This is a genomic window from Pedobacter sp. ASV28 (assembly GCF_016428855.1).
Lineage (GTDB): Bacteria > Bacteroidota > Bacteroidia > Sphingobacteriales > Sphingobacteriaceae > Pedobacter.
On record NZ_JAELTN010000016.1, the window covers coordinates 1 to 57,671 of the forward strand.

General features: G+C 38.3%; 52 protein-coding genes (1 of these 52 running past the window's edge). 19 read left to right on the top strand and 33 right to left on the bottom strand.

Translation table 11 applies throughout. The annotated features are described in order from the left end of the window. Window positions 1–161 precede the first annotated feature (161 nt). Both JHD79_RS07695 and JHD79_RS07700 read left to right on the top strand, forming a co-directional pair. On the top strand, window positions 162–1,205 hold the full coding sequence (locus tag JHD79_RS07695; RefSeq protein ID WP_199118639.1) for a sensor histidine kinase: 1,044 nt from the start codon (window positions 162–164) through the stop codon (window positions 1,203–1,205). Further along, window positions 1,196–1,918 carry a LytTR family DNA-binding domain-containing protein gene (locus JHD79_RS07700; protein WP_199118640.1) on the top strand — a complete coding sequence of 241 codons (723 nt, stop codon included), beginning with the start codon at window positions 1,196–1,198 and terminating at the stop codon, window positions 1,916–1,918. The genes JHD79_RS07695 and JHD79_RS07700 overlap by 10 nt, the downstream gene beginning before the upstream one ends. A gap of 261 nt (window positions 1,919–2,179) precedes the next feature. Here JHD79_RS07700 and dnaA read toward each other — a convergent pair whose 3' ends face one another. The 3 genes from dnaA to JHD79_RS07715 form a co-directional block, all read right to left on the bottom strand. Next, the gene (gene dnaA / locus JHD79_RS07705; RefSeq protein WP_199118641.1) at window positions 2,180–3,610 is read right to left on the bottom strand and encodes a chromosomal replication initiator protein DnaA; all 1,431 of its coding nucleotides are present in this window, start codon (window positions 3,608–3,610) and stop codon (window positions 2,180–2,182) included. Window positions 3,611–3,804: 194 nt separating this feature from the next. Then, entirely contained in the window at window positions 3,805–5,352 is a 1,548-nt protein-coding gene (locus JHD79_RS07710; RefSeq protein WP_199118642.1) for a methylmalonyl-CoA mutase, read from the bottom strand. A 48-nt stretch (window positions 5,353–5,400) separates the two neighbouring features. Further along, window positions 5,401–5,934 (bottom strand): hypothetical protein, encoded by a 534-nt coding sequence (locus JHD79_RS07715; RefSeq protein ID WP_199118643.1) that lies wholly within the window; start codon window positions 5,932–5,934, stop codon window positions 5,401–5,403. 93 nt (window positions 5,935–6,027) lie between these two features. On the opposite strand from JHD79_RS07715, the gene JHD79_RS07720 reads away from it, so the two are divergent. Then, entirely contained in the window at window positions 6,028–6,381 is a 354-nt protein-coding gene (locus tag JHD79_RS07720; RefSeq protein WP_199118644.1) for an iron-sulfur cluster assembly accessory protein, read from the top strand. Window positions 6,382–6,468: 87 nt separating this feature from the next. After that, entirely contained in the window at window positions 6,469–7,701 is a 1,233-nt protein-coding gene (locus tag JHD79_RS07725; RefSeq protein ID WP_199118645.1) for an ABC transporter permease, read from the top strand. A 20-nt stretch (window positions 7,702–7,721) separates the two neighbouring features. Here the strand turns inward: JHD79_RS07725 and JHD79_RS07730 are convergent, their stop codons facing one another. The 5 genes from JHD79_RS07730 to JHD79_RS07750 are packed head-to-tail and all read right to left on the bottom strand — an operon-like array spanning window position 7,722 to window position 12,389. Beyond that, window positions 7,722–8,459 carry a tyrosine-protein phosphatase gene (locus JHD79_RS07730; RefSeq protein ID WP_199118646.1) on the bottom strand — a complete coding sequence of 246 codons (738 nt, stop codon included), beginning with the start codon at window positions 8,457–8,459 and terminating at the stop codon, window positions 7,722–7,724. Window positions 8,460–8,499: 40 nt separating this feature from the next. Beyond that, window positions 8,500–9,069 carry a hypothetical protein gene (locus JHD79_RS07735; RefSeq protein WP_199118647.1) on the bottom strand — a complete coding sequence of 190 codons (570 nt, stop codon included), beginning with the start codon at window positions 9,067–9,069 and terminating at the stop codon, window positions 8,500–8,502. Beyond that, window positions 9,070–10,086 (bottom strand): UDP-glucose 4-epimerase GalE, encoded by a 1,017-nt coding sequence (gene galE / locus JHD79_RS07740; protein WP_199118648.1) that lies wholly within the window; start codon window positions 10,084–10,086, stop codon window positions 9,070–9,072. It lies immediately after the preceding gene. Window position 10,087: 1 nt separating this feature from the next. After that, window positions 10,088–11,077, bottom strand: a complete 990-nt coding sequence (locus JHD79_RS07745; protein ID WP_199118649.1) for a UDP-glucuronic acid decarboxylase family protein — start codon at window positions 11,075–11,077, stop codon at window positions 10,088–10,090. A gap of 1 nt (window position 11,078) precedes the next feature. Continuing rightward, window positions 11,079–12,389 (bottom strand): UDP-glucose/GDP-mannose dehydrogenase family protein, encoded by a 1,311-nt coding sequence (locus JHD79_RS07750; protein ID WP_199118650.1) that lies wholly within the window; start codon window positions 12,387–12,389, stop codon window positions 11,079–11,081. Between the two features lie 65 nt (window positions 12,390–12,454). Here JHD79_RS07750 and JHD79_RS07755 point away from each other — a divergent pair, with 65 nt between their 5' ends. Beyond that, window positions 12,455–13,690, top strand: a complete 1,236-nt coding sequence (locus JHD79_RS07755) for a 3-deoxy-D-manno-octulosonic acid transferase (RefSeq protein ID WP_199118651.1) — start codon at window positions 12,455–12,457, stop codon at window positions 13,688–13,690. Between the two features lie 6 nt (window positions 13,691–13,696). Here the strand turns inward: JHD79_RS07755 and JHD79_RS07760 are convergent, their stop codons facing one another. From JHD79_RS07760 to JHD79_RS07770, 3 genes are all read right to left on the bottom strand, one after another. Continuing rightward, window positions 13,697–14,308, bottom strand: a complete 612-nt coding sequence (locus tag JHD79_RS07760; protein WP_199118652.1) for an HAD family phosphatase — start codon at window positions 14,306–14,308, stop codon at window positions 13,697–13,699. Window positions 14,309–14,310: 2 nt separating this feature from the next. Continuing rightward, window positions 14,311–15,321 carry a ferrochelatase gene (gene hemH, locus JHD79_RS07765; RefSeq protein WP_199118653.1) on the bottom strand — a complete coding sequence of 337 codons (1,011 nt, stop codon included), beginning with the start codon at window positions 15,319–15,321 and terminating at the stop codon, window positions 14,311–14,313. A 94-nt stretch (window positions 15,322–15,415) separates the two neighbouring features. Beyond that, entirely contained in the window at window positions 15,416–16,264 is an 849-nt protein-coding gene (locus JHD79_RS07770; protein WP_199118654.1) for a 4-hydroxy-3-methylbut-2-enyl diphosphate reductase, read from the bottom strand. A 91-nt stretch (window positions 16,265–16,355) separates the two neighbouring features. On the opposite strand from JHD79_RS07770, the gene JHD79_RS07775 reads away from it, so the two are divergent. Then, a complete protein-coding gene (locus JHD79_RS07775) occupies window positions 16,356–17,312 on the top strand; it encodes a Fic family protein (protein ID WP_199118655.1) in 957 nt (318 codons plus the stop codon). A 4-nt stretch (window positions 17,313–17,316) separates the two neighbouring features. Here the strand turns inward: JHD79_RS07775 and JHD79_RS07780 are convergent, their stop codons facing one another. Then, on the bottom strand, window positions 17,317–17,826 hold the full coding sequence (locus JHD79_RS07780) for a phosphoribosyltransferase family protein (protein ID WP_199118656.1): 510 nt from the start codon (window positions 17,824–17,826) through the stop codon (window positions 17,317–17,319). 122 nt (window positions 17,827–17,948) lie between these two features. Here JHD79_RS07780 and JHD79_RS07785 point away from each other — a divergent pair, with 122 nt between their 5' ends. After that, window positions 17,949–18,668 (top strand): head GIN domain-containing protein, encoded by a 720-nt coding sequence (locus JHD79_RS07785; protein ID WP_199118657.1) that lies wholly within the window; start codon window positions 17,949–17,951, stop codon window positions 18,666–18,668. A gap of 67 nt (window positions 18,669–18,735) precedes the next feature. Here the strand turns inward: JHD79_RS07785 and JHD79_RS07790 are convergent, their stop codons facing one another. From JHD79_RS07790 to JHD79_RS07800, 3 genes are all read right to left on the bottom strand, one after another. Continuing rightward, entirely contained in the window at window positions 18,736–19,146 is a 411-nt protein-coding gene (locus tag JHD79_RS07790) for a hypothetical protein (protein WP_199118658.1), read from the bottom strand. Window positions 19,147–19,220: 74 nt separating this feature from the next. Then, on the bottom strand, window positions 19,221–20,651 hold the full coding sequence (gene rlmD, locus JHD79_RS07795; RefSeq protein WP_199118659.1) for a 23S rRNA (uracil(1939)-C(5))-methyltransferase RlmD: 1,431 nt from the start codon (window positions 20,649–20,651) through the stop codon (window positions 19,221–19,223). 122 nt (window positions 20,652–20,773) lie between these two features. Further along, complete coding sequence (locus JHD79_RS07800; RefSeq protein WP_199118660.1) at window positions 20,774–20,884, bottom strand: phenylalanyl-tRNA synthetase subunit alpha; 111 nt, start codon at window positions 20,882–20,884, stop codon at window positions 20,774–20,776. A gap of 251 nt (window positions 20,885–21,135) precedes the next feature. Between JHD79_RS07800 and map the strand changes: the two genes are divergently transcribed. From map to JHD79_RS07815, 3 genes are all read left to right on the top strand, one after another. Then, window positions 21,136–21,900: a type I methionyl aminopeptidase gene (gene map / locus JHD79_RS07805; RefSeq protein ID WP_199118661.1), complete on the top strand. Its 765-nt coding sequence runs from the start codon at window positions 21,136–21,138 to the stop codon at window positions 21,898–21,900. 83 nt (window positions 21,901–21,983) lie between these two features. After that, entirely contained in the window at window positions 21,984–24,407 is a 2,424-nt protein-coding gene (locus JHD79_RS07810; RefSeq protein WP_199118662.1) for a heavy metal translocating P-type ATPase, read from the top strand. Window positions 24,408–24,530: 123 nt separating this feature from the next. Next, on the top strand, window positions 24,531–24,740 hold the full coding sequence (locus tag JHD79_RS07815) for a heavy-metal-associated domain-containing protein (protein WP_199118663.1): 210 nt from the start codon (window positions 24,531–24,533) through the stop codon (window positions 24,738–24,740). A gap of 121 nt (window positions 24,741–24,861) precedes the next feature. Here JHD79_RS07815 and JHD79_RS07820 read toward each other — a convergent pair whose 3' ends face one another. From JHD79_RS07820 to mutL, 8 genes are all read right to left on the bottom strand, one after another. Then, window positions 24,862–25,752: a glycerophosphodiester phosphodiesterase family protein gene (locus JHD79_RS07820; protein ID WP_199118664.1), complete on the bottom strand. Its 891-nt coding sequence runs from the start codon at window positions 25,750–25,752 to the stop codon at window positions 24,862–24,864. A gap of 877 nt (window positions 25,753–26,629) precedes the next feature. Continuing rightward, window positions 26,630–27,490 carry a DUF4440 domain-containing protein gene (locus JHD79_RS07825; RefSeq protein ID WP_199118665.1) on the bottom strand — a complete coding sequence of 287 codons (861 nt, stop codon included), beginning with the start codon at window positions 27,488–27,490 and terminating at the stop codon, window positions 26,630–26,632. 71 nt (window positions 27,491–27,561) lie between these two features. Beyond that, the gene (locus JHD79_RS07830) at window positions 27,562–28,548 is read right to left on the bottom strand and encodes a M28 family peptidase (protein ID WP_199118666.1); all 987 of its coding nucleotides are present in this window, start codon (window positions 28,546–28,548) and stop codon (window positions 27,562–27,564) included. A gap of 14 nt (window positions 28,549–28,562) precedes the next feature. Beyond that, on the bottom strand, window positions 28,563–30,023 hold the full coding sequence (gene cysS / locus JHD79_RS07835; RefSeq protein WP_199118667.1) for a cysteine--tRNA ligase: 1,461 nt from the start codon (window positions 30,021–30,023) through the stop codon (window positions 28,563–28,565). 36 nt (window positions 30,024–30,059) lie between these two features. Then, entirely contained in the window at window positions 30,060–31,196 is a 1,137-nt protein-coding gene (locus tag JHD79_RS07840; protein ID WP_199118668.1) for an endonuclease/exonuclease/phosphatase family protein, read from the bottom strand. Continuing rightward, the gene (locus JHD79_RS07845) at window positions 31,196–32,044 is read right to left on the bottom strand and encodes a rhomboid family intramembrane serine protease (protein WP_199118669.1); all 849 of its coding nucleotides are present in this window, start codon (window positions 32,042–32,044) and stop codon (window positions 31,196–31,198) included. The genes JHD79_RS07840 and JHD79_RS07845 overlap by 1 nt, the downstream gene beginning before the upstream one ends. Then, window positions 32,037–32,738, bottom strand: a complete 702-nt coding sequence (locus JHD79_RS07850) for a rhomboid family intramembrane serine protease (RefSeq protein ID WP_199118670.1) — start codon at window positions 32,736–32,738, stop codon at window positions 32,037–32,039. Before JHD79_RS07850 ends, JHD79_RS07845 begins: the two co-directional genes overlap by 8 nt. Before the next feature lie 44 nt (window positions 32,739–32,782). After that, window positions 32,783–34,627 (bottom strand): DNA mismatch repair endonuclease MutL, encoded by a 1,845-nt coding sequence (gene mutL, locus JHD79_RS07855; RefSeq protein WP_199118671.1) that lies wholly within the window; start codon window positions 34,625–34,627, stop codon window positions 32,783–32,785. A 291-nt stretch (window positions 34,628–34,918) separates the two neighbouring features. Between mutL and JHD79_RS07860 the strand changes: the two genes are divergently transcribed. Next, the gene (locus JHD79_RS07860; RefSeq protein WP_199118672.1) at window positions 34,919–35,506 is read left to right on the top strand and encodes a YceI family protein; all 588 of its coding nucleotides are present in this window, start codon (window positions 34,919–34,921) and stop codon (window positions 35,504–35,506) included. Window positions 35,507–35,651: 145 nt separating this feature from the next. Beyond that, window positions 35,652–36,050, top strand: a complete 399-nt coding sequence (locus tag JHD79_RS07865; protein ID WP_199118673.1) for a response regulator — start codon at window positions 35,652–35,654, stop codon at window positions 36,048–36,050. Here JHD79_RS07865 and JHD79_RS07870 read toward each other — a convergent pair. Next, window positions 36,047–36,811 carry an MBL fold metallo-hydrolase gene (locus JHD79_RS07870; protein ID WP_199118726.1) on the bottom strand — a complete coding sequence of 255 codons (765 nt, stop codon included), beginning with the start codon at window positions 36,809–36,811 and terminating at the stop codon, window positions 36,047–36,049. The two genes, JHD79_RS07865 and JHD79_RS07870, sit on opposite strands and share 4 nt — an antisense overlap. A 139-nt stretch (window positions 36,812–36,950) precedes the next feature. On the opposite strand from JHD79_RS07870, the gene recJ reads away from it, so the two are divergent. From recJ to JHD79_RS07905, 7 genes are all read left to right on the top strand, one after another. After that, window positions 36,951–38,654, top strand: a complete 1,704-nt coding sequence (gene recJ / locus JHD79_RS07875; RefSeq protein WP_199118727.1) for a single-stranded-DNA-specific exonuclease RecJ — start codon at window positions 36,951–36,953, stop codon at window positions 38,652–38,654. 67 nt (window positions 38,655–38,721) lie between these two features. Further along, window positions 38,722–39,456: an LPS export ABC transporter ATP-binding protein gene (gene lptB, locus JHD79_RS07880; RefSeq protein ID WP_199118674.1), complete on the top strand. Its 735-nt coding sequence runs from the start codon at window positions 38,722–38,724 to the stop codon at window positions 39,454–39,456. Between the two features lie 12 nt (window positions 39,457–39,468). Continuing rightward, complete coding sequence (locus JHD79_RS07885; protein WP_199118675.1) at window positions 39,469–40,977, top strand: GH3 auxin-responsive promoter family protein; 1,509 nt, start codon at window positions 39,469–39,471, stop codon at window positions 40,975–40,977. An 84-nt stretch (window positions 40,978–41,061) separates the two neighbouring features. Further along, the gene (locus tag JHD79_RS07890) at window positions 41,062–41,628 is read left to right on the top strand and encodes a DUF2306 domain-containing protein (protein WP_233164608.1); all 567 of its coding nucleotides are present in this window, start codon (window positions 41,062–41,064) and stop codon (window positions 41,626–41,628) included. Continuing rightward, entirely contained in the window at window positions 41,625–42,500 is an 876-nt protein-coding gene (locus JHD79_RS07895) for a YARHG domain-containing protein (RefSeq protein ID WP_199118677.1), read from the top strand. The genes JHD79_RS07890 and JHD79_RS07895 overlap by 4 nt, the downstream gene beginning before the upstream one ends. A gap of 51 nt (window positions 42,501–42,551) precedes the next feature. Beyond that, window positions 42,552–42,956, top strand: a complete 405-nt coding sequence (locus tag JHD79_RS07900; RefSeq protein ID WP_199118678.1) for a YkvA family protein — start codon at window positions 42,552–42,554, stop codon at window positions 42,954–42,956. A gap of 66 nt (window positions 42,957–43,022) precedes the next feature. Beyond that, window positions 43,023–43,451, top strand: a complete 429-nt coding sequence (locus tag JHD79_RS07905; RefSeq protein WP_199118679.1) for a CBS domain-containing protein — start codon at window positions 43,023–43,025, stop codon at window positions 43,449–43,451. Between the two features lie 182 nt (window positions 43,452–43,633). Here JHD79_RS07905 and JHD79_RS07910 read toward each other — a convergent pair whose 3' ends face one another. The 9 genes from JHD79_RS07910 to JHD79_RS07950 all read right to left on the bottom strand — a co-directional run. Further along, window positions 43,634–45,667, bottom strand: coding sequence for an SUMF1/EgtB/PvdO family nonheme iron enzyme (locus JHD79_RS07910; protein ID WP_199118680.1), 2,034 nt, complete (start codon window positions 45,665–45,667; stop codon window positions 43,634–43,636). Between the two features lie 5 nt (window positions 45,668–45,672). Beyond that, complete coding sequence (locus JHD79_RS07915) at window positions 45,673–46,563, bottom strand: glycerophosphodiester phosphodiesterase family protein (protein ID WP_199118681.1); 891 nt, start codon at window positions 46,561–46,563, stop codon at window positions 45,673–45,675. Between the two features lie 8 nt (window positions 46,564–46,571). Next, window positions 46,572–48,218 carry an exo-alpha-sialidase gene (locus JHD79_RS07920; protein ID WP_199118682.1) on the bottom strand — a complete coding sequence of 549 codons (1,647 nt, stop codon included), beginning with the start codon at window positions 48,216–48,218 and terminating at the stop codon, window positions 46,572–46,574. A 3-nt stretch (window positions 48,219–48,221) separates the two neighbouring features. After that, a complete protein-coding gene (locus JHD79_RS07925) occupies window positions 48,222–49,949 on the bottom strand; it encodes a T9SS type A sorting domain-containing protein (protein ID WP_199118683.1) in 1,728 nt (575 codons plus the stop codon). Between the two features lie 22 nt (window positions 49,950–49,971). Then, window positions 49,972–50,595, bottom strand: a complete 624-nt coding sequence (locus JHD79_RS07930) for a hypothetical protein (protein WP_199118684.1) — start codon at window positions 50,593–50,595, stop codon at window positions 49,972–49,974. 83 nt (window positions 50,596–50,678) lie between these two features. Next, window positions 50,679–52,004, bottom strand: coding sequence for a DUF5689 domain-containing protein (locus JHD79_RS07935; RefSeq protein WP_199118685.1), 1,326 nt, complete (start codon window positions 52,002–52,004; stop codon window positions 50,679–50,681). Window positions 52,005–52,038: 34 nt separating this feature from the next. Further along, a complete protein-coding gene (locus JHD79_RS07940) occupies window positions 52,039–53,508 on the bottom strand; it encodes a SusD/RagB family nutrient-binding outer membrane lipoprotein (RefSeq protein ID WP_199118686.1) in 1,470 nt (489 codons plus the stop codon). A gap of 19 nt (window positions 53,509–53,527) precedes the next feature. Beyond that, entirely contained in the window at window positions 53,528–56,926 is a 3,399-nt protein-coding gene (locus tag JHD79_RS07945; protein ID WP_233164609.1) for a SusC/RagA family TonB-linked outer membrane protein, read from the bottom strand. A 187-nt stretch (window positions 56,927–57,113) separates the two neighbouring features. Next, window positions 57,114–57,671 carry the final stretch of a FecR family protein gene (locus JHD79_RS07950; RefSeq protein ID WP_199118687.1) on the bottom strand. Its footprint extends 600 nt past the window's final position, so the window shows 558 of its 1,158 coding nt (coding positions 601–1,158); its start codon lies beyond the right edge, outside the window; the stop codon is at window positions 57,114–57,116.

The following is a 57,671-nucleotide window of genomic DNA, read 5'->3' on the forward strand; positions in this document are numbered from 1 at the left end:
CCCCCCCCCCCCCCCCCCCCCCCCCCCCCCCCCCCCCCCCCCCCCCCCCCACCCCCCCCACCGACATCTACACTATGGCTCGATCGTCGGCAGCGTCAGATGTGTATAAGAGACAGACCTTACTTAATAATTGATTATGCTATTTTTAGCAAAACTTGTCCATGAAGAAATCTCATTTTATTTACTTACACATTGGCTATTGGCTAATCTTATGGCTTAAAGAATTGCTATTCGGTTTCCCAACATATAATATTAACGAACTCACTTTTCCAACTGTATCTAGTGTATTAACCGTAAAGCTGATTACCTTAATTTTTCCGCTCTGTATATTTTATACCAATTTCATGTTATTGGTTCCGAAACTGGTCAGGGCTAAAAGAATATTCTTATATATTCTTTCGGTCTTGATACTTTTCTTAATTCTTTCTCCTATACACCAATATGTTTATGCCATTATCTTACCCCAAAAATTTGGTTGGTACTCTTATGTCTATTTAGATAAATTAAACTTTTGGCTGTCTTTTCAAACATTGTTATTTGAAAACTACGTCTACATTTTTTTTAGTATCGCCATTAGTTATGTAAGCGATTATTTTGAGGCCCAAAGAAAACAACAGGAATTAGAGAAAGAACAAGCTGTTACAGAATTAGCTTACTTAAAATCACAAATCAATCCTCATTTCCTATTCAATACCTTGAATGACATTTATGCTTTGACCTATCAACAGGCAAAAGAAGCGCCCGAAGCGGTGTTAAAACTATCCGCATTATTACGTTATATGCTAAGAGAGAGTAACGATAAATATGCCCCAATTGAAAAAGAGATCGATTACATTAAGAATGTGATAGAATTATATGAGATTGGTCAAAAGGGGCATGCCTATATTAATTTTGAACTAGATGGGGTAATAACAAAACAAAAAATTGCGCCGTTAATACTCATCAATTTTGTAGAAAATGCATTTAAGCATGGTATTGTGAACGACCCCCTCACACCAATAGTTATCCGCCTTAAAATAAATGAAAGTTCGTTATCATTTAGTGTTACGAACAGCAAAAACAATGATTATAAAGACAGCGTCGGTGGAATAGGTCTTAGAAATGTTGAAAGAAGACTTGCACTTATTTATCCAAATCAGCACAGCCTTATTGTTAATAATGAAAATGATACTTTTACGATTAAACTTAGCCTAACATGGAAATAATTCGCTGCATGGTAGTTGATGATAAACCCTTAGCTGTAGACATATTAAAGGACTATATCGCAAAAATATCTGATCTAACCTTGATCTTTAGCAGCACAAACCCCATGGAAGCTTTAGAATACGTCATGAAGAATGAAGTTGATCTCATTTTCTTAGATATACAGATGCCTCAACTGAACGGTTTACAACTTATGAAAATTGTACAAGGAAAGACCAAAGTGATTTTAACAACTGCCTATGCAGAATTTGCAATAGATGGTTTCGAAAATGATGCGATAGACTACCTATTAAAACCCATTTCTTTTGAACGTTTCTATAAATCTGTACAGAAAGCACAGCACTATTTCAATGTTGTGGCAACAAAATCCAGACCAGAAGCCAATACCACTAACATAAAAGACCAGGAATTCATTTTTGTAAAAACAGAATACAAGCTTATTAAAATTAATATTGATGATATACTTTATATAGAGGGGCTGCAAAATTATATTTCAATCTACACCAAGAATGAAAAGATCATATCACTTCAAAATATAAAGCGAATGGAAGAGCAGCTTCCAAATCATAAATTTATAAGGGTACACAAATCTTATGTTGTGGCTATTAATAAAATAGAGAGTATTGAAAGAAGCAGACTTTACATTGGGAATGCAACCATACCTCTTGGGGATACTTACAGAGATCATTTTTATAAAATTATTGAACCTAAGTGAACCCGAGGAGTTCAAATGATCAATACACACTCAGGAGCTTCTATTGAGCACTTTGATATGAGGCAGTAGCCAGCCTGAATTCATTTCAGGGTCTTAATAGCAGAAAAGATGCTTAAATAAGTTCAACGTGATAATGGTGTTAGACAAAAGAGCTAAAAAAGACTATGCGAAATATTAAACTCAGGTTAATAGAAGAGGCCTTAATTTTCATTAAGGCCTTTTTTGATACTTTTATAAACAAAGATAATATTCTGATCGTGATTAACTCATTTTCAGTTTCTTCTGAATATCGTTCACGTAAGCTTTAAATTTCTTATCTGTTTCAATCAAATCTTCAACGGTTTGGCAAGCATAAATTACCGTAGAGTGATCTCTACCACCAAAGAAAGCACCAATTGTTTTTAGAGAGGATTTAGTATGGCTTTTGGAGAGGTACATAGAAATTTGACGGGCCTGTACAATTTCACGTTTACGGGTTTGTGATTTCACCATGTCCACCGGCACTTCGAAGTATTCACATACCAACTTTTGTATATATTCCATCGAGATTTCTTTCGATGTATTTTTAATAAAGTTCTTCAACATTTGTTTAGCTAACGCTAAATCGATGTCTTTCTTATTTAAGGTAGACTGGGCCAACAGAGATACCATTGCTCCTTCAAGCTCACGAACATTATTGTCAATGTTATGTGCTACATACTCCACAACTTCACCTGGCAACTCAATGCCATCGGCATACATTTTCTTTTTAAGGATGGCTACGCGAGTTTCCAGATCTGGAACTTGCAAATCGGCAGACAAGCCCCATTTGAAACGGCTCAATAATCTTTCTTCCAAACCTGCCAAGTCTTTTGGCGCCTTATCCGATGTTAAGATCACTTGCTTTCCAGATTGGTGCAGATGATTAAAAATATGGAAAAATATATCCTGTGTTTTTTCTTTTCCAGCAAAGTTATGTACATCATCCATAATGATTACATCCATTGCCTGATAGAAATTTACAAAATCATTAATGGTATTGTTCTTTAATGAATCTACAAACTGCTGGCAAAATTTCTCACAAGAAACATAAATAACCAACTTATCAGACATGTTACGTTTAATCTCATTACCTATTGCCTGTGCCAAATGGGTTTTTCCCAATCCAACACCACCATAGATCATCAATGGGTTAAATGAGGTGCCTCCTGGCTTGGCTGCTACGGCATAGCCTGCAGATCTGGCCAATCTATTACAATCTCCCTCTATGTAATTGTCAAATGTATAATTTGGGTTTAATTGTGGATCTACATTTAACTTTTTTAGCCCAGGTATAATAAAGGGGTTTTTAATGTCTTTATTAATTGACACAGGTATAGGCATAGACTGTGTTTTAGCCTCTGCACCATTGCCATTCGACGGCATGTTTGTAGTATACGGTGACCCAGTGCCTGACGACTTGTCAACCACTATATTGTATTCTAATCTACCTTCATCTCCCAATTGCTTTTTTACCGTCTTTCTGAGCAAACCAACATAATGTTCCTCAAGCCACTCGTAAAAAAATAAACTAGGCACCTGAATGGTTAAAACCTTCCCCTCTAACTTAAGGGCTGATATCGGTTCGAACCAAGTTTTAAAACTTTGATTCGGGATATTATCCTTAATGATTTGGAGACAGCTATTCCATACTTCGGTACAAGTTTTTTCCATCTTTATTCTATAATTAATTGGTTTTCAGTTCTAATAAGCACGATTTGAATGCGCACTTTCGAGACATCGAATATTCAAAAAATTATCAACATTAAAAACATTTTTTTGAATTAATTTGTAACTACTTAATCAGCAATACCATACACAAGCCCACCTCAATCATTAATGTTAATAACTATTTTTCCACATGCTTTTTAGTACTCTCCGAACACTTTCCGAAGGCAATTTGCGATTTCTCCAAGCGTAGCATATTCCTCTACCGCATTTAATATAAAAGGCATCAAATTCTCATTTGTTTCTGCCGCTTGTGTCAACTGTGATAAGGCCAATTCCACCGCCACATGATCTCTTTCCAACCTAAGTTTTTTCAGTTTATCTATTTGAATTGTCCTTATCGATTCATCAATGTTGAAAACCTCATTTACTTCCCCCTTTTCCTGAGTAAATTTATTAACCCCTACTATAATACGTTCACCACTCTCCACCTCTTTTTGATACCGGTAGGCAGAGTGGGCAATTTCTTGTTGAATATAACCATTTTCAATGGCATTTACCGCGCCCCCCATCACTTCTATCTTATCTATGTATACATAGGCGGCCGCTTCAACTTCATTAGTTAGGGATTCTATAAAATAAGATCCCGCTAAAGGGTCAACCGTATCGGTCACTCCACTTTCAAATGCTATTATTTGTTGTGTACGCAACGCAATTTTGGCAGCAGCTTCTGTAGGTAGCGATAAAGCCTCATCGTAACCATTGGTATGCAAAGATTGCGTACCTCCTAAAACTGCAGCTAATGCCTGATTGGATACCCGTACTACGTTGTTCAAAGGTTGTTGCGCCGTTAGTGTAGAGCCTCCGGTTTGTGTATGAAACCTGAGCATCATTGCTTTCTCGTCTTTAGCCCCCAAATTTTTAGTGATATGGGCCCACATTCTTCTGGCCGCCCTGAACTTGGCAATCTCCTCAAAGAAATTGTTATGACAGTTAAAAAAGAAAGACAATCTTTTAGCAAACACATCAATATCCAATCCTTTTTGTAGTGCCGCATTTAAATAGGCTTTACCATTTGCCAAAGTAAATGCCAATTCCTGTACGGCAGTAGACCCCGCTTCCCTGATATGGTAGCCCGAGATAGAAATGGTATTCCACTTTGGCAATTCTTTACTACAATATTCAAAGATATCGGTAATGATACGCATGGAGGGCTTTGGCGGATAAATATAGGTACCTCTAGCTGCATATTCTTTTAAGATATCATTCTGTATCGTTCCTGAAATCTGCTTTAGATCAGCTCCCTGTTTTTTGGCCAAGGCGATATACATCGCCAACAGTATCGCTGCCGTAGCATTAATGGTCATGGAAGTGGTAATCTTTTGCAGTTCGATACCATCAAAAAGGGTCTCTATATCTCTCAGCGAATCAATAGCTACCCCTACTTTTCCCACTTCTCCCTCGGCCATTTCATCATCAGAATCATAGCCAATTTGCGTGGGTAAATCAAAAGCTACCGATAATCCCATGGTTCCTTGGGCCAATAAATAATGATAACGTTTATTGGATTCTTCAGCCGTAGAGAATCCTGCGTATTGACGCATGGTCCATAAACGGCCACGATACATATCTTTTTGGATCCCTCTAGTGAAAGGAAACTGGCCTGGTCGTTCTACATCTTGCTTTACGGTGGCATATATATCTTTTATTTCTATACCAGATGTGGTTACGAATTTCCTTTCAGACATATTTATTCTTCATTCAGTTAACATTAAACAATTTTATGATTTAATGGTTCAAAATATTTTATGAATATTTTGCTTAATCAGACCAATGGTCAATTCGTATGGGTTTTCTTCTATTGTACTCATGTGCTGAAGTACTTTCCTACTTAATTCCAAACCCGGACCTTCGGCCGACAGCCCCTTTACTGCATTATTGATCATGGCGATGGTATCCTCTTTTAATTTAAGAATAATATTCCACGTTACCGAATCGATATACAGTTGCTGTGTGATATTGTGTTGATATTCCGCCTTCACTTCATTTAAAATCATATTTTGCAGCGCACCAACTTCAATTCCCTGACGATGCAACCTGATCAAAAGATTTGAAGGGTTTATCCTATCTACAAAAATGACCATTCGCTCGTGTGCCTGTAAACGTAATTGCAGTAATTGCATTTTGTCATCCCTGTTGGTTTCCCTCAAGTTTTTGGATTTCATATAACGGTCTATAGTTCCCTTAACAAGAAAATAAGCGACCAATACGATCATGCTACCTCCAACAGCCAACGTAGCCGTTTGCCATAGAAAATGAGTTAAATTCATTTCACTTTGTTTATATACCGTAATATTTAGCTATTACCACAGGCAAAAATGTACATAAATATTTATATTTGTTTATCTTAACTTATAAATTAAATGAGTAGTACAGCTGAAACAACTTTTGCACCAGTAACCTTTACAGAGGGAGCAATTAAAGAACTTATCAAGCTTAAAGACCAACAAGAAATCGCTAATGATTTTGGCTTACGGGTTGGTGTTGAAGGTGGTGGTTGCTCGGGCATGAACTATATACTGGGTTTTGACCAAAAAAAAGAGGGTGACCAAGAATTTCTAATCGATGGCATCAAGATATTTATGCACAAGGCACACCAAATGTACCTTTTAGGTATGCAGATTGATTGGCAAGATGGGTTAAACTCTCGTGGTTTTACCTTTAACAACCCCAATGCAGCCAGTACTTGTGGTTGCGGAACAAGCTTTTCTGTTTAAATAAAAATATATTTGTAACATTTTAAGAAGTCTCGTTGTCTTAACAGCGAGACTTCTTATTTTTAGCTCACCGTGTTATAAAGCCACATGAATTATACTGAAAACGTAAGACTAGCCATGCAATCTATCAAAAGTAACCGCTTGCGGACTTTTCTTACGGCTTTAATCATCGCAATTGGTCTATCTGCATTAGTAGGTATTCTTACCACGATAGATGCCATTAAGCAAAGTATGACGGAGGCTTTTTCAAGTATGGGAGCCAACTCTTTTACCATTAGAAATCGTGGAACGGGGATTCGCATTGGCGGTTCTGGACAACGGCCAAAACGCTTTAAATCTATACGATATGAAGATGCGGTAAAATTTAAGGATCGTTTTCAATCTCCAGCCACCGTATCCATTAGTGTGTTTGCCAGTGGTGGCTCGACTGTAAAATACGGTCAGGAAAAAACAAATCCTAATATAAACATACAGGGCATTGATGAAAACGGTCTGGCTGGACAAGGCCTTGAGCTTTCCAAGGGTAGAAATTTCAATAGTACGGAAGCTTTAAATGGTAGCAATGTCTGTATTGTTGGAAATGAAATCGTTAAAACACTTTTCAAGGACCAAGACCCCATAGACAAGGTAATTGTAGCGGGAAGTAATAGATTGCGCATCATAGGCGTTTTGGCCGCAAAAGGATCAAGCATGGGTTTCAGTGGAGACAGGGCCGTATACGTACCTCTTTTTAAAGCCAAACTGATTAATACCAACGGCAATCCGTCTTATACCATTACGGTAATGGTACCCAACAATGACCTGATGGACAACATTATTGGTGAGGCAACTTCAGAATTTAGAAAAATCAGAAAAATAAAACTTGGCGACGACAATAACTTTGAAATTACCAAAAGCGATGCCGTTGCCCAAACGTTATTCGAAAACCTGATCTATATTCGTATTGGCGGTATAGCCATTGGTGTGATTACGCTATTGGGTGCTTCCATTGCATTAATGAACATCATGTTGGTCTCTGTGACTGAAAGAACACGTGAGATAGGCATACGAAAAGCCATTGGTGCAAACCCTAGTGTAATCAGGGCACAATTCCTTATAGAAGCCATTGTGATTTGTCTCATTGGGGGTGCTTTGGGTATTTTATTTGGAATAGCACTAGGAAATGCCATTTCCATGTTAATGGGCGGTGGTTTTATTATCCCATGGCTATTCATTGCTGGTGGTTTTGCCCTGTGTGTAGTAGTAGGCATTGTTTCTGGATATTATCCAGCACAAAAAGCATCTAAATTAGATCCTGTAGAAGCATTACGCTACGAATAACAATTAAAAATATTGAGCGATTAAAGCAACAAATTATTCAATTGTGAATGTTGCACCAACCTCTTTACCCTATCCAAATGCAAGCTATCTTTGAGTGCCTGTGCATGTCGTATATGATGCATATCACTACCTATAAAATTTACTAAATTTTTATCTACTATATTTTCTGCAGCATGCTTACAACTTTTGCCATAATACCCAGTTAACGAGATGGTATTCAACTGCAAAAGACAGCCATATTCTTTAATCTGCTGATAATTTTCTATTGAACCATGGTAATATGGATAACGCTCTGGATGAGCTAGTACCGGATAATATCCAGCATCTTGAATTCTAAATAAAATGTCCAGAAGGTGGGGTGGTTGGTTGATATAGGAAAGCTCAAAGAGTAGATATCGGTTACCAAAGCTTAATACTTCCTTTTTGGCCAACTTATTGATAAAAGTTTCATCATAATAATATTCTGCAGCAGCCTCTACCTCTAAAGGTATTTGCTCCTGTAACAACCCCTCTCTTAAAATCTCTAAACCTTTATATATCTTATCTGGCGTATTACGATAGAAATCGGCCATGATATGAGGTGTAGCTATTACTTTTCTAAAACCTAAACCTACAAATCTTCTGGCCATAGCTAAAGACGCTTCCAAATTTGTCGCACCATCATCTATGTTTGGTATAATATGGGAATGCATATCGGTACCAATGGCCGAAAAATTGACCTCAGGTTCTCTACTGCGTTTCTTAAATAGACCAAACATTTTATTAAATTAAAAAGACGAAATGCAAAACTATATTATGTTAATCAATAGTTTTAGGCAACCCTAAATTTATAGCTGTTCTGCACATATCACTTTGATGGACTTTACTCAATAACATATTTATATCTTCTTTCAAATCAAATTGTAAATCTTCATGCAGCTTATCAAACTTACGCAATAAAATCAATATCGATTTTACCATATAATTGGCTAATAATTGTTCATGATTTTTAGACAAAGAATAAACTTTATACCTAAACTTCATTGGGGCTGCATTGAACAAGTAAATTTTCAATTCAATTTCCTCAAAATCTGCTTTAGTAACCTTATAAAAATGATTGATTTGTTTAACCAGTTTACGCAATACAAGCAAGGCATCTTTAGCATTGGTTTTTGGAGCTGTATTCAGCTCCTCTGAGGCCTGCACAATCTCATTCTTAATAAAAGCAACCCTATCATTAAGGTTGCTTTCATCCTCCAATAACAAGAAATGTAAATGTTCGGTGAGCACTTTGTCTTTGGCTACCAACCGCAAAAGTAATTTATCTTTTTCTTTTACGGACAGCGCCAAAATTTCCTTCTTTAGGTCTTTATGCTCACTTAGCTTCATTTAAAATGGATTATCTTTAATATATTTTTCCCATTCCCAAGCAGAGCGCATCATTTCATTAAGATCAAGTTCTGTCTGCCAGCCTAAAATTTCTTTAGATTTAGTCACATCACCATAAATCTTCTCGATATCGCCTTCTCTTCTTGGCGCAATATTATAATCCAATCGCTCTCCCGTTGACTGCTCAAAGGCATTGATAATTTCTAATACGGTTGAGCCTTTACCTGTGCCCAGATTAAAAACATCGTAACTGTCTACTTTTCCAGTCTCCAAACGGTGAATAGCCGCCACATGTGCTTTTGCCAGATCAACAACATGAATATAATCTCTAATGGCTGACCCATCGGGTGTATTATAGTCATTTCCGAAAACCTGAATTGGCCCTCTTTTACCTATAGCCGACTGCGTAATAAAAGGAACCAGATTTTGAGGAACGCCATTGGGCAGTTCGCCTATAAGTGCGCTAGCGTGTGCTCCTACAGGATTAAAATAACGCAAAGCAATGATGTTTAGTCCAGAGGTAACCGCAGCGGTTTCTTTTAAGATCTCTTCTGCAATCTGCTTGGTATTTCCATAAGGCGACTCTGCTTTTTTTACTTCTGAATCTTCAGTAACAGGTAAAGTATCCGGCTGACCATACACTGTACAGGAAGAAGAAAATACAAAATTAATTTTGGGATAAGCTGTTAATAAATTAATTAAACTATAAAAATTATTCCTATAGTATTTTAAAGGCTGTTCAACAGATTCACCAACCGCCTTATAAGCTGCAAAATGTATAATGCCTGCAATATCCTGGTTATTTTTAGCAAAGCTATCCACCGCATTAGAGTCCTGCAGATCCAATTCTACAAACTCATGCCATTTGCCCGTAATTTGATGCAGTTGGTCTAAAATCTTAATGTTTGAGTTGGATAGATTATCCACTATAACCACTTCATAACCTGCATTATGAAGCTCTACAACGGTATGGGAGCCAATATAGCCTGTTCCACCGGTAACTAAAATTTTTGTCATTTTATTTATTATAGGTAGTAAAATCTTTATGGTCTATTTTTGCCAAAGCCTCAGCAGATAACGATTTAAAGTATTCATAGGTAATCTTTAATCCTTCTGCACGACTTATCTTAGGCTCCCAATTAAGCAATTGTTTGGCTTTAGTAATATCAGGACGTCTTTGCTTGGGGTCGTCTTGAGGTAAAGGTTTATATACAATCTTCTGGTCTGTACCAGTCAACTTGATAATCTCTTCACAAAACTGTTTTATGGTAATCTCGTCAGGATTGCCAATATTGACTGGACCTGAGTAGTCTGAATGTAGTAACCTATAAATTCCTTCTACCAAATCATCTACATAACAGAAAGATCGGGTTTGGCTACCATCTCCAAATACGGTAAGGTCTTCCCCTCTTAAAGCCTGCCCAATAAAAGCAGGCAGCACACGTCCATCATTCAAACGCATACGTGGTCCATAGGTATTAAAAATACGTACAATACGTGTTTCCACCCCATGAAAGGTATGATAGGCCATGGTAATTGCTTCCTGGAAGCGTTTAGCCTCGTCATAAACACCACGCGGACCTACCGGATTTACATTGCCCCAATACTCCTCAGGTTGCGGATTTACATTAGGATCGCCATATACTTCGGACGTAGAAGCAATGAGCATTCTGGCGCCCTTGGCCTTGGCCAAGCCCAATAAGTTATGTGTTCCCAAAGATCCTACTTTTAAGGTCTGGATAGGGATTTTTAAATAATCGATTGGGCTAGCTGGAGAAGCAAAGTGTAATATATAATCCAATTTTCCCGGCACATGAACAAATTTAGAAACATCATGATGGTAAAACTCAAAGTTTTCCAGTTTGAAGAGGTGTTCAATATTTTGTAGATCACCAGTAATGAGGTTATCCATACCTATTACATGATAATCTTCCTTAAGAAACCTATCACAAAGGTGCGAACCCAAAAAACCTGCTGCCCCGGTAATCAATACTCTTTTACGTTCCATATTAGCTAACTATTTTACGTCCGATACTGTTATAATAATAACCCAGATCAATCATTTTTTGTAGGTCAAAAAGATTACGTCCGTCGAAAATAACCTTGTTCTTTAGTACAGATTCCATCTTTTCAAAATCGGGATTACGGAATACGGACCATTCGGTGGCGATCAATAGCGCATCTGCTCCTTCCAATGCCTGATATTGATCTTCCGCATACCTAATTTTATCTCCTAAGAGTGCTTTTACATTACTAATCGCTTCTGGATCAAAAACCGTCACTTCAGCGCCAGCTTCCAATAGATCCTTAATGATATAAAGTGCAGGTGCTTCTCTTATATCATCAGTTTCTGGTTTAAATGCCAATCCCCATAAAGCAAACTTTTTACCTTTTAGTTCTCCTTTATAATAAGCGAAAAGTTTATCTGTTAACACTGTTTTTTGTTTTTCGTTAACATCCATTACCGCTTTTAATATCTTAAAATCGTAATTATGTTCTACGGCAGCCTTTTCTAAGGCCTGTACATCTTTAGGAAAGCAACTGCCTCCATACCCAATACCAGGGAATAAAAACCTCTTACCTATCCTGTCATCAGACCCTATCCCCTTACGTACCATATCCACATCGGCCCCTACAATTTCACAAAGATTGGCGACCTCATTCATAAAGGTAATCTTGGTGGCCAAAAATGAATTGGCTGCATATTTTGTTAGCTCAGAGGAACGTTCATCCATAAAATAGATTGGATTTCCCTGACGTACATATGGCGCATATAGCTCGCCCATTAATTTCGTAGCTTTCTCACTTCTGGTACCGATCACCACTCGATCGGGCTTCATAAAATCGTCGACTGCAACGCCTTCACGCAAAAATTCAGGATTTGAAACCACATCTACTTCTATATTGGTATTTGCAGCAAAAACAGCAGCTACCTTATCGGCTGTTCCAACAGGAACAGTTGATTTGTTGACAATCACTTTATAATCCGTAATTAACTTTGCAATATCCTTTGCCGCACCTAAAATATAAGATAAATCGGCCGCTCCATCACCTCCCGGGGGAGTAGGTAAGGCCATAAAAATGATCTGTGCATCTTTTATTCCCGCAGCCAAGTCTGTAGTAAAAGATAAACGGTCCTGTGCTATATTTCTCTGGAAAAGCACATCCAAGCCTGGTTCATAAATCGGCAACTGACCTGCTTTCATTTTGTTCACTTTTTCTTCCACAATATCCACACAGATTACGGTATTCCCTGTTTCTGCCAAACAAGTACCTGTGACCAAGCCAACATAACCCGTACCAATTACAGCTATCTTCATATATTTTTAAAGGATTTTAACATTAATATCTATCTTCGAGCGAAGATAAGAAATTATGCAGCAATATGTATTGGCTTTATAACATTAGTATATTAATTTATGGCCTGCTAATCAACATAGTAGCCATTTTTAACTCCAAGGCCAAACTTTTTGTTGCTGGCAGAAAAGATATCTTTAGCCAAATTAAATCGAAAATAAATAGCAGCCAAAGGCCTGTATGGTTTCATTTTGCCTCGTTGGGCGAGTTTGAACAGGGCAGACCAGTTCTGGAGAAGTTAAAATCTATTGATCCTCAGCAAAAAATAATCGTTACTTTTTTTTCTCCTTCGGGGTATGAGATTCGAAAAAACTACGCGCTTGCAGATGGTATTTTTTATCTTCCCCTAGATACCTACCATCATGCGAAGAAGTTTATCGAACTGGTAAATCCGCGAATGGCTATTTTTACCAAATATGAGTTTTGGCCCAACTACTTCAAAGTTTTAGCAAAAGAACAAATCCCTCTTTATATCATATCTGGTATATTTAGAAAGAACCAGATCTTCTTTAAATGGTATGGGGGGTTTTACAAAAATGTACTAAATGCCGTTCACTACTTCTTTGTACAGAACAACGAAAGTTTAGACCTTTTAAAAGGTATAGGCTTTGAAAATGTTGATGTAAGTGGAGACACTCGATTTGACCGGGTATTCGAAAACGTACAAGCAGCTAGGGGACTTCCATTGATTGCCAGCTTCTGTGGCTCAAACTCCATTCTAGTTGCCGGAAGCACATGGCCTGCAGATGAAAAATTATTAGTTGATTTGGCCGTAAAAAACCCGAGTTGGAAACTGATTATTGCGCCACACGAGGTACATGCTAGCCATATCAATGAAATAGAACAATTGTTTCCTTCAGCCATTAGGTTTTCCAAACTTGGCCAGTTGTTCGAAAACAAAAAAGATAAAAAAGATATAGTCAGCAATGCCCAAATCCTAATCATAGATAACATTGGCATGCTTTCTTCCTTATATCAATATGGCAAAATAGCCTATATAGGTGGTGGATTTGGCGCAGGAATACACAATACCTTAGAGGCTGCCGCTTTTGGATTACCAATTATTTTTGGACCAAATTATGAAAAGTTTCAGGAGGCTAAAGATCTAATTGAAATTGATGCTGCAAAAAGCATTAACGGTGCCGAAGAACTTATCAGAGCATTTGATTATTTTAATCGCCATCATGATAAAGGAGCAATTGCCAGTAGCTATGTTTCTAATAAAAAGGGAGCGACTGCGACCATTGTTGCTAAGATTAGTTAGTTTTTTTTAGATCTGGTCTACCCTAACCCAGCGCATACCCGCAGCTATGGCTGCTTGAACACCTGGTTCTCCATCTTCGAAGACCATACATTTTTCAGGGTTTACGCCTAGGGCTTTCGCCGCAGCCAAAAAAGGATCGGGAGCAGGTTTTCCATTTTCGGTTTCTCCTGCACACACCATGATTTCGACATCGTCTAACAAGCCTAAAACAGTTAGGGTTTTAGTTACCGTCTTCCTACTCCCCCCAGAAACTACACCTATTTTAACTTTACCCACATGCTGCCTTAAATGTTCTGCCACAAATGCAATAGGAAGCGTACCTTCAATATATTTATCATAAAATAGCACAGATTTCTCGTTTGCAAAATGCTCTGGCAGTTCCACACCATATCTGTGGCCAATTTCTTTTACCACTAAAATCGTGGGCACACCAGCTAACTCATCTATGATACTGGTATCCAAATCTACACCATACATTGAAGCCACCTCCTTATAAGACAACTTATGGGCAGACATGTTATCTGCCAGGGTGCCATCGCAATCATACAAGAAGGCTTCAAAATCTCCTTCGGTTTTTTGATTAAGTAACGCTAATTTTTCCGAGTTGTATATATCCATTATCAAACTGCCAATTCGGCCAAGGCCTCAATAAATCTAGGATCATCATTTAAGCTTTCTACCAACTGCACATGTTCACCTCCCAGGCATTTAAACTCCTCATGATATTCTACCGTAATTTCATAAATAGTTTCTAAACAATCTGCTACAAAGGCAGGGCTAAACACCAGCAATCTCTTTTTACCTTCGGCAGCCAATTTCTTTAACACATCAGTTGTATAAGGTTGTACCCATGGTTCTTTTCCCAAACGCGATTGGAAACAAACGGTATAGTTATCCCTATTTATGTCCAACTCTTTTGCCAGCAACCTTGCCGTATCGTGGCTCTGAGCTGAATAACAAAATTTATTTGTATCGTTTAACGTTTCGCAGCAACCTGTTTTTTTTAAGCAATATGCAGAAGTGTGATCACACTTTATCAATTGCCGTTCGGGCAAGCCATGAAAACTAAAAAGCACATGATCATAGGTATCTACCTGATGCTTTCTCGCGTTATCGGCAAAAATTTCGATCATCTTTTGATTATCATGAAAAGAATTGACAAATGATATAGGTGGAATGGTCTGCCATTTCGAAACCAATTCCATGACCAACTGCATTACAGAGCCCGTACTTGCAGATGCATATTGAGGAAATAATGGAATAACTTTAATACTTTCAACCAAGCCTGTCTTTAACTTTGACAATGCATGTTCTACCGAGGGATTCTGATAGCGCATTGCCAGTTCGACATGATAATCTTCCCCTAATTTTTCTTGCAGTAACTGCGCCTGAATTTGGCTATAATATAACAAAGGTGAACCATTTTCATCCCAAATTTCTTTGTAAAGCTTGGCAGTTTTGGGACTTCGAAATGGAACAATGATACCTTTAACCAATAGTATACGATTAAATTTAGGAATATCGATCACTCTTTCGTCCATTAAAAACTGATCAAGATATTTTCTTACATCTTTTACTTCCGGACTATCTGGAGTACCCAGATTCACTAATAATATACCTTTTTTAGCCATTAATTTAACGTTTGCCACAAATATACGTTAAGATTTACAGCCCTAAAAAAACAACACGATGTTATATGTGAAATTACTTTGGTATGATGCACTATTAATAAGTTTCCAAGGCCATTTTCACCTTTTCCATCAACCACATAGGTGTAGAAGTAGCTCCGCAAATACCAACTTTATCATTAGGCTCGAACCAAGCTTGATCTAGTTCTTCTACATTTGAAATAAAATATGAATTGGGATTATGTTTTTTACAAACATCATATAGCACTTTCCCATTAGAAGACTTTTTGCCTGAAACAAAAACGATTTTGTTAAAATGGGACACAAATTCCTCAAGCTCTTCATAACGGTTAGACACCTGCCTACAAATGGTATCATTAGCTTTTAAATCATACCCTCTGTTCAATAGCTCTTCTTTGATTTGATAGAATTTATCTGTGCTCTTGGTCGTTTGACTATAGAGGGTAAATTTATTTGGTAATTCTATATGATCCAACTCCGCCAAATCTTGGAAAACAATGGCTTTACCATCAGTCTGCCCCTGCAAACCAATAACTTCGGCATGCCCATGTTTACCAAAGATCAGGATTTGCTCTTTATCATCATGGGAATTCTTAATGCGGTTTTGCAATTTTAGCACGACTGGACAAGATGCATCTATCAAAGTCAGGTTATTGGCCAGAGCCAATTCATAAGTTGAGGGAGCTTCACCATGAGCCCTGATCAAAACCTTTTCATTCTGCAATTCGCCCAATTTGGCATGATCAATAATCCTTAGTCCTTTTGCTTTTAAACGTTCAACTTCTTCATCGTTATGCACAATATCACCCAAACAATAGAGATATTCTTCATGATCCAAAATATCTTCTGCCATATCTATGGCATAAACCACACCAAAGCAAAAGCCCGAAGACTTATCTATTGTTACGTTTAAATCATAGCTCATAATTATCGATTAACCATACAAAGGTAGTTATAAAAATGGAAAAAAATTTTAATATCGGATAAAAATAATATATTTGTAAACGATAATAAAGATGTGGGATTTTAATTTAGAAGACCTAGTAGACCTCCAACCACACATAGACAGGTTGTATGAGAAAAAAGCAAAGATCGACCAATCAAGACCTTTGCCCAGTTCGGCATTGCAAAAAATAAGAGAAGACTTAAACTTGGAATGGACCTACAATTCCAACAGCATTGAAGGCAATACACTTAATCTCCGAGAAACACAACTTATCTTACGGGAAGGTATAACCATTAGGGGAAAGTCCTTAAGAGAACATTTCGAGGTTTTTAACCACGAAAAAGCTATTGAATATCTTTATGGTTTAGTTAACCCACACTATATTCTTAGGGAAATTGATATCTTAAACTTGCACGCCCTTGTATTAAAAAACATTGAAGATGAATTTGCCGGCAGACTTAGAAATGGTGGCGTTCGAATTGTTGGCGCTAATTTCACCCCGCCAAGTGCCAATAAAGTGCCCAATCTTTTCGATGAGCTTATCGCCTTTATAGACAACAATCCCTTAAAGTTAGATGATCTAGTTTTAACTACATTATTTCATCATAAACTGGTATGGATACACCCTTTTTTTGATGGAAATGGCCGTACTGTACGCCTAGCCATGAATCTACTTTTGATGAGAAAAGGATTCCCTCCCGCAATCATCCTTAAAAATGACAGAAAAAAATACTACGATGGCCTAAACCAAGCCAACAAAGGGAGTTACCGCAAACTTTGCTTATTAATGCTACAAGCATTGGAACGCTCCCTAAACATGTACATTAATGCTTTACCCGGCAACAGCTATGATGACTACGAACCTATCTCTAACATTGTTTCCGAGCCAAGTTTCCCCTATGGGCAAGAATACATAAGCTTATTAGCCAGGCAAGGTAAAATTGATGCCTATAAGGAAGGAAGAAATTGGCTAACCACCAAGGATGCCATAGAAGATTATGTATCCAAAAGAAAACGGAAGAGATAACGTATCAACTTAAATACACCCTATCTTCTTCCCCTTCTACATCCATTATTACATCTACATGCTCTTTTAATATGGTAGAAAGCTCAAGCCCAACAAAATCGGTAGCTATTGGAAAAATTTTATGGCTACGATCTACCAAAACAACTGTTCTTATTTTTTTATGTGGAGTATTTAAGAAAACACCCAAACCATAGGCCAATGTCTTTCCACTGTTCAACACATCATCGACCAAGATAATTACCTTATTTTTCCAATTACTCTCTGGCAGATCAGTTTTTGCTACCAGTTTACTACTTTGTTTTTCTAAATCTACCCTCAGGATAGTTAGCTTGCAATCTGAAATTTCCTCTAATACAGTTGCCAATCTTAAGGCCAGCTTATAGCCCCTATCCCATATACCCGCCAAAACAATTTCCTTCTCTTCAAGGTTATCTTCTAGTATTTGATAGGCAATACGGTTGATTTTTTGCTGGATTTGCTTTTTATCTAAAACGAGTACTTGGTTTTGGGACATAATGACATGCAATTAAGTATACAAAAGAACGATTTTAAGCTACAAAATCAAATATTGATTTTTTTTAGTTGGCCTGCAACTTTTGGGAAGCGAACAACGTCTAATAGTAAACAACTTTAACCATGATAAGAAATTTTGACTTTTTTAAAACAACATTCTTAGTTTGCATTCTTGCCTGCGGCTTAAGCCTTGCCACTTGGGCACAAAGCTCAAGGAGCGTAAACGCGAGCAATTTTAACAGTTTAACAGTAAGTAATGGCATAGATCTTTTCTTAAGCCAGGGGAGCTCAGAAAGCATTATCATCAAAGGCCGCGAAGAGGTGATTAAGAATGTAGTCGTAGAACAGAATGCGGGCAACTTGGTCATTAAGTACAAAGACGGGGTGAATTGGAGCCGTTTATTCAAGAATACCGACATCAAGGTATACATTACTTACAAGAAATTAAACGCCATTACAGCAAGCGGTGGCAGCGATGTAAATACAGAAAACATTTTGAATACAGACAAAATCACCCTAACTACAAGCGGGGGATCGGATTTGGAGCTAAACATTGTATGCAAAGACATTACCATCACCACGAGTGGGGGAAGCGATCTAGACCTAAAAGGTTCTGCAGAGAATATGGTGCTTGTTGCCAGCGGAGGAAGTGATGTAGATGCCTACGGTTTTAAGGTGAATTATGCAAAAGTAAATACAAGCGGCGGCTCTGACATCAAGCTATATGTAGAAAAAGCCTTGGATGTAAATGCTAGTGGAGGAAGCGACATCCACTATAAGGGGAATGCCGCCCTAAGGAAAATGTCGAATTCGAAGAGTGCAGACATCACTCATATTAAATAGTTAATAGTTTAGATTTAGTTAATAAAAAGCCTATGTTGTGGATGCAACATAGGCTTTCTTTTTCAACTTATGATTTTGGATAAGGATAGAAGATAAAGTTGGCTCCTTCTGGCACCACTACAAATACACAAATATATTCTTCAGGTTTTTTATAGTTCTTCAGGAAATGTTCTTTCTTATTAGGCAATATAATACCTTTTTCTATAAACTCTTCTAACGTAGAAGCCTGGATTGTCCAATTCGTATTTAGCTCATCCTTATTTAGAATAACTTCTCCAATTTTAACTTCATGCTGGTGAGCAATAAAAATTGGCGTTGAAGATATCCCTTCTACCATAATTTCTACGGCAACTTCCTTTATTGAATCGGCATAAAAAGCCAAATCTTTTTCTAAGCTGACCAGTGGGCTTTTCTTTTTTTCTTGATTTTCTTGACTTCCATCGGCATTTGCCCCCCCTAATAATTCTTCCGATTCCATATTTTAAAATTTAATCTCCTTTTTATCTATCACAAATTTAACTTGCCGCAGCCAAAATTCTTTTGCGGACAGCGCTATTTAAGCTTCAACAATACCACATTCTCTACATGCTGTGTATGCGGAAACATATCTACTGGTTTGATCCTAACTATATCGTATTTTTCTTTCAGCAAGGCTAAATCTCTTGCCTGCGTAGCCGCATTACAACTTACATACACAATCTTATCTGCCTCCATTTCCAACAAACGTTCAACCACATCTGCATGCATCCCTGCTCTTGGAGGATCGGTAATTACCACATCAGGTTTTCCGTGTGCCGATATAAATTCCCTGGTGAGAATATCCTTCATATCTCCCGCATAGAATATTGTATTTTCTATACCATTAAGCTGAGCATTAAACTTGGCATCCTCAATGGCGGAGGGAACATATTCAACCCCCACTACCTGTTTAACACTGTTGGCTACAAAATTAGCGATAGTTCCAGCTCCAGTATATAAATCATATACAAGTTCATCACCCTTTAAATCGGCAAACTCTTTAGTAATCTTATACAGTTCGTAGGCTTGGGCCGAGTTGGTCTGATAAAAAGATTTAGCACCAATTTTGTACTTTACACTAGTTCCATTCCCCAAAGGCATTTCTTCAAAGATATAGTCTCTACCCGCATAGGTAACTACCTCTTGATCAAAAATCGTATCATTACGTTTTTGGTTAACAATGTACAATAGCGATGTGATTTTTGGAAAAGTTAATTTTACAAATCCCATCAGTTTATCGATCTGCTCTTGCTCCACATAAGCAAAAACCACCACAACCATGATCTCTCCTGTACTCGAGGTACGAATAATGAGGTTACGCATCGCCCCTTCATGATTACGCAGGTCATAAAAACTGAGGTCATGCTGCAAGGCATATTCCTTTATCTTTAAACGAATGTCATTACTTGGATCTTCCTGCAGATAGCAATGCTCAACGGCCAGAATTTTATCAAATCTACCCGGCACATGAAAACCCAGCGCATTCATCTCCCTGCCTTCAGCTTCAAAAGCCATATCATGGCTATCTAACCAACGTTTATTTGAAAAAGTAAATTCGAGCTTATTTCTGTAATATCGATTATCTGGGGCCCCCAATATAGGCTCCATTGTACTCGTATCTATCTTGGCCAAACGCTGCAATGCCGAGTCTACACTTTTCTGTTTATAGGTTAATTGTGCACTGTATTGCATGTGCTGCCATTTACAACCGCCACAAGTTCCAAAATGGCTACAAAAAGCATCTTGCCTTAATTGAGATGGGGTCTGTAGATTTTCAATTACTGCCTCAGCAAAATTCTTTTTCTTTTTCACCAAACGTACATCGACTACGTCTCCAGGAACTGCCTTATCTACAAAAATCACTAATTCATCTGACTTACCGACACCCTTGCCTTCTTCGGCAATATCGATAATGCTCAAACCCGTAATACGAATGGGCTCAGCATTTTTTCTATTTCTACTCATTTGCTGCAAATATAAGGAAAGTCTTTAGCGAGTAGGCAAAGATCACTAGCAAAGCAAAAATTAGGGCATAACAATACCCATTACAAGCTTACAAAGCTGCAAAAAAGTCCAATTATACCACTTTAACCTCCAAATGCCTTAAGGATAAATCCTAAAATGCCGCCCGTAAGATTAAAACTCACATCGAACTGTTCATCTACCATCACCGAAATTTCCAATACCTCTTGGCTCATGTTATTTATATGCTAATCATACAAATTTAATGAATTTGAACCAAAAACCAAAATGGTATTATGTTAAATCATGATAAACAAATTGTTTAGAAAAGATGTATCTTTTTTAAATCATATCATTTTATGTGTAAGCCTATTTATATTTCTTTTAAAATTTGTATTGAATGTCATTTATGACAAGCTTTTCTTCTCTAGAGAAATAAACCGTAATTTTGTAGTCCATAATGTCAATTTTCAATTAGAAATAAACTATGTCCATAACCCAAGAATCAGAGCTTATTGGAATGCAAAGAGTAGGCGCCGCAGTAGCCACCACCCTTAAAGAAATGAGGAACTTTGCCCAACCTGGTATGAGCACTAAGGCGTTAGATGATTATGGAGCCAAAATTTTAAAAGATTTCGGGGCCAAATCGGCACCTTTTCTAACCTATGAATTTCCCGGTTGTACTTGCATTAGCATTAATGATGAAATTGCCCACGGCCTTCCATCTGAAAAGAAAATATTGCAAGAAGGTGACCTGATCAACATAGACGTATCTGCCGAACTTGATGGCTTTTGGGCTGATAATGGTGGCTCTTTTGTACTTGGCACCGACATTCACAAACATCAAAAATTGGTGGAAGCTTCCAAAGAAATACTTAAAAAAGCGATCAGTAAGATAAAGGGAGGAGTTAGGATTGCCGACATTGGCCAATTAATGGATATGGAAGCTAAAAAACGGGGTTACAAGGTCATTAAAAACCTAGCAGGCCACGGCGTTGGCCGCTCGCTTCATGAGGAACCCGACCATATTTTAAACTACCGTGACCACCTAGATTTTAGGAGATTCAAAAAAAATTCAGTGGTCGCCATAGAAACCTTTATTTCTACGCACTCTACCCTAGCTGTTGAGCAGCAGGATGGCTGGACACTAAAAGGCAACAAAGGAGGATATACGGTTCAACACGAGCATACTATTTTAATTACCGATAGCCAGCCTATCATTCTTACCGAAATGAATAAAATTTGGGCATAGCCCAAAACATGTAAGCATTTCGGGAAATCATATAACATTCGGGCTGGCTGATTACCCTAACTTTGTACAACAAGTTAAAGATCATGAAAGCCAACGAGCCTATATCCATCCCATTAACAAATGTTGACAGTGAACATTGTGCCTTAATTGTTGATAAGGGATTAGCCAATATAAAAGGAATTTCATCGCACAAGGTAGAACTGAACAATCATAGGGCCATTATTACTGTTGAAAAATATCCTGAAGAGGTAGTTCAGGCAGCGGTAAAACAAATAAGAGATTTGGGTTATGATGTCCCTACTGTGAAACAGGCTTTTCCAGTAACAAACATGTCTTGCGCTTCTTGCGCAGCCAATACCGAAGCAACACTAAATAATCAGATTGGTGTGGTACATGCCGAGGTGAATTATGCCAATACCATGGCTAAAGTGGAATACATTCCCGGTTTAACAAATGCCCAAAGTTTAAAAGAAGCAGTGCAGGCCGCTGGCTATGATTTATTAATTGAAGATAGCATTACCGCCAAAGAGTCGTTGGCCAACATTCAAGAAAACCATTACCAACTATTGAAGAAACGAGTCATCGGCGCCATTATCCTGGCCTTGCCATTGTTTGTTATCGGCATGTTCTTTATGGGCATTCCCTATGCCAATTATATCATGTGGGCATTAGCTACCCCCATGCTGTTCATCTATGGAAGATCATTCTTTATTGGAGCTTGGAAACAGGCCAAGCATCGTTCTGCCAACATGGATACCCTGGTAGCCATGAGCACAGGCATTGCCTACATCTTTAGCGTATTTGTTACGTTATTTCCCAATTTTATGCATCAACATGGTATCCATGTACATGTCTATTTTGAAGCGGCAGGCATTGTCATTGCATTTATTTTATTAGGCAAATTGCTGGAAGAAAAAGCCAAGGGCAACACTTCTTCAGCCATCAAAAAACTAATGGGCCTGCAGCCCAAAACAGTAACTGTTGTACATGACAATGGTCATCAAATGGATATGTCCATTAGCTCTGTGCAAGTCAACCAAATTCTATTGGTCAAACCAGGGGAACGCATTGCCGTAGATGGCGAAGTCACCAGCGGACATTCTTTTGTTGATGAGAGCATGATTAGCGGAGAGCCTATTCCCGTTGTAAAAAGCATTGGTGAAAAGGTATTTGCAGGTACGATTAACCAAAAAGGAAGCTTTCAATTCAAAGCGGAAAAAGTGGGTAGTGATACTATTTTGGCACACATCATTAAAATGGTAGAAGACGCCCAAGGAAGCAAGGCGCCAGTACAGAAATTGGTAGATCAGATTGCAGCGATATTCGTTCCGGTTGTTATTGGCATTGCCTTGTTGAGTTTTGCCGCATGGTATTTCTTAAGTGGCGAAAATGGTTTCAGCCACGGCTTAATCGCTTTTGTGACCGTTTTAGTGATAGCCTGCCCATGTGCCCTGGGCTTGGCTACACCAACAGCTATTATGGTTGGGGTTGGCAAAGGTGCCGAACAGGGTATTTTAATTAAAGATGCGGAAAGCCTAGAATTGGCAAAAAAAATCAATGCCATTATTTTAGATAAAACTGGAACCATTACCGAAGGTAAGCCAAGCGTTAAATCGATAAAGTGGTTTTCAGCTCAAACTGATGAGCTAAGGGATATTTTATTTAGCATTGAAAAGTCTTCAGAGCATCCATTGGCCGATGCCATTGTACAACACTTAAATGCATCATCCACTTTTATTAACAACCTGGTTATTGAAAATCTTAGCGGCCAGGGGATTGAAGGAAAATATAATGGACAAACCTATATTATTGGGAATACCATACTGACTAAGGAGAGAGGCATCAATGTTGATGAAACAGCTTCAGCCTGGATAGACACACAACTAAGAGCAGCTCAAACAGTAGTCTTGTTTAGCAATGATCAAACACTATTAGCTACCATTTCCATTGCCGATCAATTGAAAGCCTCTTCTGCCGAAGCCATTAAGCAGTTTCACAAAGACGGCATTAAAGTGTATATGTTAACTGGCGATAATGTAGAAACGGCAAAAGCGGTAGCCGAGCAATTGGGAATTGACGAATATAGGGCCAATGTACTGCCTGCAGAAAAAGCAAATTTTGCAAAAGAGCTCCAACAAGAAGGCAAAATTGTAGCTATGGTAGGAGACGGCATTAATGATTCAAATGCCCTGGCGCAGGCCGATGTAAGCATTGCTATGGGCAAGGGAAGTGATATTGCCATGGATGTTGCCAAAATGACCATTATCTCCTCTGATCTGGCCAAAATACCTGATGCCATTCATCTTTCAAAATATACGGTTCAGGCCATCAAGCAAAACCTGTTCTGGGCATTCATCTATAATATTATAGGCATTCCAATTGCTGCAGGTATTTTATACCCCATAAATGGTTTTCTGTTAGACCCCATGTGGGCAGGAGCAGCTATGGCCTTTAGCTCGGTAAGTGTGGTAGCCAATAGTTTACGCTTAAAATGGAAAAAAATATAACTAGGCCATTGGCTTACTGTACCAAACAAGCCCAGTCTTAAAGCTGAACAAGGGTTTAGTGGCTTAACAATCTTAAAATTAGAACATTTCTTATCCAGAACTCACATTAAATTATAAATAAACATGAATACCATAAAATTTAAAACCAACATCAATTGTAGCGCTTGCGTAGCCAAAGTTACGTCGACATTAAATGATCAGGAACAAATAGAAAAATGGGAAGTAGATACCGAAAACCCCAACAAGATTTTAACTGTGCAAGGAGAGGATATTGACGAAGCAGATTTAGTAAAGTCTCTTCAAAAGATAGGTTATAAAGCAGAGAAAATTTAAACCAAGAACCCATTTTCCGTCATTTCGTATATATAGAGCAAATCCGGCGACACCTAATAATCGTTAGATATATTCTCATTCTTCGTCGAAATGATGGAAAATTTGAAGGAATAGCAAAATCCTATTTACCTTCTACCATTAGATTTGGGTAATCAGTAATGATCCCATCAACCCCCAAATTTTTCAGGTAAAGCATTTCTTTCACGGTATTTACGGTCCATGGAATAATCTTTACGCCAGCTGCATGGCATTTATCTACCAAGCCTTTACCCACCAACGGTAAATACGGGCTGTAAATGGTTGGTGTAAAACCCAGTGCTTTAATATTATTTTCAAAATCTTCTTTTTCATCAATTCCCAAAGCGGTTTGTATATTCGGATATTTTTGGTGCAGGTATTGTAGGGTTCTCATATCAAAAGAGGAAATAATTACTCGCTGTTCTATCTTTTTTTCCTTCACAACGGCCATGACCAATTCTACGTACACCTCTGGACTGGGCTGAAATTCATTATCGCCATTCCTGATCAGCTTGGTTTCAATATTATATACTGTCTTAGGTAATTTCTTTTTCTTGGCAAAAAACTCCACTTTGTCAATCAGATCGGCCAGTAAGGGTTTTTCTATCCTGAATTTTTCCTGGTGCGGAAAGCGAGGATGGGGCTTGGAACCTACATCAAATTGCTTTATTTCGCTGTAGTCCATTTTATAGATATTATAGTTTTTTTGATTTTTAAGGGTAATTGGTTCTCCATCGGGAGAGATGCTGATCTCTTGGTTAAAATAAGGTTCCTGCGAAACGACCACTTGTTTATCCTTAGAAATAACGACTTCCATCTTCAGTGTTGTTACCCCACTTTCTAAAGCCTTGATCATGGAAGGAATGGTATTTTCGGGCATTAAACCTCGTGCTCCACGATTGCCTTGTATGTCGAAAGATGATGCTTTTTTCTGCGCTACAACCGTGCATATGGATAGGGTAATGGATAAGAACGTAAGGATTACTTTTTTCATCGTATTGTTTAAAGCTTTAATATGTAGGGATAGCATATGCAATGATAAAATTTTTCTTATTTAAAATGAGGAATTTTCTAAACTTAAGTAAGCTATTTGATAATCGGATGTTGGTTAATCGGTGAATCGTTCAACTGGTTAATTGTTGGAGGTCGGAGGTCCGGAGTCCGAAGCTTGAGTGTTGGGAGAAAAAGGAGAAAGGAGCAAAGAACAAGGAGTAAGGAGCAAAGACCGGGGTTGGTTAATCAGTAAATTGGTTAACTGTTGAATTGCTTAGGGACCGAGGTTGGACGTCCGAAGCACATTCCCAAGAACGCATAACGGCCTTATTGGATTCCGCCGCAATAGGAAGTGAAACTTCAGTACTACCCCACAAACAGCACGCACAAGAAATTAGTCAGGCGTGCAAAGGGAAAGCGCCTAGGTCAAAAAACTTTACCTACTGAGCACAAGAGTTCCTACCGATAAAATCGGTACATGTTACGCTAATGCTTGCGCTAGACAAAAATAGGCGCATAGTCCTATTCATTTTGCACACGTGCACTACTTCAGGGATTCACCAATAATATTATTTCTTATGGCTGGATTTAAAATCCACTCTTAACCGGGTCGTGATTACAAATCCCGACCAACGGAGTTGAAGACTGACTTATATTTTCATTAGAAGAGGCGCAATAGTTCCACAACAGAAAAAGCTTATCATCACTGAGTTGCGGACCAAAAATTATCAAATTTAGATTGATATAAATTATTTTTTTTCTGTTTTTTCCAATCTGTTTTTTCCACATATTTCAGGCACAAATGCTTAACATAAAAAAAGGATCTCGACATATCGTCAAAATCCTCAAGTTTATATATGGTATTTGGTTTTGTTTGATTAGCGTTCGGCCACTGTAAATACCTGCGCAATAATATTCCAATTGGCATCTGGCTGACGTTCCCAGATGAACACATAATTAAAGCTTTCGCGTAGATTCGCCTTATAATCAATAGTTGCTATGCCATAGGTATAGGCAAAATCACCTCCCAAAGCCTTATCTGCCTGTGTAGTTTTAAGGTTAATCTTATCGATCATACGGTTATTAAAAGCCAATATCGCATCTTTACCTATCATGGCGTCGGTACCCGGGAAAAGTAAACGGGCATCATGATTTAAAAAACCTGAAAAGGCCATTACACCATGTGTTTTCAGCATGGTATTTAAGGTTTTCTCAGTACTATAAATTACGTCTACTGCTGTTTTCAAATCTTTTTTCGAAGCAAAATGGGGCGCATAAGTACCCACTGGCTCTATAAAAGTATTTTTAGCCTCTTTACCCTTGATAGGTTTATTGGAATCGGAACCTAAGTCCATAATGTACTGCCATTCCCCATCCTTACCTCTCCAAATAGACAGGTAATGTCCATAAGATTTCTGTTCACCACCAATTTCATAAGTTCCTGAGGTAAAACCCCAGTCTCTGCTCTTTGATAAACGGGCATAATTAGGTTCCCAGCTCAAGTTTTTAATATCTTTTGCCGTTAAGAAATATTTTTTGGCATTGATTGGGTTTGGGCGAAAAACGATGGCGTCATCGGCTGCAAATCTGGTAAAGGCGGCATTAGCTCCATCTTTTGCTACCGCTTGTGCAAAAGCCTTTTCGGCATTTACTAGCGACTTCACAGAGCCATCTGATTTTTGCGCATATACGTTTGTGCCTATAGCAACGGCTAAAATAGATAAATATATTTTATTCATGTTCAATTATTATACTACGAATTTAAAGTTTGACTGGTTAGAACCACAAAAAAGTAATCAACAATTACACATTAAAGGCTTGCTTTTTCTCTGTAAATCGTTTCCAGTACCGTTTGTCCTACCGCCTTTAAAGTGTTCCTGTCAATATTATTTAGATTATCTAGCTGGGTATGCCAATTCATATAAAAGCCCGCAGCGTCAGAATAATGTATAATATCTACTGCCGGGATACCCGCTTGATTGATCCAAAAATGATCATCGATAATATTTCCAGATGTTACATTTACAAAATAGTTACCATAACCAATTTCATTTCCTATGTTCCAAATCTTGTTCACTACACTAGCTGCATATTTTCTGGAGACTTCATCTTGTGTAAATTGGGCATTTCCACCGCCTACCATGTCAAGGTTAATGGCATAAAGTGGTTTATAGTTTTTAACAGGAGGATTTTTAACCCAATACTGAGAACCCAAACACCATGTAGTTTCGTTAGGTGTTTCGTCATTCGATTTTCCATAATCTTCAATATCCCAAAGGATAAAGTCTACACCTACGTTTGGTTGATTTGCCTTGATCTGGCGGGCCATCTCTAAGATAACAGCCACTCCACTAGCTCCATCATTTGCCGCATCAAAAGGTTTATCTCTCATGTTTTGATCAGGATCCTGGTCTGAAAATGGCCGGGCATCCCAATGTGCGGTAATCAAAATCCTTTGTTTTTTTTCAGGATAAAATGCAGCGATAATATTTTTTAAGGTATGGCTTTTTCCGTCATAAGTTTTTACTGGTGCGGTCTGTATGAAAACATCACCGCCAAAACCTTTCAATTTAGCCACCAAATAATCTGCACATTTTGCATGGGCACTACTCGAAGGGATACGCGGTCCGAAATCTACCTGTACCTTGGCATAAGCAAAAGCGCTATCTGCATCGAAAGCTGGAGAAATCAATTTAACTTCTTCCGCAGCATTTTCGGTAGTTGATGTTTGGTTTTGCTGGCAAGCCTGTATGGCTAAACATACCAACAATGGGAATAGTAATCGTTTTTTGTTCATTTTCCTTATTTGGCTTAGATTTTACTCCAGGTTGTACCTTCTTTACTGTCTTTTAACTGTATGCCTATTTTTTGGAGGCCTATGCGAATAGAATCGGATGTGGCATAATCTTTATTTTCCTTGGCTTCCTTACGAAGTGCAATCATCATATCCAAAATTTCGTTGAGCTCCAAGTTACTGCTTTCTTCATCCTGCAATCCAAAAATATCAAATACAAAATCATGAACCAAGGTATTTAGTTTTTCCAGTTCTGCGGTTGTAATCTTTGCAGAACCATCATAAACGGTATTGATGATCCTTACCGCCTCAAAAAGCTCGGCAATTACCACAGGACTATTGAAGTCGTCGTTCATGGCATTCACACATTTGATGCGCAATGGTTCAATCTCTATATTACCTGTTTCGGAGGCCACCAATTTTGGCAGCAATGCTACGGCATTCATCAATCTTCTAAATCCTTTTTCAGAGGCGTCTAATGCATCGTTGCTAAAATCTAGCGTACTACGATAATGTGCCTGCAACATAAAGAATTTCACGGTCATTGGGCTATAACCTTTGCGCAGTAAAGGGTGATTTCCCGTAAACAGTTCATGCGGTAAAAAACCATTACCCGCCGACTTCGACATGCGTGTACCATTAACGGTAAGCATATTGGTATGCATCCAGTATTTTGCCGGCTGATGGTGGGAGCAAGCTTCAGATTGGGCAATTTCATTGGTATGATGTGTGGCTGCCAAATCCATTCCACCTCCGTGAATATCAAACTCCTGTCCCAAATATTTCGCACTCATGGCAGAACACTCGATATGCCAACCAGGAAAACCCATGCCCCAAGGTGATTGCCATTGCATTAATGTTTCCGGCTTAGCTTTGATCCATAATGCAAAATCAAGCCTACCCTTCTTATCATCCTGTCCACTTAGCTCTCTGGTATTTTCCAGTAAGTCTTCCAACTTACGGTTGGTTAATATGGTATAATTATAGGATTTACTATATTTCTCTACATCAAAATAGATTGTACCTTTTATTTCATAGGCGTAGCCATTAGCCATAATAGATTTTATCATCTCTATCTGTTCGATAATATGCCCAGTTGCCGTTGGCTCTATACTTGGTGGAAGGGTATTGAACATCCTTAGTACTTCATGGAAACCCAAGGTGTACTTTTGTACAATTTCCATAGGCTCTAGTTGTTCTAGCTTTGCCCGTTTTGCAAACTTATCATCTCCTTCGTCCCTATCTCCTTCCAGATGGCCTGCATCGGTGATGTTACGTACATAACGTACTTTGTAACCACTATATTTAAGGTAACGGAAAATCAGGTCAAATGAAATAAAAGTACGACAGTTGCCCAAATGCACATCACTATACACCGTAGGCCCGCACACATACATCCCCACGTGTGGTGAATTTAAAGGTTTAAAAACTTCTTTTTTGCGTGAAATGGTATTGTATAACTGTAGTTCTTGTATCATGGCTACAAATGTAGAATTTTTGACTAGGAAAACAGACTAATAATCATCGTCCTTTTGTAAGGAAAAGTTCAACCTTAAATCACTCCTAACAGGAAAATGATCGGATAGTTTAGCTGACGAAACATGGTGATTTATGATATCTATTTCTTTTGTAGTGGCTATGTAATCAATCTGAAAATTTGGGAAGGCTCCATTATAGGTCTTACCGAAGCCGCTACCCTTTTTAACAAAGGCATTATTCAATGATTTTGTAATCTGCGTAACGCAATAAGATGCTGGCGTATCATTAAAATCGCCGGCTACCACATATGGAATAGTGCATTTCTGCATTTGCTCTTTCATGATGTCTACCTGTTGGCTCCTTCTTACAAATGCCGCCTTGAGCATGGCCGCAATCCTTCTAGAAGATTTATATTCGGTACTCATCTTTTTGGTCAGCATATCAATATAGTCATAATCTTCTTTTTGAAAGGAAATAGACTGAAAATGTACATTATATACTCTGAATATCTGATTTTCAAAGGTAATATCTGCATAAATGCTCTCATTGCCTTTATGATTTGCACTAAAGGGTATGTGTCCTTTATGGTGAATTGGGTATTTAGAAAAAATAGCTAGACCTGTGGCTTCATAATCGTTTTTAACAGACGGTTCGAAATAATAATATTTTAGGTTAAGTTGCTTCTTTATTGAATCGATCAAATCAAACTCCCCCCTGTTTCGGGTATAAAACTCCTGAAAGCAAACGACATCGGGGTTTTGGTTCTTAATGACCTCGATAATCTGATCCTTGGTCGAGATATTATTTCCTTCTCCATATCGTTTAAACTGGTGTACATTATAGGTCATTAACCGAACAAAATGTTCACTATCTTTAACCTTACCTCCTTCTTCTCCATAGAAACGGTAGGTAGCAGTTAAAGGCTTCCATCCTATGAGGATAAAGGCTAGGGTACAGAAGGCAATCAGCCATTTTTTTCTTAAGCACCACCAAAGCAAAACCAGTGCATTTGCCATCAAAAAGAAGGAATAGGCCAAGCCAAAAAATGCAATAAGAATATGCCCACGCGGATCATATTTCCCTGCCATCATACCTAAGCCCAAACCTATGGCAAGTATAATAGCAAGCACAAGAACTATTTTATCAAAGAAGGTTAGTTTCAAATTGCCCATTAATTATGACTTGCATCAAAAAGTATCTGCTTTTCCTTAGCCGTTAATTTATCATAACCGGTTTTAGAAATCTTATCGAGAATAGCATCAATTTCCTGTTGGTTTACTAAGTTTTTCTGTTTACCTACCGGTTGGTTTCTTACGACCTTCATTTTGGGCTTCTTGATCAAAAAGCTACTCAGGTCCGTACCGTTTTGCAATAGTTTAATATACACAAAACCAAATAGCGCACCACCCAAATGGGCCAGATTGCCACCAATATTTCCCGATCCTGATGAAGTACCCAAAATATCAATGAGCAAATAAACAAGCAATAGGTATTTTAACTTTACATCTCCAAAAATAATAAGGCGAATGCTATAATTTGGCACCAATGTAGCAATTGCGGCAAAAATAGACATTACCGCCGCCGAGGCCCCTATTAAAGTAGCCCCCTGTGCATTAAAATGTGGATAAATATTAAAGATAAGTGCGAAAAAAATTGCGCCTAAAAATGCACCGCCCCAATATACCACATGAAACTGTCGTGGTTTTAAGAAATCAACAAACAAATTCCCCATCCAATACAACCATAATAGATTAAATAGGATGTGGAAAAAGTTGAGGTGCATAAAAGCATAGGTAACCAAAGTATAAAATCTGGTTGGCCACATTTCTATAGCTGCCGGAAATGCCAAATAGTCCCTTACAAAAACAGACACCACTTCTGAAGAGCCACCAAAAGTCCCTACAATAGATGCCAGCATCACCAACAAAAATATCAGGATATTTATTCCGATGTACAACATTGCCGGATGACCAGTACTAAAAAACCTTGATCTTATGTCTTGCAAAAAACGATTATTCATAGTAGTCGTAAAACCTATTTTTGTCTTTCCAAAGCTTCACTAAAATGAAGCCAATTAATGCGCCCCCTAAATGGGCAAAATGAGCGACCGAATCTCCCGAAAACCTGGCTACTCCCAAGAACAATTCTATAACGATATAAACCGGAATAATGTATTTTGCTTTTATAGGCACGGGTATAAACATAATCATTAATTCCACATTTGGATATAACATGCCAAAAGCCACCAATAGTCCAAATATCGCACCCGAAGCACCAACCATTGGTCCATTATATATGGACCTTAATGTATTCAGATGCTCTAGGTTATTTACCCTTAACGTAGACAGATCATTTACAACAGCTCCCGTAATCTGATACACTTCAAATGCCTGAACTGCCCATTGCAAGGCCAAGGCACCCAGTCCGGTAATCAGATAAAAATTAATGAATTTCTTGGCTCCCCATCTTTGTTCCAAAACCCCTCCAAACATAAACAAAGCGAACATATTGAAGAAAATATGTGCAAAACCAGCATGCATGAACATATAGGTAATAGGCTGCCAGATCCTAAAAAAGGGAGAATCAAAATAAAAGACTGCCAGGTATTCTTCCAAGTGCTTTCCTTGTTGCGTAAAAATCCAAGAGGCAAAGAAAAAAATGCCATTGATAATTAAGAGATTTTTTACAACCGGGGGTATATTAATGTTATTCATATTTTACTAATTCATTGCTTGTTAGTGAATATTTAGCTTTTAGACTATTTATCGAATTTTTGTGCCATCTCATTTAGCGTAATCGTGTGTATGGTTGGTTTACCGCTTAAACTAAAGTTAGGTGTTTTACAAGCAAAAAGTTCTTCTATTAAGGTATTCATTTCCTGTTGGCTTAATGCCGTTCCTTTTCTAATGGCACTGTTTCTTGCCATGCTGCGTGCCAATGCATCACGTTTATCCAGTTTAAGTTCTTGTTGTGAGTTTTTAAAGCCCTCTATCAAGTGCTCAAACAACTGTGTCTCATTGATGTTCGCCCCGCCCAAATCTACGGGCACACCTTCTATAACTAAGGTATTTTTCCCAAATTCCCTTACTTCGAAACCCAAGCTTTTAATGTCTTCTAGCAAACTCTTGGCCAGTTCGAAATCATTCGGACTCAATGTCACGGTTTGTGGAAACAAACTTTGCTGAGAGGCTCCCTTTCTATCTTCCAAGTGCAGCAGAAAGCGTTCATAAAGTATACGTTCATGTGCCGCTTGTTGGTCAATGACCATTACTCCTGATTTTATTTGCGACACAATGTACCTATTGTGCACCTGCATGTATTGTTTGTTGACCGATCCAAATCCATCTTCTGCTTTTTCATCCAACTCGATAGTGGCCTGTGCCGTCTCTTGATAGTTCGCTATTTCATACAAAGAACCCCAATGCTGCGCAACTTCCTTTTGTTGAGTCGGTTGCTTTAAAAAAGCGGGATCCCTACTTGGCGCTTTGCTCTGCCCAAAAGGGTTGAAATTTGGATTGAACGAAATACTTGGTGGAACAATATCTTCAGGAGATTTTGGTGTAATCATGTTACTAAAAGCCGTCTCCTGATTAAAGTCTAAGGTCGGGCTAATATTAAATCTGCCCAATGATCTTTTTACTGCCGAGTGGATAATGGCATAAATAGATTTTTCATCCAGGTATTTGATCTCGGTTTTTGTAGGATGAACATTAACATCAATTTTGGCAGGATCAATATCTATGAATAATACATATAGCGGAAAATTATCTTCTGGCAACAGCTCCTGATAAGCCTTGTTTATGGCATGGTTAAGGTATGAATCCTTAATAAATCTATCATTGACAAAAAAGAACTGCTCGCCCCTGGTTTTTTTGGCAAATTCTGGTTTTCCGATATAACCTTTTAAATTAATGATCGTGGTTTCTTCCTCTACGGGAATTAGGCGTTCGTTATAGTTATTACCGAATAAATGGACTATACGTTGCTTTATGGTAGCAGCTGGCAGCCGATAGATTTCACTACCGTCATGATGTAAGCTGAAGGCGATATGGGGTTTTGCCAAAGCCACCCGTTGAAATTCGTCGATGATGTAGCGCATTTCTGTGGGGTTGCTTTTCAAGAAATTTCTTCTGGCCGGGGTATTATAAAAAAGGTTCTTTACGGCAATACTAGTTCCGTTAGGCGAAGCAGTAGGCTCTTGCAGTATAACGGTAGAACCTTCTATCTGGACAAGTGTTCCAATTTCATTTTCATGTTGTTTGGTCTTCATTTCCACCTGCGCAATTGCCGCTATAGAGGCCATTGCTTCTCCCCTAAAACCCATGGTACGAATGGCAAACAGGTCTTCGGCCTTGCGAACTTTGGATGTAGCATGCCTTTCGAAACACATCCTGGCATCGGTAACGCTCATTCCACAGCCATTATCTATAACCTGAATTAGGGCTTTCCCTGCATCCTTAACAATCAGCTGTATTTTATCAGCGCCTGCGTCCAATGCATTCTCTAGCAATTCCTTTACCGCCGATGCCGGCCGCTGAACCACCTCTCCTGCCGCTATTTGGTTGGCAACACTATCGGGTAAAAGTTGTATAATATCAGACATTGCTTTGCTACTGTAAAGCTGCTAATTTAACGAAAATAAGCCTTAACCCTTTAGACTGTTTTCACATTGTTGATACTAAATGACTTAAGATTTACCATTTCGGATTTACAAATTGGCATTATTGCCATTTAAATGACAACATGAACAAGTTTTGAGTGATGTCGTATCATTTCAAACCACTACATATGCAACCAAAAACAAATGCCGCATTAAATTGCAAAATCTTAACATAGGTCAAGATAAATTCAATTCAAAATTAAATACCTTTACAAAAACTAAATTATTCATCAAATGAAATTAAAAATCACTTCAATTTTAATGTTAGCTGTTGTGGCCAGCTTTTCATTCTTAGCATTTGCCCCAAAAGCAGACGTTTATACAGTAGATGTTACCAAATCGACCATTACTTGGGAAGGTAAAAAGTTTTCTGGAGGCCATAATGGTACGGTAGCTTTAACCTCTGGAACTTTAGCTTTTAATGGCCAAAAATTAGTAGAGGGCGGCTTTATAGCAAACATGACTACCATTAAAGATGCTGATGGCAGTGCTGGCTTAGAGAAACACTTAAAAGCAGATGACTTTTTTGGTGTTGAAAAGTTTCCGGCTGCTAATTTTGTCATTAAAAAAGTGGAAGGTGCTGGTGCCGACGTAAAAGTAACCGGCGATCTTACTATCAAAGGCAAAACGAACTCTATCTCTTTTCCTGCTAAAATTACTTGGAATGCAGATAAAACAGTTACCGCTACAGCTGACAAAATAGTGATAGACAGAACTAAGTTTGGCATTGAATATAAATCTAAATCGATATTCAGCAGTATAGGCGACAATTTTATCTACGACGAATTCACTCTTGCTGTGAAACTAGTTGCAAAAAAATAAAAGACTATTAATTAGAGTTTTATAAAAATCCGGATCATTTCCGGATTTTTTTTGTAAAATAATTGATGTATCTTTATAGAAAGTGAGTGTAATTTATACCTTTGTCGCCAAGGCTATATGGTCTTGATTAGGTTTATCCAACGTAATGCCAAGTTCTAAAATTAACCTTCTCGTCATTGACGATGATGACATTAACATCTTCATCATTAGCAAAATAGTCGAAAAAACTGGCTACGATGTGGAAATATGCGCCAAACATAATGGTCAGCTTGCTATTGACTACATCAAAGACTTGGTCGAAAACCATGAGCAGTTACCGCAGTTGGTATTGGTTGACATCAACATGCCGATATTAAATGGCTGGGAATTTATCGAAGCTTTTGAAGCCCTTAACCTTGAGGTGAAAAATGACATGTACATGCTTTCTTCTTCGGTATATGAAAACGACATAGAGAAGGCCAAAAGTTACAAGTCCGTAAAGGGCTTTATTTCCAAGCCCCTATCCATCGATCGTTTGAAGGAACTTATTGCTGCAATAGACTAAACAATCTTAAATTTATCATCTTCCAGTTCAATAAAAGCCTGCGTCTTCGATTTGGAATGATAGAATAGGCATTTCCAATTTTCTGCCGCTGCCTTACGGCCAAATTCATCCCTCAATTCCATAGCCTTACGCCCATCATAATCGTATTTTGCAATAAATTTTCTGATCAACTCTTCCGGCTCGGGCAAAACATCTCCTCCAAAAAACACTTTGTCTTCACCATCGTCAATTAAAAAAACCTGGTGATAAGGGCAATGTGCACCCGTTAGTTCGAAACTAATTTCATTGGTCAATTGGCCCGTTCCCTCTACCAGTTGTAGCTGTGCATTGCGCTGTACAAAGTCGAAAATCTCTGTATGATAAGATGACGATTTACTGGAAAAGGCCGTTTCCCACTCTCCTTGCTGCATCACATAAGTAGCATGTGGAAAACTCAATTCCATTTTTCCGTCATGGTGGTGCACCATGCCACCAGAATGATCAAAATGTAGGTGGGACATCAATACCATTTCTATATCATCTGGATCGAAACCCATCTTTTTGATATTTTCGTGCAAATGTAGCTGGCCTTGCTCGTTGCTATAGCCTAAGCCTGTATCAAATAACACCAGGCTATTTTCCAATTTCACCAAAAATGGCTGTACATGTATAAATAATGAGGCTGGCCTATCTTTCGGATCGTCTTTTGTAGGATCAAAAGGAATAAACTTTTTACTCGCATCTACTGAGTAGGATCCTTCTTGTAAGGTAAAAACTTGTATGGCCATCTCTTTTTTTGAAAAGAATTTTAATGATATATTTACGAGCGATAGCACAAATATAGAGAACAACATAGCTTAAACATAAAATTTTATGCAAGCAGCTGTTGTTTTTATGGCACGACAAAACAGATACAGGGAAATGGAAAAACGTTGGGTACAGCATAATTATACTGATAGAGAAACTGTTAATACACTTGCCAGTGAGTTGAATATTGATAAGTGTTTAGCACAAATCCTAGCTCAACGTGGCATATCTTCCTTTGAAGAGGCGCGACATTTTTTCAGGCCGCAATTGCTTCAGCTTCATGATCCATTTCTAATGAAAGGAATGGAGCAGGCCATCGATAGGATCAATCGGGCCATTGCTGCAAAAGAGGGCATACTTATTTATGGCGATTATGACGTAGATGGCACCACCGCTGTAACTTTAGCTTATCATTTCTTTAGTCAGTTTAGCACTAACATTGCTTATTATATCCCCGACAGGCACGTAGAGGGCTATGGCATTTCCACTCAGAGCATTGATTATGCTGCCCAAAATGGCTATTCCTTGATTATTGCCTTAGATTGTGGGATCAGAGCGGTTGAAAAAATTGATTACGCCAACTCCTTGGGCATTGATTTTATTATATGTGATCATCACCTACCTGGAGATGACATTCCCAAAGCCATAGCCGTATTAGATCCTAAACAGGTTGATTGCCCCTATCCATTTAAGGAACTATCAGGTTGTGGCATTGGTTTTAAACTTGCCCAGGCCTATGCCCAATTTCATGACCTACCGTCCTCATGCTACGAACAATACTTAGACCTTTGCATGGTAAGTATTGCGGCCGATATTGTGCCCATTATTGATGAAAATAGGATCTTGGCCTATCATGGCTTAATTAAGTTGAATAGCGACCCTTCCATGGGTTTAAAAGCATTGATGCAGATTGCCGGAAAAACAGAACATTATTCTATTACGGATGTTGTTTTTCTTTTAGCGCCACGCATTAATGCGGCGGGAAGGATGGGGCATGCCAGCGATGCCGTTAAAATGTTATTGAGCGAAGAGCTGCTCTTTGCTGACGAACAAAGCTCCTTCATTAACCTACAGAATACCGAGCGGAAATCTTTTGATCAAAACATCACTTTAGAGGCTTTAGCGATCATTGAGAATAATGAAGTACTCATTAATCGTAAAACCACGGTTGTTTTTCAGCAACATTGGAATAAAGGTGTAATTGGCATTGTAGCTTCACGGTTAACCGAAAAATACTATAGGCCTACTATTGTATTAACCGAATCGAATGGAAAATATACCGGTTCGGCAAGATCGGTAGCGGGTTATGACCTATATGAGGCCTTGGTATCTTGTAGTGATCTACTCGTACAGTTTGGCGGGCATAAATATGCCGCAGGCTTAACCATTCATCCCGAAAACTTAGAATCTTTTGCCAATCGATTCGAAAAAGTGGTGTCTGAAAGTATTGATCCTGCATTACTTATTCCAGAAATAAATATCGATACAGCACTTCATCTAACCCAGATAGATGGTAAATTTTATCGCGTATTAAGTCAAATGGGCCCTTTTGGCCCGTTAAACATGACCCCCATATTTATGAGCAACAATGTGAATTTAGTAGGCTATCCCAAAATTGTGGGGACAAATCATTTAAAATTCAGTGTAAAGCAACAAAATTCCGCTATTTTTGACGCTATCGGTTTTAATTTAGGGGAATATGAAATCCTACTAAAACAAAATAGACCATTTTCCATTTGTTACACGTTAGAAGAAAATAACTGGAAGGACAAAAAAAGTTTACAACTAAATATAAAAGGAATTAAGATTGAGGAATAAGGATTAAGGAGCAAAAGAATAAAGACCCTAAAAATCGTAATTCGTAAATCTAAAATCGTAAATATAAATGATTTTAAAAGCAGAGCATCTCATTAAAAAATATAAGCAGCGTACTGTTGTTAATGATGTTTCCTTTGAGGTTAGCCAAGGCGAAATTGTAGGTTTATTAGGTCCCAATGGGGCTGGCAAGACTACTTCATTTTACATGATCGTAGGTCTGATCAAGCCTAATGAGGGCAGCATATTTTTAGATGGAGAAGACATTACCAAAGACCCGATGTACCGAAGAGCCCAAAAAGGTATTGGTTATTTGGCTCAAGAAGCCAGTGTATTCAGAAAATTATCTGTAGAAGATAATATTATGGCCATTTTGGAGATGACCCAGCTCAATAAAGAGGAAAGAAAGGACAAACTGGAAGAGTTGATTACCGAATTCAGCTTACATAAAGTGAGGAAGAACAGGGGCGACCTACTTTCTGGAGGGGAACGCAGAAGAACAGAAATTGCCAGGGCACTGGCCGCAAGTCCTAATTTTATCTTATTAGATGAGCCCTTTGCTGGTGTAGATCCTATTGCAGTAGAAGAAATACAGAGTATTGTCGCTAAGCTGAAGAGAAAAAATATAGGCATACTCATTACCGACCATAATGTACAGGAGACTTTATCCATTACCGATAGGGCTTATTTATTGTTTGAGGGGAAAATATTAGAATCGGGCACTCCTGAAGTTTTAGCGGCAAATGAAATGGTTAGAAAAGTCTATTTAGGATCAAATTTTATCCTGCGAAAGAAAAACCTGTAATTTTAACTGCTGATGGCTATTGTAAATTCACTCTTCACCTGGTATATGAAAAAGCGCATTCATCAGATCGAGCTTTTTATCAAGTATCCATTAGATGTTCAGGAGGAATGGTTACATACCCTGATCGCTAGCGCCGAAAACACCGAATGGGGAAAACGCTATGATTATAAGTCCATACTAACCATTCAACAATTTAAAGAACGTATCCCCATACAAAATTACGATAGCCTAAAACCCTATATCGAGCGGATGCTACAAGGCGAACAAAATATCTTGTGGCCTTCGGAGATCAAATGGTTTGCCAAGTCATCTGGAACCACCAGCGATCGAAGTAAGTTTATTCCAGTATCAGAAGAAGCATTGGAAGAATGCCATTTTAAAGGCGGCAAAGATATGCTGTCCATCTATTGCAATAACAGGCCCAATACCCAGATGTTCACCGGTAAAGGCCTTGTATTGGGAGGGAGCCATCAGATCAACCAACTTTGTGAAGACATCCATTACGGCGATCTGTCGGCCGTATTGATTAAAAACCTACCTGTATGGGCAGAATATTACAGGACTCCCGATATGTCTATTGCACTAATGGATAATTACGAAGAAAAAATGGACAGAATGGCTGAGGCCACCATTAAGGAGAACGTAACTAATATTTCCGGTGTACCCACCTGGACTATCGTACTGGCAAAGAAGGTCTTGGAAATCACCGGCAAGCACAATTTATTGGAAGTTTGGCCTAATCTGGAAGCTTACTTTCATGGTGCGGTAAACTTCACCCCATATAGAGCACAATTCAAGGAGCTTATCCCTTCGTCGGGCATGTACTATCTGGAGACCTATAATGCCTCAGAAGGTTTCTTTGGCATACAGGATCAATCTCACTCAGAAGAGCTTTTGCTGATGTTGGATTATGGCATCTATTATGAGTTTTTACCCATAGAACATTTAGAAGAAGAAAATCCGAAAACATTATCGTTAGATCAGGTAGAGCTAAATAAAAATTATGCCATCATCATTAGTACCAATGCTGGTTTATGGCGTTATATGATTGGCGACACCGTACAATTTACCTCTCTCCATCCTTTTAGGATAAAAATTACAGGCCGTACAAAGCACTTCATTAATGCATTTGGTGAAGAAGTTATTATTGACAATGCCGAAAATGCCCTTACAAAAGCCTGCGCTGTTACCAACGCCAAGATAAAAGATTACACTGCTTGTCCTATTTATTTTAGTGGGGAGAAAGCCGGAGGCCATGAATGGATTATTGAATTTGAGCAGCAACCATCAGATTTTGAACAATTTGTGGATGTACTTGATCAAACCCTAAGGGAAGTAAACTCTGATTATGATGCTAAACGCTTTAAAGACATGGCCCTGAGACGTCCGAAAGTTCATACTGCCCCCAGTGGAACTTTTTATAACTGGATGAAAAACAGGGGAAAACTAGGTGGCCAACACAAAGTACCTCGTTTGGCAAATAATAGGGAGTATGTTGATGACATATTGCGCATTATGTAATAGACTATGCTAAACCTGCCAAATCTTAAAATCAATTATCTTCGTTTAGTTTGGCTACTGCTTTTTTCTTTGTTTTTTCTGTTGATGTTACAGATTACCCTACGCTATATTCCTTTTAACAACGAAGTTGCCTTTCTGCAGATTAAGCAAACCGAAGTAGAAAGCGTGAAACCTTATCTGCCTATTTTTTATCTACATGTTTACAGCTCTATATTCGTACTACTTGCCGGTTTTACGCAATTCAATAAACGTTTGGTCTTCAACAATAGCCGTTTACATCGTGCCATCGGCTATCTTTATGTAATTACAGTACTCTGTTTTTCAGCCCCTTCGGGCATTTATATTGCTTTTTATGCCAATGGCGGAATAACGGCAAAGATTGCTTTCCTTACTTTAGGTATACTATGGTTTGGATTTACCCTAAAAGCCATATTGCTTGCAAAACAAGGAAAGATTGTCGAACACCAAAACTATATGCTCAGGAGTTTTGCCTTGGCCAGTTCTGCCATCAGCCTAAGGTTTTGGAAGGTAATCTTGGTTTACCTTTTCCATCCAGCACCTATGGATGTTTATCAGCTTGTTGCTTGGCTGGGATGGATACCCAATCTATTAATTATTGAACGGATTATTAAAAACAAACAAAAAATATGAAGAATCTTATCATCGCATTTTTAGCCTTTTTAGCGCTTGCATCATGCCATAATAACAGCAACCCACAAACTGCAAAAGATGCAGCAGATAGTACTGCCGTAGTAAATAATAGTTATGATCATTTATATGGTACCTGGGTAGGGTATTTTATGGCCGAGGAAGCTAAAGACGAAGTGTACAATCAAAACAAAATCACTTTAATCATTAAAAACATCAATGACCAAAAAGTTGTAGGACGTAGTGTGGTAGCGGGTAACGACAGGCCATTACAAGGCACACTTACCGACATTAACCATAAAATTAGTTTTGTACTGGATGAGCCAGGCACGGATAAATACGATGGCCGTTTTGAATTTGAGCTTCGCAAGGATACTTTAGTTGGAACATGGAAATCGTACAAACAAGAGATCAACGTGACAAAAAGATCTTTCAAGTTATTGAAAAAAGCTTTTGTTTACAATGCAAACCTAATGTTGGATAAAGATGGCGAATACATTGACTGGGAATCCAGCAAGGTGAAAAAGGTGACCGATACCATTGACGGAAAGGCTAAAATTTACATGAACGAATACTATAGAAGTGCTTCAAATGCAGTGTTTACGCTTAACTCCTCTGCTCAAGAGTTAAAAGAAAGTGATTTGAAAAACTTACGTAAGTTAGATCTCCAAATCTTAAGGAACACCATTTTTGCCCGTCATGGTTACACGTTTAAAAAGAAAACCTACCGTCAATTTTTCGATTTTGTAGATTGGTACATTCCGGTAAGCGATAATGTAGAATCTGAACTGACTGCCCTAGAAAAAAAGAACATCAAACTATTAGAGAGATTTGAAAAGTATGCAGAAGACAACTATGATCGCTTTGGTCGATAGTTTTAGGTACGCTTGTTGATAGGGATATAAAACAATTAAATAAATACCCCGATGAATAAGCACAAGTTGAAACGGATGTTTAGTTCCTTTGTAACCAAAGCACAAAACCTAGCACACAACAAGGATCAAACCCAACTCAAGATCAGAGAGGCTTTTGATAAGGCAACGACAAATGAAGGTGCGCTTGCCGAAGTATGGCATAAGCTACAATTGCTGCTCGGCCTAGCGAAAGACTACGCCAATGGGAGTTACCTGGATGTAGACAGAAAAACTATGGTATCTATTATAGCAGGCCTGCTCTATTTCATTTCTCCAATAGACCTCATTCCTGATTTTTTAGTAGGCATTGGTTTAATAGACGATGCTTTTATCATTGGCTACATTTACAGCAAGGTTGCCAATGAATTGGTAAAATACGAAGCATGGAAAAACAAGAAAAAAGTTATTCATATTTAACATGAACGGTTTATTGATTATTTGGATTTATTTTAGTAAATTTAATTAGCTAATATACAACCAGATATGAAGATCGTACAACAAGTCCTCAACACTAAACCTGTTCAAATTTATAGTGTAGACCGATCTACTTCGGTCTTAGGCGCATTAAAAATAATGAACGAAAAAAACATTAGCGCTTTGCTCATCATGGAAAATGGGCAATTGCTTGGTATTTTTACAGAACGGGATTATGCCCGTAAAATCATTTTGCAGGGAAAATCTTCAAAAGAAACACTCATTAGTGAAGCAATGACCGAAAATCCGATTAGCGTAAGCCCGAACGACACTATAGAGCTTTGTATGGAGATCATGACCGATAAGCACATTAGACATTTGCCCGTTAAAGACGCTGCCCAAACCGTGGGGATGATCTCCATTGGAGATGTAGTTAAATCTATCATAGCCGATCAGAAGCAAACCATTTCACAGTTGGAGGACTACATAAAAGGTTAAAAATAACCGTTCTTTATTTGGTCACTTCTTTTTCGGCTTAATTTACAGTCTATTTAGGTGATAAATAGGCAAAGAGGATGCTCGAACTAGTAAAGCTAATACCCTAGATATGCTCTTGGGTTTAGGACTAAAATGCCCCGACAGCAATTTTAATCATTTGACAAGCATCACTCTTTGCTTTATTAATTTTTAGGGCTTGACGTGAGCCAGGCCAGATTAAATCGATAGTGTATTTTGCTGCTAATTAAATGTATCACATTGTCTGGTGTTTGTGTCGCTGCTAGGTAGCCCATGGGCTCTGCATTATTTTTGGTCATTTCAAAAAAGCCAGTCCAGCCACCACCATCCATATATCGGTCTTTGCCATCTGTAAGTAGTTTTTTTGTAGACCACGTTTTGCCTTCATCAAAAGATACCGCAGCAAACATACCGTAACCTTTATATTCATTTCCAGTAATATCTTTAAACATCATCCCTCTTCTTTGCTCATTTTTTTCCCTTGGATGATGTGTAAATGAAATCAGTAAAAGAGCGCCTTCATTTAATCGACGTAAGATGAGGCGTTGCCCCGAATATATAGGCAGAAATTCTGTTGGCGTGTAAGTCCAACTTTTGCCCATATCTTTAGAAATACTCATTGGCATACGTAAACCCATATTGTCTTTTGCCTCAAGATCATTATTTCTGCCCAAAGCCATTAAATTACCATTTTTTAACTGAACAACACCAGCATGTATCCCTGCAATCAACTCTCCATCTGTACCCTCTTTAAATGTTGGATTTTGAATAATTTTTGATGGCTTTTCCCAAGTTTTTCCATTATCCTTGCTGATGTGTATTGCGGTTCCGCCAGCTTGCCCAGGATGCGCATCTGCAGCTTGAATTAACCATCCTTCTTTAGTTTTAAACATCCCAGCAATTACTTGATTCTGCATCTCATGATCTGCATTAATAAATTTTGGTTCAGACCAAGTAGCGCCATTATCTGTACTTATTCTGTTAATCATCGCTAAATTTTTCCATCCCCCTGCTACTTCCACGCCATTGGTATGGATGATTGTACCTTTACCATCATGAAAAAGAGATGAACCTGTTAAATTTCTATCAGGAATTCTTAAAAATTCTGAAGGTTCATCCCATTCATTTTTACCTGCTCTTAACCTACTGGCTAAGATGGTCATCTCACGTCCAGATTCATCATCGGTTGAAAACCAAATAGCCAATAAATCGCCATTGGTGCACCAAGTAATTGCCGGACAGTGATTATGCAAATAAAATGGTGTCTTGTTGGTAGGAGAAGGTTCCCTTATATAATAGATGGGTTCCATAAACAATGGTTCTTTTGAAGACTGCGACCATTCAAAAGTATGTTGAGCAACATTTATGACATAAGCCGAAGGACCAGCATTCGGTAATGCAGCGGTAGTTGGCATTTCGCCTTCAACTATTCTAAAGCCTACCACCCAGTTTTTATCTTCAGGGATCATTGCCAGCCTGTTGGCTGAACGAAGAAATTCTGGAGGTGTGTTATGACTACCACCTCTGGTTACTCTGTAATTTCCCGAAACAGCACCAACAGGGTCTCTTTGTTCTTTAGCTTGATAAGGGCCGTACCAATCTGCACACCACTCTTCTACATTACCATGCATATCGTACAAACCCCAAGTATTGGGCTCAAATTGAGCTACCTGTAAAGAAACAGGCTTAGGATCACGGTTAAACTCTTGTACTTTATAGAGTTCTTTGGGCATTTTACCAGCCATAGAAAATCCTGATAATGTACCCGCTCTACATGCATATTCCCACTCAGCTTCCATTGGCAAGCGATAGTTTTTTCCTTCTTTCTTAGATAGCCATTTACAAAAAGCCAAGGCATCTTCATAGCTAACAAAAATCACCGCCTCATCATCTGCTTTAGACAATCCTTTCTTGCCTCTATATGATTTATGTTGTGGATCAAATTGTTCGTATTGCGCATTGGTTACTTCTGTCGCCGAAATTTTAAATGGCTTGGTAATTTGTACCACATGCGCAGGTGCCTCATCAAAATTCTTTCCACGGCCATCAGAGCCCATATAAAATCTACCAGATGGAATATTAACCATCTCCATGCGCAGACTATTGGTCGATTTTTGTAGCGGTTGATTTTGTGCTACGACAATTCCCAAATTTGCAATAAGTACCAGTACGACACTACAGCATATCTTTCTCATCATAACTTCTATTTTATTTTTTGAAACAAAACTGGGTTATCTGAAATTACACCATCTACGCCTAAATCTTTTAACTTCTGGATTTCTTCTGCGGTGTTCACAGTCCAAGGCAAAATTTTAATCTTTTTCGCATGGCAATATGAAATCATTTCGGGTGTAACCGTACTAAACTCAGGGCTATATGCGGCAGGTGTAAATCCCAGTCTTTGCAACATCTGTTTTGCATCTTTTGCATTTTTCCCAGTAAGTAACGACAATTTAATTTCAGGATATTTTTGATGCAAAACTTGCAGCGGACGCATATCGAAAGACTGAATTACCGTACGTGAGATCACTCCTTTTTCTTTTAAAATACTTACTACCAAATCTACAAATTCATCTGGTAAAGGATGTTCTTTTCCATCTCCGGCCTTTCTAGATTTGATTTCCATATTATAATAAATCAGGCGGTTTTGTTGCTTGGCAATTTTCTCTGTTTCATCTAATAAAGCCGTTAATAAAGGTTTAACAGCAGCAAACTTTTTTTGATCTACAAATTCTGGATGTGGCTTAAGGCCCACGTCGTATTTACTAATGCTATCGTAGTCCATCTGATAAAGCAAATGTTGTCTTGCATTTTCGGGTGTTAAATATTCTCCCTGCGGCGTGGTCGTAATATTTGGATGGAAATAAACATCATGAGAAACCACTACTTTTTTGTCTTTGCTGATGCACAAATCCATTTCTAGCGTATTTACATTTTTAAGCCCCAATGTATATTTCATTGCCGCTATGGTATTCTCCGGAACCAATGCCCTACCTCCTCTATGCGCTTCAAAACCAAACTTATCTGCTAATAATTGTCCATAGCTGAGCATACCATACCCAACCATCAACATCATCAAAATTATTTTTTTCATGTTTATTATTATTTAATCAGTTCGCCATTAATTACCAAGGCAGGTGTTAGCTCGTTGCTTTTGCCTATTCTAAAACCGTTATCTGTAGTAGCACTACTTCCTCCCCAAGCGTATAAACGAAATATCACTTTTGTGGATGCCTGCAGTTTTTGCAGATCAGCAATATTCCATAATTCTATCTGCGGTTGTTGTAAACCGTTATTGTCTGTAAAACCGTTGTCTACTATAATGGGCTGTCCAATAGTTTTAAAATTGGAACCACCATCTATACTATATTTCCAGATGTAATGTTTAGGTGCTTCTGCCTGCACTCTAAGTACAGCTCCAATAGAAGACAAAGCGAGCTTGTTTTTCGTTTTAAAACTTACCTGGTAATAGGCTTCGCCCTTTTCTGCGGCGGTTAAATCTCTATGCACAGGAAAAGCAGCAGCAAATGAAACCGAAGCTTTTTGAGCCGTAATACCACTTCCTCTTGTTAAAATGGCATCGTCCACTTGTGGAATACTAAAAGTAGCTCGGCTATTTTGTTCGTCACCTATTATCCCATTAGTTTCGAAATTCCAAGATAGAATAGGCTTACCCTTTAATTTAGACGGATCTATAACTACATGTCGGATATTTTTACGTCGCCATGAATAGGTAATATGTACCAAGCCATCCTTAGTTTGTATTACTGCCGGATAACTGTAACCTCCTAAATTATCATTCTCGATTACCAGCAGCGGATACCAGTTTTTCCCATCTTCTGAAATAGCGATATTTAAAGGACTGCGATTAATCTCACTATGGTTGTATACCAATAGTTGCCTACCATCTTTTAAGGTAACTGCATCGGTACCAGAATTAGGATTTGGCACATTTAGCAAGGAGAAATTATCCCATGTTTTACCATCATCTTCAGACCAAATACTAAATATCCGTTTATCTTTCATGGTACGGCCTACAGCTTGCAATTTATTATTTCCATAAAAAAGTATACTAGGCTGTATAACCGGTATAGCTCTATCGGTTACAGGTGCTGTTCTTGTCCAGGTCTTGCCCAAATCATCACTTCTTTCAAAATGTAAACGAGAATTAATACTAGATGGAGAAAGAATGCCATTACTGCCAATTGTAACTGCTTTATTTTTAATTGGACCATATATTCCCTCTGGTAGTCGTTCTGGTTTACTCCAAGTTTTTCCTCCGTCTAACGACCGCATTAACATGCCCCACCATTCTGGTGTAGTGGGACCTACTTTATAAAATAACATGAGCTCGCCTCCATTAGGTACTTGATATAGGACCGGATTCCAGCAAGGATAACGGACTGCTGATCCATCAGCAAGTTTGGTAATTCCTGTAATGACTTCAATGGGATTTGTCCAGCCGTTTTTTTCTTGCCTAGCTAACCAAATTCCTACATCTGGATTCTTCTCTTTTGTACCACCAAACCAAGCTGCAACTAAACCTGTTGGGGTTTCTTCGATTGTAGAAGCATGCAGCTCTGGCGTAGGCGGATGGATGCAAATGTCTTCTATCTTAACAATAGCTGACTGCAATAATAACTGATTGCTGGGTTTTTCTACGTCGGTTTCGAGGTTTGGTCGTGCTTTACAGGCTGTAAATATCCAGAAACAAGCTACGCCGAGCATTGATATTTTTATACTGTCCATAGACTAGTTTTTGAAAAATTTGGTATTGATTACTTGTTTATCGATAGTTAAGGATGCTACAAATATCCCACTACCTTTTACGTTTATCTGAAATTGGTTATCACCTTTACCAAGCTTTTGTGTTGCTTCGTAAATTTTCTTTCCAGTAATATCTACGATCTTTAAATTACCAACACCTTCCTTAAGTACAAACACAGTAAAGTTTGTTTGGTTATTTCCCGTACTACTAAAGATCTTCATGCTAGATTTATCGAGACTAGCATTTACATGGATAATCTCACTTAGCGTGTTTTTCCCATCAATATCTACCTGTTTAAGTTGATAATAGTTGTCTCCAACCAACGGCCTCAAATCTGTGAAGCTATAGTTTTGTTTAACGGCGGAGTTGCCTTTACCTTGCACCTTACCTATTAATTTTGGGTTCTTTCCATCTTCCGATCTAATCAATTCGAAATAAGCATTATTCTGCTCCGAACTTGTTGCCCAATTTAGGTTTATTCTATCTCCAGCTAGTTTTCCAACAAAGTTTAACAACGTAATAGGCAAAGTATTTTCTTGTTCTACAATACCAGAAATGGCTAAGGCATCTTGTGTTACACTTAAACTTTTGCCTATACGAAAGCCATTGTTACTGGTAGCACTTGTACCACCCCAAGCATATAGCCTAAAAATTACTGGGACCGTTAATTGCTGTAAATCTGTAATGCCCGATAAATCTAACGTAGGTTCTTGTATGCCATTATTTTGATTAAAATTTGTAATCCAAGTTACTGCTGTACCGACATCGTTAAAAGTAGCTCCTCCGTCCTTACTATACCTCCAAATATAAGTTGGCGGGGCACTGGTTTGAATTCTGAGAATAACATTAAGCGTAGTAAGGCTTACTACTGCATTACCTTTAGGTTTTAATGTAAATTCGTAATAAGAGGCTGCTGCAATTGCAGCATCTTTATCTATATTGATAGGAAACGTACTGGCATAAGATCCTCCAGCAATACCGCCAGCTATTCCTGTTCCTCTTGTTAGTTCAGAAACGTCTATGCTTGCATGATTTGTTGTTGAAGTAGCTTTCACTTCGTCTCCTACTGCTCCAAATAAATTCCAAGAAAGTATTGGCTTTACAACACCGCCAATTGCCAACGCATTTGAGGTATTGGTTAAGCTCTTCCCTATTCTGAAACCATTATTACTGGTGGTACTCGTGCCTCCCCAAGCATACAATCTAAAAATAATGGGCGTACTAAAATTTTGAAGGTCTGCGACGCCAGACAAATCTAAAGTTGGCTCCTGAATTCCGTTATTCTGACTAAAGTTAGTGGTCCAAGTTCGGGCACTGCCAATATCATTAAAAGTATTTCCTCCATCCTTACTATATCTCCAGATATAAGTTGGAGGGGCATTTGTTTGAATTCTCAAGACAACATCCAATGTGGTGAGGCTTAAGGTCGTACTTGCTTTAGGTGTTAGCGTAAATTCATAATAAGAGGCCGCTGCAATTACGGCGTCTTTATCCGCATTAATAGGAAAGGTACCTGCAAAAGATTGTCCGGCTGTTGCCGCTGTAATACCTGCCCCTCTTTTTAAAGTAGCAACCGCTATATTGGGATGGTTTGTAGTTGAATTTACAGTAGTCTCATTGCCCAATTTATCAAATAAATTCCAAGCTAAAACTTGTGCTTTTGTTTGTATAGCTATAATTAGTGTTAGAGCTAAAATGAATATTTTTTTCATGTGAGTTAATTATAATGGCGATTTATTTTTGCTTAATGACTTTGCCTGATATGGACAAAGCATTGGTAGAGGCGTTACTTTTTCCTATTCTAAAACCATTTTCTCTAGAGCCTTCTGTACCTCCCCAAGCGTACAAACGAAAAACAATAGTTTGAGAGGAAGCAATGTTTTTCAATTCTTCGTAAGAGGAAAGATCTAAAGTGGCTTGAGGTAATCCGTTATTAACTGTTGCTTTAATTTTAACATCGTCTTTGCCCAGTTTGGCAAACTTAATCCCATCTGTACTATACATCCATCGATATACTTTTGGTGCATTTGGCTGCACTCTCAACACCACGTCTAAAGCTTCTATAGAAAACTGATAACCTTCTTTAGCTCTTACCGTAAATTGATAATATGCTCCTGCTTTTACGGCTTCTTCTTTGGTAAGATTTACAGGAAATGCAGACGCAAAAGATAAAGTGGCTTTTTCTGCACCTATTCCTGGTCCTCGGGAAAGAATGGAGATTTCAAGATTAGGATCTGTGTAAGTTGATAAGCTGGTACGTTCGTTACCTTTTACTTCTGCTCCAAAATTCCATGCAAGAATTTGAGCTTTAGCATTAAAACTGAGTACGAACACCATTATAAAAAGTAATTTTTTCATGTATTTTTTGATTTTTTATTAAAAGAAATCCCATTCATTCACGATGCATGAATGGGATTATTGGTTATTTAGTGAATAAATTGTTAGGGAATATGCTGTTCTATAACCGTTCCGCCGATAGCTAAAGAATGCTGAGCAGCGGTTAGACTTTTGCCTATCCTAAATCCATTATTACTGGCTATACTGGTTCCACCCCAAGCATACAATCTAAAAATGACAGGTTTTTCTGCCGTGATATTTTTAAAATCATCTAGGTGAGAAAGGTCTATTTGCGGTTGTTGTATACCATTGTTTTCAGAAAATCCAGTGGTCCAAGTGTAGGGTTCTTTGATATCCTTGAAACTAATTCCCCCGTCTAAACTATAGGTCCATATATAAGTTTTTGCAGCATTGGTCTGTATCCTAAAAATGGCATCTAAAGCAGCTAAACTTATTTTAGCTTTCCCTTTGGGTTTTAAAGAAAACTGATAGTAAGCATTGGCAGCAATTGCCGCAGCCTTATCTACATTAATAGGAAAAGTACTGGCAAAAGATCCTCCAGCGGCGGCGGCTGTAATTCCGGCACCCCGACTTAAAACCGATGGTTCCATATTTACATTCACAATATTAGAGGTACTGCTCACTTCGTTTCCTAACGCTCCAAGCAAATTCCAAGCTAGAATAATCAGCTTTTCTTTAATATCGTTACTGTTTCTGGGCCATAGTGAAATCTCTGGTGCTGTTGCCGATGCCACTTGATAAGGAAGTGCAATAGCAGTTACCGAAGCCGTTGATGGAAGTTGCCTGTTTGCAAAGTTTGCACCTACTTCTGTATGAAAACTGATCTGCGCCGAGCCATCGTTAAAAATCTTATCTCCGCTAAAAGTTTCTCCCATAACAGGTGTGGGATTAAAATCTCCCGAGTAAATATTCACCAAGGTGCTTTCATAGTCGCCAGGATTCGCTTTCAATTGACTGAGCGTAACATTCTGAGCGTTAATTGTATGTTGTTGAGCGATCAATTTCACACTAGATGCCGTTACACCTACAATTTCTAAACGGCCATTTTCGTTTTTCAACGTAGCTCCATTAACCGTAACCACAATAGAATCGCCTAACTGATATGAATTTGCTGCTGCACCCATGTCAATACTAATTCCTCTAGTTTTTTTTCTATTGGTATTTTGCATTATTAACACCCCATTAGGAACATTGCCCGCAGCCGCATCAGCAATGACAAGGCCACTAATTTGAGTTGCACCAGAAAGATTGTTACTATTTAAAGAAACACTTGTGCCTTTATAAAGTAATCGTAAATCTTCTATCGAAATAATAGGGCTTAATGTACCTTCAGCCCAATCTGTATTTTTATCGCAAGCGGCAAATAGTAGCAGTACACCTGCTGTAATTTGTATTAAAATCTTCTTCATTTTCATCAATTATTTATTTGTATTGATTAACTGATTAGGGACGTTGCCACCAAACTTTGGTATTGATATCGTCTGTACCTTGTCTGGCAACCGCATCGTTATAATTGGTACGATTGGTTGATTGCAAATAGGTAGGATAATTTATTCTAGCTGGCATTTCTCCATTATTTTGTAATCCAGCACCCTTTGGCAAGTCCGGGTAGCCCGTACGGCGATATTCAAACCACTGCTGCATGTCTGTAAAGAAGAGTGTATAGTATTTTTGAAGCTGAATTTTTTCGATCTTGCTACTTACACTTTCAGCATCATCCCATTTTACATGAACGCCCGTTAAATAATTAGCAGGAACGCTATATCCCCAAAGGGTAATGCTATTGGTGATGCCATTTTCATAATGTGTCTTGGCATTGCCTGTAGACCATCCCCTCACAGCAACCTCAGCCAAAGCCAGTTGTACCTCGGCATAGTTTAAGATATTTCCTAACAAGGGATCTGTTTTAAGAGCCAAAGGCATAGCCGACCTAGACACTGGTGCCATCCCGACAGGATATCCGCTAGGAATACCTGCATATTCTCCTTGGGAAAGTGTGGCCCATTTCGCGATACGCGGATCTCCCCAATTTTTAAGGTTATTGACAAAGAAATCTGTCAATTTAAGCAGGTTCCATTCCGAATCTCTATCGGTTTGAAACGGTGATTGATAAGGAAGTGCGCCTGTCCATTTTAGAATTGCAGATTCAGCATTGCTGGAAATAAGTGGGTAATTTGAAGTATTGGTTTGCGTGATTTGCCTGATTTTATCGGTGGCAGATGACCCAGCTTTGTCGGCTACCCTTAGCAATAGTCGCAGGTATAATGAATTACCGAACTTTCGCCAATTAGCCGCTACTCCAGCATAAATAGGGTCTGATGACGCTAGCTCTCCCGTTAAATTAGTATTTGTTTTTAACAGCTCATTTGCCTCTTCCAATTTTTTGAAGATATCTAAATAAATATCTTCTTGTTTATCAAATTTGGGGGTTAACACGCCGTCTTTACCTTTGTTGGCCTCAAAATACGGTACATCTCCATAAGTATCAGTTAATAAAGAAGCTACCCAAGATTGGCCAATTAGCGATATGGCCATGTAAGTTTTACTGGTATTATTTCCGTCGATGAGGAATAAATCGGAAGCACTAGTATAAATATTTTTGAAATTAGTAAGCTGTAAGAACCAATTGTTCCAGTTGTAGTCTGCTTCCGATTTTCTTATATCATATCTAAATATTCTGCCCTCTACATCACCCATCAAAATATGTACCTGCATCAACTCATTATTGATGCGTTTGGAAGAACGGTCCATATTTTTACTCACAACATCGGTAATGGCAGGTGCAAGTAAAGCCTGGGGCAGCGCAAATTCACTAGAGTTCGGATTTTTGCTTAACTCTTTGAAACCATCTGTACATGAGGCTATCATTAGCAAGATCAAAAAAGTTCCGAGTATTTTTTTTATCGTTTTCATTGTCTTTCTCTTAAATAAATTAGAACCCTACAGTTAAGTTTACGCCAAATGTTCTTGTAGATGGAAACTGTGCAATCTCAAAGCCTTTATCAATAGAGCCATTGTTTAGTGTCCCAAACTCAGGATCGAAAATTGGCCATGCCGTAATCATAAAAAGATCTCTTCCGTACAAGCCAATTGTAGCCCTTTGTAAGCCTAAACTTTTGTTCAGTTTTTGCGTGAAAGTATAATCTAACCGCATTTCCCTTAACTTGATAAAGTTGGTACTGAACATACTACCTTCTAAATTCTCTCTACCGTAATGACGGGTATAGTAAGTCCATATATCTTTAGCAATCACATCATTTGGTCGATAGCTGCCATCTCCATTTTCGATTACACCATTGCCGATAATGCCATTATAACGTCCTGGCAATGTATTTTTCAGCTTACCGTGTTCTGCCAACAAGGCATGAGTTAAGGAATAGGCGCTTCCACCGTATTGTCCATCTATTAGAATATTTAACCTGAATTGTTTGTATCTGAATTCATTGCCAATGCTTGCTTTCCACTTGGCATTACTGTTACCAAGAAAGATTGGCTCGGTGGTAAGCACAGGATAACCATCCTGATAAATGACTTGCCCATCTGGAGATCGTTTGTAGCCTGGGCCATAAATAGCACTGATGTTTCCTCCTATTCTTGCTTCAATAGAGCCTCTACCAGATAGCGTATTTTGTAGCTGTAGTGCAAAAAGACTATCAGTTAATCGTTCTACTTTATTTTCATTTGCAGCAAACGTGGCGAATACTTTCCAATTTAAACCACGCTTATGCTGTAACAAAGCCCCATTAGCCTGAACCTCAATTCCCCGATTACTTACCAAACCACCATTAACTACGATATTACTGTAACCAGATCCTCTATCAAGTGTTGCCGTTAAGATCTGGTCTTTGGTATTTCCTTTATATACAGCTACATCTAAACCTAACCTGTTCTTAAACAAACGAACATCGGCTCCAAGTTCATAACTAGTAGTATACTGTGGCTTAAGACCTCCATTTGGTAAAGTAACAGGATTTAACAAACCTCCAGGGTAATTACTTGCCATTAAATAAGCATAGGTATTTTGATAGGTATTTGTTCCGCCGCTGCCTACACCAGCGTATGAAGCTCTCAGTTTAGCAAAAGAAAAATAGGACGGCAGCTTAAACATATCAGAAACTACTGCACTCAAATTAACCGATGGATAAAAAAACGAAACATTATCTGTGGAATTTGGCGTGGCCAATACGCTATTCCAATCGTTGCGGGCGGTAACATCTAAGAACAAATAACTATTGTAACTAACCGTGGCCAAGCCATAGAAACTATTGATCTTATACTCGCTCTGATAGGGAAGTGCAATTAGCGCATCTCTACTATTAGCCAATGTAAAAACTTGCGGATACTGCAATGAATTTGCTCTCAGCTCATCTTTATTATATCTATTCTGTAGTCTGCTTCCACCTCCTGATATAGAGATATTGACTTTTTCATTTAACTTTTTATCGTATTTCAGTAAGAAATCACTATTCATTTCTTGTGCAAAAACACTCATTTTACGAAACATGCCATACGTAAATTTTTGAGTATCCATAGGGCGTTGTTCCGAACGGTTTTCATAAGAAAGATCCATAGAAGTACGTACCATTAAACTTAGGTCTTTTGTAAATTGGTAAGCTGCCTGAATGTTTCCTGTTACCGTATTACGATTCAGTTTATTGAGCATTTCGTTTACAATGAGATAAGGGTTGTCTGGAGAGGTACTAAATGGATAACTTTGGTCTAAGCCTTCCAATCCGGGCATCCAATATTCTTTTAGCCAGTCTAGATTACCATTGGGCACCTGCATAATGTTCCAATACATAATGGTTTGGTTGTTGTAACCCGTAGCAGGCAGGTTATCACTCTTCTTATTAGTGTAATTGATTTTTGCAGCAATCAGTAATTTATCGGTTATTTTTTGGCTAGCTGACAGTGCTACGGTATTACGATCGTAACCCGTATTTGGAATAATCCAATCGTTACCCACATTAGTTAGCGAAAAACGAACCGATGTTCTTGCAGTACCACCGTCAAGTGTTACACTGTTAGTAAAGGTTTTACCCACTTCGAAAAAATCTTTTCTATTATTAGGATAAGAAATCCAAGGCGTACGTTCGGTTGCACCTTTATGAGTAACTGGATCGTATTGGAAAAATGCCTGTCCATCGAATTTCGGTCCCCATGCCACACTAGAGCTCCTAGTACTTGCGCCATCAGCAGTTGTTCCCCACGAAAAATGTTTTGCTCCCTCTGTACCCGAACCATATTCGTACTGATAATCTGGCCAACGTGAAATTGCTTCTAATGCTGCGTTAGAATTAAGTGTAACTCCAATGCCTTTTATTCTGGGCTTGCCCGATTTTGTGGTGATGATAATTGCACCGTTTGCACCGCGTTGACCATATAATGCAGCTGCACCTGGGCCTTTAAGCACGCTAATCGTTTCTATATCATCTGGATTGATATCACTTAACCCATTTCCAAAATCTACAGGAGAATCTTCTCCTAAATAGGCTGCATTTCCCGTTCCCGTTGTTCTTCCACTACTATTGTTGATCACCACACCGTCTACTACAATTAGTGCGTCATTATCTCCAGTTAAGTTATTTTCTCCCCTTAATACAATTTTATTGGTACCGGTTGGACCAGCCCCAGAGCGTACCAAGTTTAAACCGGCAACTTTGCCAGACAAGGCATCTGTCCAATTATTAGATAACGATTCTGTTAACTGTTCTCCCTTTATTTGAGTCACCGCATAACCTAGAGCCTTTTCTTCTCGCTTTATACCTAATGCAGTAACCACCACTTCTGTTAATTCTTCCTTTTGTTCTTTTAAAACTACGTTGATGGTTGTTTTTGTACCTACCACTACTTCCTGGCTGATAAAACCAAGAAAAGAAAATGATAGAACGGTTTTTACATTAGGAACTTTAATGGTATACGCACCATCATTTCCAGACATTACTCCGCCAGCAGCTCCTTTTATTTTGATACTTACTCCCTCAATACCTTGACCATTTTCATCAGTCACTATTCCTTTTATAGGTATATCTTGAAGGGCTTTCGATTTTATAGTTACCGTCTTTCCGTTAATGACATAACTTAAGGGCTGGTTAGCCAGTAACTTGTCCATGGCCTGTGCAATAGTTGCACTTTTTACAGAGAAAGTAATGGGGCTAGATTTTTTTAGGAGCACTGAACTATATAAGAAATCATATCCGCTCTGTTCCTGAAGTTTGATAAGGACATCTTCTAGTGTTGCCTCTTTTACAGTGAGGTGAATATTTTGCGCATAAGTACTTGCGCTAACTTGTAAAATAGCAGCGAATATAAAAACACCTATTAATTTCATGATGCGGACAAGTTTCGAATGAACACGACTGTGTATGCTGCAATTAAATGCAGTATTTTTTTTATACATTTGAATTGTTAGGTTTAATTTCCGATTGATTGCATGATTAATTCGATTGACCCTGACTTATGCCCGGATACGGTGCGAACGTCTCCGGGTTTTTTATTTCAGGCAATCATTATGAGGCTTAGTCCATAACAATTACCCTCCTTTCTTCCATGGAAATACCTTCTACTATTTTAAATTTCACAAGTCCCGTTAACTCTAAACCGTTGAGCAGTTCTTCCAATTTTTTGGACTTAGAATAAATTCCACCAAATAATTTATCGGTAACATTTCCTTCATAAAATACCTGAACATTGTACCATCTTGAGATCTGTTTCATTACCTCCACAATGCTGTTTTCTTTAAAAAGGAAATAACCATTTTTCCAGGCCAGTGCTTGTTGCGTATTTACCTCTTTCAAGCTGATATCTGCTGAACCATTAGAGACAATAGCCTGATAACCTGGTTTCAATATTTTTTTATTTCCCCAATGAGATAATCGGACAGAACCTTCTAAGAGTGTAGTTTTTACCTCTTCATCATTTGCATAAGCCGAAATATTAAAATGAGTACCTAAAACTTCTACCTCTGTATTTGTTGTTTTCACTTTAAAAGGCATTTTTTCGTTCTTGGCAACTTCAAAATAAGCTTCTCCTGTTAGTTCTACTTTTCGTTCTGAACCACTAAAACTAGCTGGGTA

What these genes read in the sequence shown, in the direction of transcription:
- JHD79_RS07850 (WP_199118670.1), bottom strand. Translation starts at nt 32,738, where the DNA reads ATGAATAACATTAATATACCCCCGGTTGTAAAAAATCTCTTAATTATC.
- rlmD (WP_199118659.1), bottom strand. Translation starts at nt 20,651, where the DNA reads ATGAGTAGAAATAGAAAAAATGCTGAGCCCATTCGTATTACGGGTTTG.
- JHD79_RS07735 (WP_199118647.1), bottom strand. Translation starts at nt 9,069, where the DNA reads ATGAAGCTAAGTGAGCATAAAGACCTAAAGAAGGAAATTTTGGCGCTG.
- JHD79_RS07755 (WP_199118651.1), top strand. Translation starts at nt 12,455, where the DNA reads ATGTATTGGCTTTATAACATTAGTATATTAATTTATGGCCTGCTAATC.
- cysS (WP_199118667.1), bottom strand. Translation starts at nt 30,023, where the DNA reads ATGATACAAGAACTACAGTTATACAATACCATTTCACGCAAAAAAGAA.
- JHD79_RS07900 (WP_199118678.1), top strand. Translation starts at nt 42,552, where the DNA reads ATGAATAAGCACAAGTTGAAACGGATGTTTAGTTCCTTTGTAACCAAA.
- JHD79_RS07925 (WP_199118683.1), bottom strand. Translation starts at nt 49,949, where the DNA reads ATGAAAAAAATATTCATTTTAGCTCTAACACTAATTATAGCTATACAA.
- JHD79_RS07825 (WP_199118665.1), bottom strand. Translation starts at nt 27,490, where the DNA reads ATGAATAAAATATATTTATCTATTTTAGCCGTTGCTATAGGCACAAAC.
- JHD79_RS07750 (WP_199118650.1), bottom strand. Translation starts at nt 12,389, where the DNA reads ATGAAGATAGCTGTAATTGGTACGGGTTATGTTGGCTTGGTCACAGGT.
- dnaA (WP_199118641.1), bottom strand. Translation starts at nt 3,610, where the DNA reads ATGGAAAAAACTTGTACCGAAGTATGGAATAGCTGTCTCCAAATCATT.
- JHD79_RS07715 (WP_199118643.1), bottom strand. Translation starts at nt 5,934, where the DNA reads ATGAATTTAACTCATTTTCTATGGCAAACGGCTACGTTGGCTGTTGGA.
- JHD79_RS07865 (WP_199118673.1), top strand. Translation starts at nt 35,652, where the DNA reads ATGCCAAGTTCTAAAATTAACCTTCTCGTCATTGACGATGATGACATT.
- JHD79_RS07770 (WP_199118654.1), bottom strand. Translation starts at nt 16,264, where the DNA reads ATGAGCTATGATTTAAACGTAACAATAGATAAGTCTTCGGGCTTTTGC.
- JHD79_RS07815 (WP_199118663.1), top strand. Translation starts at nt 24,531, where the DNA reads ATGAATACCATAAAATTTAAAACCAACATCAATTGTAGCGCTTGCGTA.
- galE (WP_199118648.1), bottom strand. Translation starts at nt 10,086, where the DNA reads ATGACAAAAATTTTAGTTACCGGTGGAACAGGCTATATTGGCTCCCAT.
- JHD79_RS07720 (WP_199118644.1), top strand. Translation starts at nt 6,028, where the DNA reads ATGAGTAGTACAGCTGAAACAACTTTTGCACCAGTAACCTTTACAGAG.
- JHD79_RS07695 (WP_199118639.1), top strand. Translation starts at nt 162, where the DNA reads ATGAAGAAATCTCATTTTATTTACTTACACATTGGCTATTGGCTAATC.
- JHD79_RS07790 (WP_199118658.1), bottom strand. Translation starts at nt 19,146, where the DNA reads ATGGAATCGGAAGAATTATTAGGGGGGGCAAATGCCGATGGAAGTCAA.
- JHD79_RS07830 (WP_199118666.1), bottom strand. Translation starts at nt 28,548, where the DNA reads ATGAACAAAAAACGATTACTATTCCCATTGTTGGTATGTTTAGCCATA.
- JHD79_RS07935 (WP_199118685.1), bottom strand. Translation starts at nt 52,004, where the DNA reads ATGAAGAAGATTTTAATACAAATTACAGCAGGTGTACTGCTACTATTT.
- JHD79_RS07920 (WP_199118682.1), bottom strand. Translation starts at nt 48,218, where the DNA reads ATGGACAGTATAAAAATATCAATGCTCGGCGTAGCTTGTTTCTGGATA.
- JHD79_RS07905 (WP_199118679.1), top strand. Translation starts at nt 43,023, where the DNA reads ATGAAGATCGTACAACAAGTCCTCAACACTAAACCTGTTCAAATTTAT.
- JHD79_RS07800 (WP_199118660.1), bottom strand. Translation starts at nt 20,884, where the DNA reads ATGAGCCAAGAGGTATTGGAAATTTCGGTGATGGTAGATGAACAGTTC.
- JHD79_RS07810 (WP_199118662.1), top strand. Translation starts at nt 21,984, where the DNA reads ATGAAAGCCAACGAGCCTATATCCATCCCATTAACAAATGTTGACAGT.
- JHD79_RS07940 (WP_199118686.1), bottom strand. Translation starts at nt 53,508, where the DNA reads ATGAAAACGATAAAAAAAATACTCGGAACTTTTTTGATCTTGCTAATG.
- JHD79_RS07760 (WP_199118652.1), bottom strand. Translation starts at nt 14,308, where the DNA reads ATGGATATATACAACTCGGAAAAATTAGCGTTACTTAATCAAAAAACC.
- JHD79_RS07895 (WP_199118677.1), top strand. Translation starts at nt 41,625, where the DNA reads ATGAAGAATCTTATCATCGCATTTTTAGCCTTTTTAGCGCTTGCATCA.
- JHD79_RS07915 (WP_199118681.1), bottom strand. Translation starts at nt 46,563, where the DNA reads ATGAAAAAAATAATTTTGATGATGTTGATGGTTGGGTATGGTATGCTC.
- hemH (WP_199118653.1), bottom strand. Translation starts at nt 15,321, where the DNA reads ATGGCTAAAAAAGGTATATTATTAGTGAATCTGGGTACTCCAGATAGT.
- mutL (WP_199118671.1), bottom strand. Translation starts at nt 34,627, where the DNA reads ATGTCTGATATTATACAACTTTTACCCGATAGTGTTGCCAACCAAATA.
- JHD79_RS07945 (WP_233164609.1), bottom strand. Translation starts at nt 56,926, where the DNA reads ATGAAATTAATAGGTGTTTTTATATTCGCTGCTATTTTACAAGTTAGC.
- JHD79_RS07840 (WP_199118668.1), bottom strand. Translation starts at nt 31,196, where the DNA reads ATGGGCAATTTGAAACTAACCTTCTTTGATAAAATAGTTCTTGTGCTT.
- JHD79_RS07730 (WP_199118646.1), bottom strand. Translation starts at nt 8,459, where the DNA reads ATGTTTGGTCTATTTAAGAAACGCAGTAGAGAACCTGAGGTCAATTTT.
- JHD79_RS07780 (WP_199118656.1), bottom strand. Translation starts at nt 17,826, where the DNA reads ATGTCCCAAAACCAAGTACTCGTTTTAGATAAAAAGCAAATCCAGCAA.
- JHD79_RS07785 (WP_199118657.1), top strand. Translation starts at nt 17,949, where the DNA reads ATGATAAGAAATTTTGACTTTTTTAAAACAACATTCTTAGTTTGCATT.
- JHD79_RS07930 (WP_199118684.1), bottom strand. Translation starts at nt 50,595, where the DNA reads ATGAAAAAATTACTTTTTATAATGGTGTTCGTACTCAGTTTTAATGCT.
- JHD79_RS07845 (WP_199118669.1), bottom strand. Translation starts at nt 32,044, where the DNA reads ATGAATAATCGTTTTTTGCAAGACATAAGATCAAGGTTTTTTAGTACT.
- recJ (WP_199118727.1), top strand. Translation starts at nt 36,951, where the DNA reads ATGGAAAAACGTTGGGTACAGCATAATTATACTGATAGAGAAACTGTT.
- JHD79_RS07885 (WP_199118675.1), top strand. Translation starts at nt 39,469, where the DNA reads ATGGCTATTGTAAATTCACTCTTCACCTGGTATATGAAAAAGCGCATT.
- JHD79_RS07745 (WP_199118649.1), bottom strand. Translation starts at nt 11,077, where the DNA reads ATGGAACGTAAAAGAGTATTGATTACCGGGGCAGCAGGTTTTTTGGGT.
- JHD79_RS07910 (WP_199118680.1), bottom strand. Translation starts at nt 45,667, where the DNA reads ATGATGAGAAAGATATGCTGTAGTGTCGTACTGGTACTTATTGCAAAT.
- JHD79_RS07890 (WP_233164608.1), top strand. Translation starts at nt 41,062, where the DNA reads ATGTTACAGATTACCCTACGCTATATTCCTTTTAACAACGAAGTTGCC.
- JHD79_RS07725 (WP_199118645.1), top strand. Translation starts at nt 6,469, where the DNA reads ATGAATTATACTGAAAACGTAAGACTAGCCATGCAATCTATCAAAAGT.
- JHD79_RS07820 (WP_199118664.1), bottom strand. Translation starts at nt 25,752, where the DNA reads ATGAAAAAAGTAATCCTTACGTTCTTATCCATTACCCTATCCATATGC.
- JHD79_RS07860 (WP_199118672.1), top strand. Translation starts at nt 34,919, where the DNA reads ATGAAATTAAAAATCACTTCAATTTTAATGTTAGCTGTTGTGGCCAGC.
- map (WP_199118661.1), top strand. Translation starts at nt 21,136, where the DNA reads ATGTCCATAACCCAAGAATCAGAGCTTATTGGAATGCAAAGAGTAGGC.
- JHD79_RS07700 (WP_199118640.1), top strand. Translation starts at nt 1,196, where the DNA reads ATGGAAATAATTCGCTGCATGGTAGTTGATGATAAACCCTTAGCTGTA.
- JHD79_RS07710 (WP_199118642.1), bottom strand. Translation starts at nt 5,352, where the DNA reads ATGTCTGAAAGGAAATTCGTAACCACATCTGGTATAGAAATAAAAGAT.
- JHD79_RS07775 (WP_199118655.1), top strand. Translation starts at nt 16,356, where the DNA reads ATGTGGGATTTTAATTTAGAAGACCTAGTAGACCTCCAACCACACATA.
- lptB (WP_199118674.1), top strand. Translation starts at nt 38,722, where the DNA reads ATGATTTTAAAAGCAGAGCATCTCATTAAAAAATATAAGCAGCGTACT.